This is a genomic window from Nonomuraea roseoviolacea subsp. carminata (assembly GCF_024172185.1).
GTDB classification, from domain to species: domain Bacteria; phylum Actinomycetota; class Actinomycetes; order Streptosporangiales; family Streptosporangiaceae; genus Nonomuraea; species Nonomuraea roseoviolacea.
In genome coordinates, this window is sequence record NZ_JAMZEC010000001.1 from 4,985,177 (window position 1) to 5,042,847 (window position 57,671).

Here is a 57,671-nt window from a genome sequence, read left to right on the forward strand (position 1 = left end):
GGACGCTGGTGGAGCCCGAGCGCAGCTCCCGCAGCCGGTCGTGCACCGCGGCCTCGGCGACCGCGTCGAGACCGGAGCTGGGCTCGTCCAGGATCATCAGGTCGCGGCCCCGGCGCATCAGCCCGCGGGCCAGCGCCAGGCGCTGCCACTGCCCGCCGGAGAGGTGGACGCCGCTCGCCCGCGCGGTCTCCTCGTCGTCGTCCTCCTCTCCCGCGTGGAACACCCGGCTCAGCATCGTCCGGTAGCCGTCCGGCAGCCGTTCGACGGTCTCGTGGATCCCGGCGCGCTCGGCGGCGGCCCGGATCCGGTCCGGGTCGTCGATCGCCTCCAGGTCGCCGAGCCCGATGTTCTCGGCCGCGGTGAGGTCGTAGTCCATGTAGTCCTGGAACACCGCCCCGATCCGCTGACGCAGCTCCGCCACGGGAACGTCGCGGATGTCCACCCCGTCCCACAGCACGGAGCCGCGCTGCGGGTCGTAGAAGCGGCAGAGCAGCTTGACCAGCGTGCTCTTGCCGGCGCCGTTGAGCCCCACCACGGCCAGGCTGGTGCCGTGCGGGATGGTCAGGTTCAGCCCGCGCAGGACCCACGGGGAGTCCTCGCCGTACCGGAACCACACGTCGCGCAGCTCGATGGAGCGGGCCAGCGGGGCGAGCTCCCGGGGCCGTGAGGGGGCGGGCAGGTCGTCGCGCACCCCGACCACCGTCAGGTAGTGGTGGAAGACCAAGGCCGACTGATGCCCCATGGCGATGCCCTGCACCAGGACGCCGAGCCCCGACTGGAGCCCGGCCAGCGAGGCGATGAAGACCGACACGTCGCCGACGCTGATCGTCCTGGTGGCCGCGGCGTAGACGGCCCACAGCAGCCCTCCGGCCGACAGCAGCGCCCCGAGGACGGCCAGGGCGACCTGGACGCGCACCACTCCACGCTCCAGCCGGTCCTCGGCGTCGTTGGTCGCGCGCAGCTCGGTGAGCATCCGTCCGTGCAGGAAGCCGCCCAGCCCGAAGAGGCGGACCTCCTTGGCGGCCTGCAGGTCCGTCAGCAGCATCTGGTAGAAGATCTTGCGGCGCATGCCGGGGCTGGTGCGCCAGAGCAGCCCGGCCCGCCGCCGGCTCAGCGTCAGGTGGGCGATCAGCGCGGGGGCGGCGGCCGCCAGCGCGGCGCCGGTCATGAGCGGGCTGATCGCCACCAGGGTGCCCAGGAACCCGGCGACGCCCAGGATCCCCTGCAGCGTGGACAGACCCATCTGGACGAGCTGGTCCGGGCCGTGCTCGGCGGACTGCTGGGCCAGCCGCAGCCGGTCGTGGAAGCGCGGCTCCTCCAGGCGCGCCAGCCCGCTCATCCGGTTGACCGCGGCGAACAGCCGGTCCTGCGAGCGCAGGCCGATGGCGCGCCGGGCGCGCCCCTGCGCGTAGTCCCTGACGGCCGAGGTGGCGGCCATCGCGATGCCCAGGGCGCCGAGGCCGGCCGCCGTCCACACCAGTGCCCCGGTACGGGGGGAGGGGACGGTGATCTCGTCGAGTGCGAGCTTGGTCAGCCAGGCGGCGCCGACCGGCGCCATGCCGCCGATCACCGCGGTGACGAGCTGGAGGAGCAGCATGCCGGGGCAGGCCCGCCAGGCGAGCGCGTAGGCCGCCTTCAGCCCGCCGGCGATGGAGACGCCGGCCTCCGTCACGCCGTCGTCGCCGTTCATGAGGCCGAAGGCCGCGCAAGCGCGGTGACCACCGCGACCAGGACGACTCCTGCGACGAGATATTCCACGGATGTCCTTTCCGGCTGCGGCGCCGCCTCGTCGACCGGGACCGGGGACCGCGGACGATGTCAGGGGGGAAGACGGCGGTTCGATGATCACGCATGAGGGGACGAGCCGCAATGCCCAATATGCAGGGACAGGTTCGCTGGTGAGCCCCGCGGGTGGGAGATCGGACGTGGTGTCGGGTATGGCATTGGTTGCCCCGCGACGGGTATGTGCTCCTTGGCCAGTTGACTTTCACCGCTTGAGGAGTGACCATGCGCAGCATCTGGAAGGGTGCGATCTCCTTCGGCCTGGTCACGATCCCCGTCAAGCTCTTCTCCGCCACGGAGCAGAAGGACGTCGCCTTCCACCAGGTCCATCGCGAGGACGGCGGCCGCATCCGCTACAAGCGGGTCTGCACGGTGGACGGCGAGGAGGTCCCCTACTCCGACATCGCCAAGGGGTACGAGCTGGCCTCCGGCGAGATGGTGGTGCTGACCGACGAGGACTTCGAGGACCTGCCGCTCAGCACGTCGCGCCGCATCGACGTGCTCCAGTTCGCCCCCGCCGAGCAGATCGACCCCATCTACTTCGCCAAGGCGTACTACCTGGAGCCGGACGCGCAGGGCGCCAAGCCGTACGTGCTGCTGCGTGACGCGCTGGAGAGCTCGGGGCAGGTCGCGGTCGTCAAGGTGGCGCTGCGCCAGCGCGAGTCGCTGGCGACGCTGCGGGTGCGCGACGGGGTGTTCGTCCTGGAGACGATGCTCTGGCCGGACGAGATCCGCAAGCCGGACTTCGAGTTCCTGGAGGAGGACATCGAGGTACGGCCGCAGGAGCTCAAGATGGCCGAGTCGCTCATCACGACGATGGAGTCCGACTTCGACCCCACGGAGTACCGCGACGCCTACCGCGAGGCGCTCCAGCAGGTCATCGAGGCCAAGGTGGAGGGCAGGGAGGTCGTCGCCCCGCAGGAGGCCGAGGAGGAGGGCGGCCCGGCCGTGGACCTCATGGCGGCGCTGCGGGCCAGCGTGGAGGCCGCCAAGCGCGAACGCGGCGGCGAGCCCGCCAAGGGCAGGAAGCCGGCGGGCCGGGCCGCGTCCGGGGCGGGCAAGGGCTCGCGCAAGGGCGCCGAGAAGGCCGAGGACAAGGCGGAGAAGGCCGAGGAGAAGGCCGCGCCCAGGCGCAAGGCGCGCAAGTCCGCCTGAGCGCCGCCCCACGGGCCGCGGGACGGCGCTCGGCGACCCGCCTAGTTCCCGGGAGGCGCGGTCGGGCTGAACGTCGGCCGCGGCCGGACGTTGACCGCCGTGGCGTGCGCGTCGGCATCGTTGCGGGCGACGGCGACGTTGTTGTTCCGGTTGCGGATGCGGAGGCGGATCCTGTTGTTGCCGTCGGCCCGCTGGCCGCCGACCGAGGCGGTCGGCGTCGTGGCGGAGGCGGTGGACGCGGTGGTGGTGGCGATCGCCACCGCGCCACCGGTCAGCGCGATGGCGGTGGCGACACCGGCGATCGCGTGCTTGCGGACGGACATGGCATGGACTCCTCGACGTGTGACGGATTCGTTGCGCGGGACGAAAGGCGAGTGCCCGCGCCGCGCGGTGCGCCGCCGGAGAGGCGGTCGGCCTCCCGGCGGCCACGGCGGGCACGGGCACTCGATGACGGACTTCGCGGCCGGTCTCCTACTGGCCGGGGGCCTTGGTGGTGACCGTGATCGTCGGACGCGGGCGGGACCGGTCGACCGCGACCGCGTCGGCGTCGGCGCGGTTGTCGTTGTCGTTGACGTTGTTGTTGTGGAGGGTGATGCGTACCTTCACCCGGTTGCGGTGACCGCCGTCGGCCTGGAAGCCGGGGGTCGTCGCCGAGGCGGACGACATGGTGCCGGCGGCGATCGCGACGACGCCGCCGGTCAGCGCGAGAGCGGTGACGACACCGGCGATCGCGTGCTTGTGGCTGGACACGAAAGAACTCCTCGAAGTGTGATGACTCATGTGCGCGGACAAGGCGAGTGCCTGCGCCCGCGCGACTGCTTCGCGGGAGGGCGGGGCCCTCCTTGCAGCCACTTCGGACACAGGCACTCGGGGAACGAGTTCAGGGCTCGTCCCGGCGGGCCGGACCCGGTGGGTCAGTCCTCTTCGCGGTTGACGGCGACGGCGTCGGCGTCGGCGCGGTTGTCGTTGTCGTTGACGTTGTTGTTGTGGATGTGCAGGTGGATCTTCACCCGCTGACGGCCCTGGCCGCCCCAGCCACCACGGCCGCCGCCCCAGCCGCCGCAACGCCAGCGGCAGCCACAGCCCCAGCTGTGTCCACAGGTGGCGGCGCCGGTCGTGCCGACGGAAGCGCTGGCGCTCGACGTGGTCGTGGCCGCGACCAGCGTGACGAAGCCGCCGGAGAGCACCGAGGCGGCCGCCAGGCCGGCCATCGCTCGCTTAAGCATGGAAATTCCCCCGAAGAATGGTGAGTGAAAGTGCCGTCCGTGCGCTCTGCTCGCGCTACGGAACGGCGGTCGTGGCGCTTCGGTGGTGATGCCGAAAGCGCGGAAAGACGGGCTGGAGTTTTCTCCGTTCCAGCTACGGATCGAGCGTCTTTTCTGCGCTGCCCTTTTTCGGCGAGGGGGGTCGTCGCCCGCATCGGCGAACGACGACCCCGATGAGCACGGGCGCTCAGGAAAGGTGAACGCGGAGCGCCTTCCGGCCGGTAAGAGCCGCACGGGTCACGTGCCCGGCCGGCCCGGCGCTCCGGTCGAGCGCTTCAGCCTTGGGCCGAGGCTCAGTCCTCTTCGCGGTTGACCGCGACGGCGTCGGCGTCAGCGCGGTTGTCGTTGTTGTTGACGTTGTTGTTGTGGATGTGGATGTGGATCTTCACGCGCTGGTGGCCACGACGGCCGCCCCAGCCGCCACCGCCCCAGCCGCGGAAGCCGCAGCCCCAACGACGCCAGCAGCCCATGCTGAAGTCGCTGGAGGCGCTCGTGACGGTGGTGGCGCCGGCGGACGACGCGGTGGTCAGCGCGCCGACGGAGACCACGCCACCGGTCGCGGCGGTGGCCAGCGCGAGGCTTGCGATTGCGCTCTTGAACGTGGGCATTGAGTTCCCCCCTAAAGGATCGGTTGCCCTGGTTCTTCGGCATTTTTCGTTGCTAACGGAATATGCCGTGGATGTTGGCCAAAAGCCTCATCCGTGGCTTTTCATTTCCGGCGGGGGAGTGCGGCAAACGAGACTCTGGCCCTTTTGCTATACCCTAACGTTCCCATTGCTGTTATTAAGTGTTTATGAAATGAAATGCCATAAAATGTCCGTTTTGTGCGGGGGGTTCGACGGGTGTGGCGCTCCCGCGAAAGCCGCCAATTCCCGAAAAATGCCTTTAAGGCGCTTTGTGCCCCGATATCACCCGAAATGATGGCGAATGGCATGATGTGGGGGTCGGTCGTATCGTGGAGCGGGCGAACGAGGAGGGCGCATGGCAGCAGAGCCGATCCCGCACTGGCCAGGACGCATGGTGGGCTCGGTGCACGTCAGATCCACCCCGGACGGCGCCCCCGACCAGGCCGTGTTCGTCCACGGGCTGGCCGGGTCCGCCACCAACTGGACCGACCTGATGCACGAGCTCAAGGACGACGTCACCGGCCACGCCATCGACCTGCCGGGAGCCGGCCACTCACCCGCGCCCGAGGACGGCGACTACAGCGTCGCCGGGCACGCCCGCGCCGTCGTCGGCCTGCTGGAGCGCACGGGGCCGGCCCACCTGTTCGGCAACTCGCTCGGGGGAGCGGTGTCCGTCCGCGTCGCCGCCGACCGCCCCGACCTCGTGCGCTCGCTCACGCTGATCTCGCCCGCGCTGCCCGACCTGCTGCCCCGGTACGGGCCGGTCCGGGTGGCCGCGGCCGCGACCCCGCGGGTCGGCGAGTGGTTCATGGACAAGCTCCGGCTGATCCCGGCGGAGCAGCGCATCAACGCCTCATTCGCGATGGTGTGGGCGGACATGTCCGCCGTCCATCCCGTACGGCTGCGCGACGCGATCGAGGAGCTGCGCTGGCGCGACGGCCTGCCGTACGCCGTGGCCGCGATGATCGGCTCGGCCCGCGGCATCGTCGCCGAGTACTTCCGGCGCGGCGACGACACCCTGTGGCGGTGCGCCGCCCGCGTCCAGGTGCCCACGCTCATCGTCCACGGCCGGCACGACCGGCTCGTCCGGCCGGCCATGGCCGCCAAGGCGGCCCGCACGTTCCGGCAGGTCAGGCTGGTGCTGCTGCCGCGCGCCGGGCACGTGGCGATGATGGAGATGCCCGCGGTGGTCGCCGCCGAGGCACGCCGTCTGATCGGTGAGACGCGATTGGGGAATGCCCCGGTCACCGGCTAGGTTCCAACCTGAGAGACGTGAGATGGGTCCCCCTGGAACGGGAGCGTAGAAAGTGTCGTTGCCACCTCTGGTCGAGCCGGCCGCCGAGCTGACCGTTGACGAAGTGCGCCGCTACTCACGCCACCTGATCATTCCCGACGTGGGGATGGCCGGGCAGAAGCGGCTGAAGAACGCCAAGGTGCTCTGCGTGGGCGCGGGCGGCCTCGGGTCGCCGGCGCTGATGTACCTCGCGGCCGCGGGTGTCGGCACCCTCGGCATCATCGACTTCGACGTCGTCGACGAGTCCAACCTGCAGCGCCAGATCATCCACGGCCAGTCCGACGTGGGCCGGCCGAAGGCCGAGAGCGCCGCGGCGACCGTCCGCGAGATCAACCCGCTGGTCGAGGTCGTCGTCCACAACACCGCGCTGACCACCGACAACGTGATGGAGATCTTCTCCGGCTACGACCTGATCGTCGACGGCACCGACAACTTCGCGACCCGTTACATGGTCAACGACGCGGCGGTCCTGCTCGGCAAGCCGTACGTCTGGGGCTCCATCTACCGCTTCGACGGCCAGGCGAGCGTGTTCTGGGCCGAGCACGGCCCCTGCTACCGCTGCCTCTACCCGGAGCCCCCGCCTCCCGGCATGGTGCCGTCGTGCGCCGAGGGCGGCGTGCTCGGCGTGCTGTGCGCCTCCATCGGCTCCATCCAGGTCAACGAGGCCATCAAGCTGATCACCGGCATCGGCGACCCGCTCGTCGGCCGGCTGATGATCTACGACGCCCTGGAGATGAAGTACCGCGACGTCAAGGTCCGCAAGGACCCCGAGTGCGTGCTGTGCGGCAAGAACCCCACCGTCACCGCGCTGCTCGACGACTACGAGGCGTTCTGCGGCGCGATCTCCGACGAGGCCGCCGAGGCGGTCTCCGGTTCCACGATCACCGCGCTGGAGCTCAAGGCCATGCAGGACAACGGCGAGAACATCTTCCTCGTCGACGTCCGCGAGCCGAACGAGTACGAGATCGTCTCCATCCCCGGCGCCACGCTCATCCCGAAGGGCGAGTTCCTCAACGGCTCGGCCCTGGAGCGGCTGCCGCAGGACAAGCGCATCGTGCTCCACTGCAAGTCGGGCGCGCGCTCGGCCGAGGCGCTGGCGATCGTCAAGAACGCCGGCTTCTCCGACGCCGTCCACGTCGGCGGCGGCGTGCTGAGCTGGGTCAAGACCGTGGACCCCAGCCTGCCGTCCTACTGACCGGCGCCTGCTTCACCGGACCGGCCGTCCCCACGGGGGCGGCCGGTCCGCTCACATGCAGGGCCCCTCGACCCGTGACCGCGTCGCCGGGGCGCTCGCATAAGGCTCCTCTGGACCCGTGACCGCGTCGCCGGGGCGCCCACGCGGCAGGGGCCCATCAGCGTGGCGGAGCGCGGCCCCGCGCAGGCGGCCACGGGTGTCGTGATCGCCCGTCCCACGGACCGTCCCATGGACGGGAAGCCGCGACCAGTCTTCCGGCGGGCGGGGGGATTCCCCCTCTCGGGGCAGGTCGGGGGATCTTGTGGTGGGCGGTCCGGTGATAGACCGGTTTCGGGTCCCGGTCCCGTTTCCGGGGATGGCACCGGGTCGCCCGCATTAAGGTCGAAGCCGTGGACATCGCCCGCCCCTGCTGGCCGGCCCTCGTGGCGGCCTCCGCGCTGGCGCTCGTCTGCGCGGTGACCGCCGGGGTGGCGGCCGGGGCGGCGGGCACCGAGCTGACCCGCGGACCCAACACTGCCGAGCTGCGCGCCGCCGTCCAGCGGGAGACGGCCGAGCGCTGGCGCACCTGGGCCGCGGGCCGCGTCTTCCCCGCCCGCCTGCCCTACTCCGCCGAGCAGGGCGGCACCGAGCAGGCCAGCCGGATCGGCATCTCCCCGCGCACGAGCTGCGCCGGGGCCGTGGACGCCGCCGCGGAGGGCGCGCTGCGCGCGGCGGGCTGCCGCGCGGTGCTGCGCGCCACCTACATCGACGCGCTGCGCGGCGTGCTGGTCACGGTGGGCGTCGCGGCGTTCCCCGACGAGCGCGCCGCCGCCCGCGCCGGCGCGGCCTTCCCCCAGGCGGGCGAGCCGGTGCCCGGCCTGCGCCCGCTGGCGTTCCGCGGCACGGTCGCCGACCGCTTCACCCCTTCCGTACGCCAGGCCGGCTCCGTACGCCAGTCCGGCCCGTACGTCGTGCTGACCACGGCCGGGCAGGCCGACGGGCGGCCCGCGAGCACGGCGGGAGAGCAGCGGCCGGCCGTCTTCGCGTTCGGCGGCGAACTGGCCGCGCGCATCCTGCACCGCCTGACCACGCCCCGCCTGCCCGACTGCGCCGCGCCGGAGTGGCAGTGCTGACCCGCCCCGCGCTGACCCGCCCCCCGCTGACCTGCCCAGCGCTGGCCTGCCCCCTGCCGGCCCGCCCCCTGCCGGCCTGCCCCCCGCCGGCCCGCCGCCCCCAGGCCCGTCTTCCCCGGGCCCGTCTTTCGCTGGTCCGCCGCCCGATGGCGCGGGCGGCCGGGGTCGCGGCGGCCGGGGCGGTCCTGCTCGGCGCCTCGTCGGCGCCGGCGGCCGCCGCCCCGGCCGACGACGTGCGCGGTGGCCAGCAGCCGGTCCTCGACACCCTCGAACTGCCCAAGGCGTGGCGCAGCACCAGGGGCGGCGGCGTCACCGTGGCCGTGCTCGACTCCGGCGTGGACCGGCTCCACCGCGACCTGGCCGGCTCGGTGACCGTCGGCAAGGACTTCACCAGGGGCGCGAACCCTCCGGGCGTGCGCCCCCTCCGGCTGCACGGCACGTACATGGCCTCGCTCATCGCCGGTCACGGGCACGGCCCGGGCGGCTCGCGCGGCGTCATCGGCGTCGCGCCCGAGGCGGAGATCCTGTCGGTGCGGGTGATCCTGGAGGACGAGGAGCCGGGGTTCCGGGTGTTCAACACCGATCCGCGCTTCGAGGACGTGATGGCGCGGGGCATCCGCTACGCCGTGGACCGCGGCGCCGACGTGATCAACCTGTCGCTGTCCAAGGACCTGCCGAGCCGGGAGGAGCGCGCCGCGATCCGGTACGCCATCGACCGGGGCGTCGTGCTGGTCGCCGCCGCGGGCAACGACGGGGCGGGCCGCCCGGGCCGCGTGGCGCCGTACTCCTATCCGGCGGCGTTCCCCGGCGTGGTCGCGGTGGGCGCGACGGACCGGCGGCTGCGGCGCGCGACGTTCTCGAACGGCAACTCGTCGGTGGTGGTGGCCGCGCCCGGCGTGGACATCCTCGGCGCGGGCCCGGGCGACCAGTACTGGATCGGCCGGGGCACCTCGCAGGCGACCGCGCTGGTCTCCGGAGTGGCCGCCCTCATCAAGGCCGAGTATCCGCGCATGTCGCCGCCGCTGGTCGCCCGGGCGCTCACCGCGAGCGCCACCGACCGCCCGCCGGGAGGCTACGACACGGGCACCGGGTTCGGTGTCGTGAACGCCCGCCGCGCCCTGGAAGAGGCCCGCCGGCTGGCCCGCCACACCGAGACCGCGACCGGCGGGCAGGCCCAGGACCCGGCCGCGCCCGTCGGGGGCGGGGCGGCGAGCCCCATCCGAGTGGTCGCCCGCGACCGGGACAGGGCGCGGGTCTACGGCGTCGTCGCGGCCGTGGCGGCGGGTGGCATGCTGGCCTCCGTGGCCACCATGTACGTGCTGGTCCGGCGCGTGCGCCGGGCACAGAGTCACCAAGACGCATGATCCGCGTGCCAAGGGGGACGAAATACACACGGAGCGATCCTGGGAACGAGGCGGTGGTGAAGGCACGTAGGACGACTTCGGGGCTGCCCCGCGCCGGAGGGGCGCCAGGACGGCCGAATCCCCTCGGCGCCCGATCCGGCCGCCGTTCGCGGGTGCGCGCCTGGCCGGCCGCCGGCTCCCGCGCCGGAGCGGCCGCCCGGGAACGCGCCGAGAGGGAGGCGTTGCGGCGTGGCGTGCGCTACCGCCGCTGGTTCGTCGTGCTCGTGGGCGCCGTCATGGCCATGTCGGCCGTCGTCGTGCTGCTCGGCACCGTGGGGCTGCTCGCCGAGACCCGCTCCCGCCCGCTGACCCCCGCCGAGCAGAGCCGCTACAAGCAGGAGGAGATCGCCCGCCGCTGGCAGGCGTGGCCGGCGACCGGGGTGTTCCCCGAGGAGGTCAAGTACCAGGGGCTCGACAGCGCCCAGCAGTACGCCAGGCGCGTCGGCATCGCGCCCGAGACCGCGTGCCGCGACGGCGTGGACGCCTCGGTGGCCGCGGTCCTCGACGACCACGGCTGCGTGAGCATGCTGCGGGCCACCTACGTCGACCAGACGGCCACGTTCGTGTTCACGGTCGGCGTCGCCGTGCTGAAGGACGAGGAGTCCCGGGTGTCGGCGGCCGAGCAGCTCACCCAGGACGACCGGGTGGGGGTGCTGCCCGTGGCGTTCCCCGGCACCGTGACCGAGCGGTTCGGCACCGAGCAGCGCCAGCGCGCCGGCTGGGTGGGCGCCGGGCCGTACCTCGTGTTCTCCACCGCGGGCTACGCGGACGGGCGGACGCGCGCGGCCGTGCCGCCGGAGGAGATCCTGCACAGCGAGCTGTGGCCGGCCGCCCGCTCCATCGGCAACCAGATCGCCTACTTCCTCGCCGACCCGCCCAAGGTCCCGCCCTGCACCCAGGGGAACGTGTGCTGACCGCCGCCGTCCGCGCGCTCGCCGCCGCGGTCCTCGCCCTGCAGTCCCCCGCGAGCGTCCCCGTGCGCGACCAGCAGCAGTGGGTGCTGGACGCGCTCAACGTCCGGCAGGCGTGGACGGTCACCAAGGGCAAGGGCGTCACCGTCGCCGTCATCGACAGCGGCGTGGACCCGAGGCTCAAGGAGCTGCGCGGCAAGGTGACCGCCGGGCCCGACATGAGCCTGTCGTCCGTGGAGCGCGCGGCCCGCCCCGGCGCGCACGGCACCGCGATGGCCGCCCTCATCGCCGGCACGGGCGCCGGCGACGGCCTGATCGGCGTCGCGCCCGACGCGCGGATCCTGTCCGTGCCGCTGGAGGTGGCCGAGCAGCCCGCCGACGGGTCCATCGAGCCGCGGCCCGCCCCGCGGCCCGACGGCGAGTCCGGGCTGGAGAGCCCGCTGGCCAGGGGGCTGCGCTACGCCGCCAACCACGGCGCCCAGGTCGTCAGCATGTCGATCGGCGGCTACGGCCCGCTCAAGTCCGAGCGTGAGGCCGTCTCGTACGCGCTGAGCAAGGGCGTGGTGCTGGTCGCCGCCGTGGGCAACGACGGGCAGACCCGCTACGCCCAGGCGAACGGCACCTCCTACTGGAACTTCCCCGCGGGCTACCCGGGCGTCATCGGGGTGGCCGCCGTGGACAAGCAGGGCAGGCGGGCCGCGTTCAGCAGCGACAACCTGTCGGTCCTCGTCGCCGCGCCGGGCGTGGGCGTGCCCGTGGCCCGGCTCGGGGGCGGCTACCAGCCGTCCGAGGGCACCAGCCCGGCCGCCGCGCTCGTCGCGGGCGTGGCCGCGCTGGTCAAGGCTCGCCATCCGGGGCTGCCGCCGGAGCGGGTGGCGCAGGCGCTGTCGTCCAGCGCCCGGGGCCGTCCCGCGGCCGGGTACGACGACAAGACGGGCTTCGGTGTGGTGGACGCGGGCGCCGCGCTCAACGCCGCCGATCGGCTGGCCGCGGCCAAGCCGGGGCCGGACGTGTCCGACGACCTCCACTTCGGCCAGGGCGTGGACTCCCCGGTGCCGTCGCGGCCGGGGCCCGAGCCGTGGCGGCTCTGGCTGTTCGGCGGGGCCGCGCTCGTGGCGCTGGTCACGTTCAGCGGGGCGGTCATGGCGCTCAATCAGCGTAGAAGGTGAAAGATCCGCTATGGTCCCGCGTCATGGGATACGAGCTGCGCGTGGTCCGGGAGGCGCCGATCGCCTACGCCGACCTCGCGAAGGCGATCGCGCCGGCCGGGTTCGAGCTGAGCGGGTCGCAGGAGATCGTCGCCAGGCACGGCGGCGGCACGCACACCGTGGCACGCTGGAACGGCCAGGTGGCCGGCGAGCCCGGCTCCGACTGGCAGGTGGCACAGCTCGTCCGGCTGGCCGCTCTGCTCGGCGCCCGGCTGGTCGGCGAGGACGGTGAGAGCTACACGGTGCGCGACGGCGTGGTCCAGGTGACGGCCGGCGGCACGACGACCGACCTGGGCAGGTTCGACGAGATCATCCACGCGGGCCCCGCCGCGTGGGGGCCGTGACCGCCCGGGGCCGCGGGTGAACCCGTACGCCGAGCGCGTCCTGCAGGTGGTGGAGCTCATCCCGCCGGGCCGGGTCATGTCGTACGGCGACGTCGCCGAGTACCTCGGCGAGGGCGGCCCCCGTCAGGTCGGCGCCGTGATGTCCACGTGGGGCGGCGGCGTGCCGTGGTGGCGCGTCGTCCACGCCGACGGCACCGCCGCCTCGCCCGGGCACATTCAGGAGTGCCTGGCGAACTGGCGCGCCGAGGGCACCCCCATGCGCGGCGAGAAGGCCGACATGCGGGCCGCCCGCTGGGACGGGCGTTCAGTGGATTCTCAGTAAAACGTTTGAGCTGCGGAATTCGCCACGACGGTGCTGCGCGGTATGAGACTCCCCTTAGCATGGGCAAAACAGGTGATGGCGGTCCGAAAGGCGGTGCCCCCCGATGGCCACCGGCGTCCCAGCCCAGAGCCCGGGCGGCGATCCGGCCGCCGACCGTCTGAAGGTCGTCCAAGATCTCTGTGATCGCGGCGAACCCCTGGACGCGATCATGCGGGCGGCCGGTCCTGGCGGTCAGGACGCGGCGTTCGACGCGGAGGTGCTCAGCGGTCCGCTGGGCGCGCGCATGGACGTCGCGGTCAAACGCGGCCCCGCGCGCCGGCGCGAGCTCGTCGCCCTGCTGCGCCCGTACCTCGCGAACGTGGACCAGCGCGTCAAGCGCGACCTGCCCGTCGCGCGCCGGCTCATCTGCCACCTCATCGAGCACCGCCCCGACGCGGAGCTGATCGACGGCGAGACGCTGACGAAGGCGGTCGCCGCCGCGGCCGAGCCGTCCAAGCGCATCCGCAAGGGCCTGAGCTGGTACGCCGACCTGCCGTTCCAGGACGAGCTGCCGTCGGAGCTGTACCGGCTGCGCCGCTCCGACCTGGTGCCCGTCACGCACATCGACGACATCCAGTGGGTGGACGGCAAGCTGCGCATCACCGGCTTCGCCTACCTGGCCGGACTGTCGGTGCGCAGCCGCCGCGCCAACTGGGCGACCGTCGTGCTGCGCGGCCCGCGCTGGCTGCCGCCCGTGCGCCTGCGCACCCGGCGGACGTTCGAGCCGGAGGCCACCCACGGCGCCCGCGAGCCGGGCTGCAACTACGACTGGTCGGGCTTCTCGGCCGAGCTGAGCCCGTGGGCGCTGCGCTGGCGCGGCGCGGTGCGCGGCGCCGTCCACGCCGCCCGCCGCCGGATGCGGCACCGGCCGGCCGTGGCCGACGCCACGACGTGGCGGGCCGAGATCGTGTTCTGGAGCCGCGGCGCCCGGGCCACCGGCCTGCTGCGCGGCTCGTCGGTGGGCCGCCCCGAGCGGCCGGCCGGGCTCAGGCTGCGTCCCGGCTGGTGGGTCCGTCCCGTCTGGACGTCCGACCGGGCCCTGCAGGTGGTGCTCCAGCCCAACCGGGCCGAGCTGACCGGCGTCACCGTCGAGGGTGACCGCCTGGAGCTGCGGATCTTCCTGCCCGGCCGCAGCGTGACCAAGGGCCACGCCCGGCTCGGCGGCCACCGCGTGGCGGCCGACTTCACGCCCCAGCAGGGCGGCACCGAGGTCGTGGTCGTCCAGGCCGTCTCCGCGCTCCTGCACGAGAAGGACGGGCGGCGGCTCTGGGTCGAGCCGAAGGGCGACCCCGCTGCCTCGGTCATGCTGGGCGAATCGGGCGAGACCCGGGCCACCGTGGGCGACCGCGAGATCACCGTGCTCGGCGACCGGCGCGACCGCGTCATCGTCTCGGCCCACCGCATCCGCCCGGTGATCTCGTCGGCGGTGTGGGAGGGCTCCGCGCTGGTGCTGCGCGGGCGCTACCCCGACGCCCCGGGCCAGCGGGTCCTCACGTTGCGCCACCGCTCCGGCCTCTGCTACGGCATCCCGATGGAGCGCGACGGCGAGGAGTTCACCGTCCGGGTCACGCCCGCGGCCCTGGACCGCTTCGGCGAGAGCGTGCCGCTGTCCTCCGGCACCTGGAACATGTCGATCCGCCATCCCTCGGGGGAGATCGTCCCGCTGCGCATGGACCACGCCGCCCTGCCGGGGCTGGACGAGGAGCCGCGCGAGCTGGGCGGGCACGCGTTCCGGATGGTCTCCACCCGCTTCGACGTGCCGGTGATCACCGTCGAGGAGGTGCTGCCCGCCGACGAGAAGGGCGTGGCCGGCACCCACGTGCTGCGGCGGGTCTTCTACCCGGCCCAGCGCGCCGAGCCGCTCAACGACGCGACCGTGTACGTCGTCAACGACGGCCGCCTCTACTCCGACAGCGTCCGGGCCGTGTACGAGGAGCGGGTGCGGCGCGGTGACGACCGCGAGCACATCTGGATCGTCAAGGACGGCGCGTTCACGCCGCCGCCCGGCACCACGGCCGTGCGCGCGGGCAGCCGCGAGCACCACGCCGCGCTGGCCAGGTCCCGCCACATCGTGACCAACTCGTTCCTGCCCGTCTGGTTCCGCGCCCGCGAGGACCAGGTGGTGCTGCAGACCTGGAACGGCACCCCGGCCAAGCACATCGGCAACGACCAGCCGCACATGAACCGCGACCCGCGCCCGCCGATCTGGCACCGGCAGGCCGCCGAGGTGCGCGGCTGGGACGTGCTGCTGTCGCAGTCGCCGTGGGCCACGACGCTGCTGCGCAAGGCGTTCGGCTACCAGGGCGAGATCCTGGAGAGCGGGCTGCCGCGCAACGACGTGCTCACCTCGCCCGACCGCGAGCGGCTGGCCGCCGAGGTGCGCGCGCGGCTGGGGCTGGCCGAGGGCAAGCGGGTGGTGCTGTACGCGCCGACGTACCGCGACTACGACCGCAAGAACGCGATGGTGAAGCTCGACCTGGCCAAGGCGCGGGTGGAGCTGGGGGCCGACCACGAGCTGCTGGTCCGCGCCCACCCGATGCAGGCCATGCCCGCCGTCCCCGACATCGCCCACGACGTCACGACTTATCCCGATATGGCGGATTTGCTGCTGGTGGCGGACGTGCTGGTGACGGACTACTCGTCGGTCATGTTCGACTTCGCGGCCACGGGCCGCCCCATGGTCTTCTACGCGTACGACCTGCCGAAGTACTCCGCCAAGCGGGGGCTGTACGTGGACCTGCCCGAGATCGCCCCCGGCCCGGTGCTGTCCACCTCGGCCGAGGTCATCGAGGCGCTCCGCTCGATCGACCAGGTGGCCGCCGCCCACTGCGACCGCTACGACGCCTTCCGGGCCACCTACGCCCCGAAGGACGACGGCAAGGCCACGGCCCGCGTGGTGGACCACCTGTTCTCGTAGGCGAGCTGTCGCAAGGGCCCCGGCGTCATCCGCTCCGGGGCCCTTTCGCATGGGGCTCACAGAGCCAAAGGCCTTCGCGTACGGCGCTTCGCGCCATGGGCTCAGCCGTTCTTCCAGCCGGGTCCAGCCCCGGCCTCTGGAGGCCCTCGCTCCGCGAGGCCGCCTTCTTGAGGGCGGGCTCCGCCCGCCGGCTTCGCCCCAGGTGAGGCGTCGGAAGCGCCGAAGCGCGGAACCCGCAGGCACACGGCATGGGCACAGCCCGCGGCGTAGCGCAGTGAGAATCCGGGACGAAGAGTCCGTGAGTGCTTCCGGAGGCTCGCGTATGTCTTCGATCAGCGAAGTGGTGGCGTACTCGACCCGCGGCCACACCCACCACGCCGTGCAGTCCCGGGCCCGCTGGATACGATCATCCTTCCCTGACGGGCCCCACGAGCATCGGGCGGTCGAGCATGTCGGGTGTGAACGACACCCCGGTGACCTTTGCCGCCAGGGCGAAGCCCCTCGGCACGGCGTTGTCGCAGTTGTCATCCCACGCCGCGCGCCACGCGGTCTCGTCCTCCGGCTCGCCCAGCCCCATGCCCAGCTCGCGCATGAAGCCGTTGAGCTGGTCAGGCGCGGCGCCGTGCCGCCGGTAGGGGTGCCGCAGCGGGTACCGCATGACGACCGTGCCGTCGATCGCGTACACGAAGCTGTGCTCGGCGGCGTAGTCGTGCCGGGTGACCGCCAGCATCTCGCAGCCCCGCGACAGCCCGGTCGCCACCTCATGGAGCGTGGCCGTCCAGCCGTAGGGCTCGATGGCCACGCACCACTCGCCGGTCTGGAAGACGCCCACGTGGCCGCCGCCATCACCGCCTGCCGTCTCGCTGACGAACTCCTGGACCTCGGCGGCGAGCCCGCCGAAGTCCAACTCCACGCCCGAGTGCTCACCGCGGCCGAAGCGGCGCACCACCTCCGCGGGGTCGAGCCCACGGAGGAAAGCCACAGTGAAGATCACATCCAGTGGGCCGCCCGCCCTCGTCCTCGGTCACATCGAGCCACCGGAACGGGGCCAAGGGGTCGGTCGTCATGCGGGACATGGTGGCAGGCCGTACCGACACTCAGCCGAGACCTGCTACCAGGGTGAAGGCCGGATGAGCGATCAGCTCACCCCCAGGCGGGGAAGCCGGGACATGAAGCTCATGGCCCGGCGAAGGAGCGGCACGGTGACGGACCCGGCGCCCACCAGGGCGATCTGCAGGGTCTCGACCACCTGATCACGGCTGACCCCCTCCTCGTCGCAGCGTTCCAGGTGGTAGTAGACGCATTCCTCGCAGTCCTTCATCACGGACACGACGAGGCCGAGCAGTTCCTTCGTGGCGACGGGCAGGGCGCCCGCCTGGTAGGCGGCGCCGTCCAGGGCGAAGAACGACTCGAACAACTCACCACTGCCGCGTAGCCGCTTGTTTCCCTCCGCGCGGGCGAGGCGGAAGGCCGCCGGCGAGAAGGTGGCCGCGTGGTCAGGGTGAGGACGCGTTGACTCAGACATGCGGCCACTCTGGGGGAGTGGGCTGCCAGAAGGCCAACAAAGATTCCTGACCCCCGCATCAGGAGCGCTTATCGAGCTTCGAGGCAGGCCCGACCGGTCAGGCCCCGGATCGCCCGCCGGCGGACGGGAAGAAGATCCCGCTGCATGTACTCCGTGACTCCTCCGCTCCCGGAAGGGAGCGGCTTCTCGCTAAGCCGCTCGCGCAGCCTCACGAAGGGCAAGCCCTGCCCTGAGAATGTTCTTGGCCGCGTTGACGTCGGCGTGCGCGGCATGCCCGCACGCCACGCACTGGAACCCGGCCTGGGTGAGACGGTTGTCCTTCGCGCAGTGCCCACACCGCGAGCAGGTGCGGGAGGTGTTGCGGGGCTCGACTGCGATCAGCTCGCGACCGGCGCTTTCAGCCTTGTCTGCGAGGATCGTCAGGAACACCCCCCAACCCGCGTCCAGAATGCTGCGGTTCAGCCCGGCTTTCTGAGCGACATTGCGGCCAGGCTGCTCGATCGTGCCGGACGCCGAGCGGGTCATGCCGGTGATCCGCAGGTCCTCGTGCACGATCACGTCGTAGGCGCGCACCAGCGCCAGCGCGGCCTTGTGCGCGCCGTCCAGGCGTCGCCGCCGCACCATGGCATGCAGCGCGGCCACCCGCGCCACAGCCTTACGACGCCGCATGGACCCCCGCTGCTTTCGGGCCAGATCGCGTTGAGCCGCCGCCAACCGGTCGGCACACGCGGCCAGGTGACGCTGATTGTCGAAGCGCTCGCCGTCGCTGCTGGTGGCCAGCGACGCCACCCCCAGGTCGATCCCCGCCACAACACCCGTCGCGGGCAACGGCTCGGCGGGCACCTCATCGCACGACAGCACGACGAACCAGCGGGCGTCTTCCCGCTTCACGCTGATCGTCTTGACCGTGCCGGACACGCGGCGGTGCCGATGGACCCGCACATGCCCGATGCCGAGCAGGTAGACGCGCGTTACCCGATCACTCGGCTGGGAGTCCCAGCTCGCGCCGTTCTTGACGGCAGGCCACTGCACGGTGTCGAACCGGCCCCGGCCCTTGAAACGCGGGTACCCGGCTTTCCGCCCGGCCTTGACTCTGCGGAAGAACGCGGCGAATGCCTTGTCCAGACGGCGGAGGGTCTGCTGCTGGGAGCCTGCCGACCAGCGGCCCTGCCCGCCGGGGTCGGCCTTGCGGATCTCTTTCAGCTCCGCCGACTGCTCGCCGTAGCCGATCGTGACACCGGCCTTGCCGTAGGCGGTGCGGCGGTGCTCCAGCGCGGCGTTGTACAGCTGCCGGTGGTCTTCCAGGCACTGGGTGAGCGCGGCGGCCTGCTTGCTGGTGGGGCGCAGCAGGAACGTGAACGACCTGCGCACACCCACCTCCCACGTTCGGTAACGAGACGACCACGTTATCGGCCGGCACCCGCCCGGCACCGGCAAAATCGAAAGGACATCCGTGATGCGCAGATCAGGCAGGTCAGGGCACACTCGGGCCTTGGCGACCCTCCCACTCTCGAGGGGCCGATGGCCGCCATGAACACCGGATCGCTCCAGCGCCGCTCCAGTTCCTCTCCGCCGTCACGTCCTCGATGCGTGTCTGGATCCCACCACAGGTTGCCCCGAACGGGTTGCGTACCCGCCCCACCGGGTCATCGAAGGCCAGGTGCGTGACCTTGGAGAACGACGTGCCCTGGCGGCGACCAGTCCGGCCGGCGCGCGCAGGGTGACGACCGCGCGGTAGACGGGGAGCAGGCTGTGCAGCCGGGCGACGACGAAGGAGGCCACGTCCTCGCCGGGCAGCGGCCTCGGCGCGAACCGCGCACGGGTCACGGTGCGCAGGCCGACGGCGATGGCCACGGCCTCCTCGTCGTCGAGCAGCAGCGGCGGCATGGCCGAGCCCGCCACCAGCCGGTAACCGCCCGTGCCGCCCATCCCGGCCTCGACCGGATACCCCAGGTCGCGCAGCCGTTCGACGTCCCGGCGGATCGTCCGGGTGGTGACCCCGAGCCGCTCGGCCAGCTCGCTGCCGGGGCGTTCGCGAGGGCTCTGCAGCAGGGACAGGAGCGTGAGCAGGCGGGCGGAGGTGCCGGACATGTCCCACAGGATGCCGTGGAACGCGTACTTCTCTCACCTTCTCGGCACTAAGATCTTTCCTGTCGGATCGCCGTGAAAGGCACGAAGGGAACGCCGTGGCCGAGACGCCCAACCAGTGGACCAGCGCCATCGACACGACGCGCCCCAGCATCGCCCGCGCCTATGACGTGGTGCTCAACGGCAAGGACAACTTCGAGGTCGACCGCGCGTTCGTCGCGGAGATCGTGAAGGTGGTCCCGGAGATCTACGACGTGGCCACGTACAACCGGCAGATCCTGGGCCGCGGCGTGCGCTTCCTCGTCGACCAGGGCGTCACGCAGTTCATCGACCTCGGGTCGGGGCTGCCGACCGTCGAGAACACCCACCACGTCGCCCAGCGCGCGAACCCCGAGTCGCGCGTCGTCTACGTCGACAACGACCCCATGGTGCTGGCCCACGGCAGGGCGCTGCTCGCGGAGAACGACCGCACCGCCGTCGTCACCTCCGACCTGCGCGATCCCAAGAGCATCCTCGCCGACAAGGACGTCAGGCGGCTCATCGACCTCGACCGGCCGGTCGGGGTGATGCTGGTCGGCATCCTGCACCACCTGCACGACGACGAGGACCCCCGGGGCATCGTCGAGGCGTACATGGACGCGGTCCCGTCCGGCAGCTACCTGTTCATCACCCACTTCTGCGCCTCCAGCGACGACTCCCGGGAGGCGGAGAAGAAGTTCCTCGCCCTGCTCGGCACGGGCCGGTTCCGCACCGTGGCGGAGATCACCGGCTTCTTCGACGGGTTCGAGCTGCTGGAGCCGGGGGTCGTGCCGCTGCCGCTGTGGCGTCCCGACGGTCCGGTCCCGTCGGAGCTGACGGTCGGCCAGCGCCTCATGTACGGCGGCATCGCCTACAAGCGCTGACCCGCCCCCACTCGCCTGCGCCCTCCTGAGGGGTGCATGGGGAGGTAGGGAAACCGTCAAAAGGGCCGTATCGGGTATGAATCGCCTGGGGGCGGGATAGGGACACGGAGAGGATTCCTCAGTACAGAGGGGAAGTCATGACCGTGGCCCAGACCCGCTCGACAACCACCGCCGGGACGGAGGCCGGCTCCGCCAGGCGGTTCACGTTGGACCTGCCGATGATGACCATCGAGGTCCGTCCTCCACGGGTGCGCATGCCGCGGATTCCCCTGCCGCACGTTCCCGTCCCCAGGATCAGCCGCCAGGAGATGGGGCACGCCGCGGACGTCGCGCGGGCGATGCTGCCCCCGCCCGAGCGCGTCGCCTACTACGGAGCCCTCGGGGCGCTCGCGGTCATGGGCGTCATCGAGTGGCCCGTCGCGGCGGCCATCGGCGCCGGGGCGATCATCGCGCAGCGGGCCCGTTCGGGGGAGACCCCCATGGTGAGCGGCGGGCAGGGAGCGGGCGCGACGGCGCGGACGGCGCCGCGTGCGTCCACGGCGGGCCGCGGTGGCGGCGCGGGCGGCCGGGTGTCCGCCGCCGCCCGTAAGAGCGCCATGAAGGCCGAGGAGGCGCCCAAGAGCGGGACGTCCAGGAGGGGAGCAGCCGCCCAGAGCGCCGCGTCCACGCAGGCGTCCGCCACGAAGGCGTCGTCGGCGCGGGCGGCCGCCGCGCGGGCCGCCTCCGCGAGGGCGTCGTCCACGCCGGAGCCACCCGGATGAGCACCTAGCCGCGCGCAGACGAGACCCACGGCCGTTCGCCCCCCGCGAGCGGCCGCCGCGCATCGACCGATCCGCAGCCCGACACGTCCACCAGCGCCACCTGTCCACCTCCCCCGGCAGGACACACCCGTTCGAAGGGAGGGGGAGACCGCATGCGGTTGCCCGGCGTACCCGCCGCCGCGGGCGCCCTGCTCGGCATGCTGCCCGAGCCGCTGCGCGGTCTCCTGCCGCGCCCTCGGGTGGTCCGCGTGTGCCCGGGCGGCATGCGCGTCGAGCTGCGCGCCGTGGGCGGGCCGGGCACCGGGCGGCGGGCGCGCCTCCTGGAGGACCGCCTGCTGGCCACCGGCGTCGAACGCGCCGAGGTCAACGGCGCGCTCGGGTTCGTGTACGTCGCCTGCGAGCCGGCCACGACGGACATGGGCAAACTCCTCGCGATCATCGACGAGCTGGACGTCCAGGAGCCCGGCGAGGACGACGCGGGCCGCGCGGAGGACGACGCCGGCTCCGTGGAGCGGAACGAGCGGCGGCCCGGCCTCGCCCGCGTCCAGGAGGTCCTGGAGGCCCTGGACGACATCCGCACGATCGAGGCCGCCGTCGGCGGCGACGAGGACGAGCGCGAGCAGGGCGACGGAGGCGAGGACGAGGACGCAGCCGGTTACGGGGACGGGGACGAGGACGAGGACGGGTGGGGCCGGGCCTGCCGCGCGCTCGACGGGGTCGAGCAGCAGGCGCGCGCCGCCGTGAGCCTCGGCCTGCACCTGCTGGGCGCCGGTGCGGCGCTGGCCGGGCAGGCCGCCCGCGTGCCGAGGCTGCCCGCCCTGGCGCCGGCGCTGCTCTCCCTGGCGGAGCACACCCCGCGGGTACGCCGGGAGCTGGAGGAACGCGTCGGCAAGCCCGCGGTGGACGCGGTGCTGGCCTCCGGGCGGATCCTCACGCACGCGCTCGCGCTGCGGCCGGTGTCCCTGCTCGTCGACTCCGTCGCCGCCGCCGGCCGTTACGTGGACGCCCGCGCCGGGCGCGCCGCCTGGGAGCGGCGCGAGGAGGAGTTCGCCGCCGAGGAGGGCGCCTACCGCCACATCCGTACGGCCGTGCCGCGCCGCGTGGCGCCGCTGCCGCGCGGGCCCGTCGAGAAGTACGCGGACCTGGCCGGCGCGCTGTCCCTGGCCGGGCAGGGGGTGACCACGTTCGTCAGCCGCGATCACCAGCGAGGACTGACCGTGCTGGTCGCCGGGGTGCCCAAGGCGGCGCGCCTGGGCAGGGACGCGTTCACCAGCGCGCTGGTCCGGGCGCTGGCGCGGCGGGACACCATCGTGCTCGACCGCGACGCGCTGCACCGCATGGACCGCGTGGATACCGTCATCCTGGACGCCGGCCTCCTCGCCACGGGCGCCTGGGCCGTCCACGGCGTGGTACCCCTCGGCGCCGGGCCCGACCTGGACGAGCTGCACTCCCGTCTGTACACGCTCGTCGATCTCACGGACCGCGCCGCCCCGAGGGCCCGCCGTGAGCGCGACGGCTGGAGCGTCGCCCCGTACGAGCCGCCAGGCCCTCTCGCGTCGGAACCCGCCGAGGTGCGGCGGTGGCGGGAAGAAGGGGTCCGGCTGGTCACGATCGCCAGGCAGGGGGTCCTGGTCGCCGTCGTCGGCCTGGAGCCCGAGCCGCACCCGCTCGCCGAGGCCCTCGTGGCCGCGCCCGGCGACGCGTGCGAGGTGGTGCTGGCCGGGGGAGACCCGCGGCTGGCCGGGCGGCTGGGGGTGAAGCGGGTCGTCCGCGGAGGGTCGCGGCTGGCCGCCGAGGTGCGGGTGATGCAGGCCGAGGGGCACGGCGTGGCGGTCGTCTCGCAACGGGGACGGCGCGCGCTGGCCCGGGCCGACCTGGGGGTCGGCGTGCTCGGCAGGCCCCGCCCGGTCCCGTGGGACGCCGACGTGATCGGCGGGTTCGAGGGGGCGTACCTGCTGCTGCGCTGCCTGCCGTACGCGCGGAAGGCCGCCAGGCGCAGCGTGCGGGTGGCGGGGGCCGGGGCGGCCACGGGGGCGGTGCTGGCGTTCCTGGGCCCGGCGCGTACGGCGCTGGCGAGGGTGCACCTGGTGAGCAACGCCACGTCCGTGGCCGCGCTCGTGGCGGGCGAGTGGACGGGACGCCGCGCGGGCAGGGAGGCGCCGCCGCCGCCCGCCGACCACACCCCCTGGCATGCCATGGCGGTGCCGGACGTGCTGTCGCGGCTCCGCACGTCCCCCGAGGGTCTTCCGGAGGAGGAGGCGGCGCGCCGCAGAGGGCACGCGGGGTACGGCGGGACGGGCTTCGCGGGCGAGGGCCCGGCCGGCGGCCGGGGCGCGGCGGGCGGCCGGGGCGCGGCGGGCGCGCGGGCGGGCCGTGGTGAGGTCGCGCGTACGGACGGCGGGCCGCGGTCGCTCGCGCGTGCCTGCCTGGAGGAGATCGCCAACCCGCTCACACCCGTGCTCGCCGCGGGCGCGGGCGTCTCGGCGGCGGTCGGCTCGGTGCTCGACGCCGGTCTGATCGTCGGCGTGATGGGCGTCGGCGCCCTGCTCGGCGGCACGCAGCGCTGGCACGCCGACCGGACCCTGCACCGCCTCACCCGCGTCACCGCCAGCCGCGTACGCCTGCGCCGCCCGCCCGCTCCCGGTACCCGCCCCACGCCCGCTCCCGAGGGCGCTCCACCCGCTGGCCCCGCGCCCGCCGCCGAGGGCACCCCGCCCCCCGGCCCCGCGCTCGCTCGCGAGGGCGCTCCACCCGGCGGCCCCGCGCCCGCCGCCGAGGGCACCCCACCCGCCGGCCTCACACCCGTTCCCGAGGTGGAGGGACGCGAGGCGGAGGGACGTGAGGTCGAGGAGAGCGAGGTCCAGGAGCGCGAGGAGCTGGAGGAGCCCGAGGGGCGCGAGGAGGCGGGGATCGTGGCCGGGGCCGCGGACGAGCTCGTCCCCGGCGACGTGATCGAGCTGCGCGCCGGCGACGCCGTCCCCGCCGACGCCCGCCTGGTCGAGGCGTCGGGCCTGGAACTGGACGAGTCCACACTCACCGGCGAGTCGAGGCTCGTCGCCAAGAGCGCGACTCCCACGGCCGCGGCGGCTGTGGCCGACCGCGCGTCGATGGTGTACCAGGGCACGACCGTCGCGGCAGGACACGGCCTGGCCGTCGTGGTCGCCACCGGCGAGGCCACCGTCGCCGGCCGGACCGCCAAGCTGGCCGCGGCCGGCGCGCCGCCGACCGGCGTGGAGCTACGACTGCGCGCCCTGAGCCGCCGCATCCTGCCGGTGGCCATCGGCTCCGGCGTGGCGCTCATGGCGACCGAGCTGCTGCGGGGGGCGCCGGTGGCCGCCGCCGTCGCCCCCGCCGTGAGCCTGGCGGTCGCCGCCGTGCCCGAGGGGCTGCCGTTCGTGGCGACGGTCGCGGAGCTCGCGTCGGCCAAGCGGCTGTCGGCCCGCAACACTCTCGTACGCAACCCGTCCACGATCGAGGCGCTGGGCCGCGTGGACGTCCTGTGCTTCGACAAGACCGGCACCCTCACGGAGGGCCGCATCAGCCTGGGCCGCGTGTCGGACGGTCGGATCGAGCGGACCGTCGAGGACCTGTCGCCGGAGCTGCGGGCCGTGGTCGCCGCGGCGTTGCGGGCCTGTCCCCGGTACGAGGACGGGCGGGCCATCCCGCACCCCACGGACCGCGCCGTGGTGGAGGGCGCGGAGCGGCTGGGCGTCTCGCCGGCCGACGGGTTCGCGGGGTGGCGGCGGGTGGACGAGCTGCCGTTCGAGCCGGCCCGCGGCTACCACGCCGTCCTCGGCACGTACGGGATCGGGGAGGAAGGCGGCGCGCGGCAGGCGGTGAGCGTCAAGGGCGCGCCCGAGGTGCTGCTCGACCGCTGCACCACCCTGCGGCGCGGCGCCGGGACGGCGCCGCTGGACGCGGCGGCCAGGCGGGAGCTGGAGGAGGAGGTCGAGCGGCTGGCGCTCCAGGGTCACCGGGTGCTCGCGGTCGCCGAGCGGCCGGCCTCCAGCCTCGCCGACCTCGACGAGTCCAGGATCGAACGGCTGAGCTTCCTCGGGTTCCTCGGCCTGGCCGACCCGGTGCGGCCCACCGCCAAGCGGAGCGTCGAGGGTCTGATGAGAGCCGGGGTCCGCGTCGTCATGATCACCGGTGATCATCCGAGCACGGCCGAGGCCATCGCCGCCGAGATCAACGCCATGACCGGCGGCCGCGTCATGACCGGCCCCCAGCTCGACGAGGTGGACGACGGCGCGCTCGACGAGGTGCTGCGCGAGGTCGCGGTGTTCGCCCGGGTCACGCCGGAGCACAAGGCGCGCATCGTCGCCGGGCTGCGCCGTATGGGCCGGGTGGTCGCCGTCACCGGCGACGGCGCGAACGACGTGCCCGCCATCCGGCTCGCGGACGTCGGCGTGGCCCTCGGCTCCCGCGCCACCCCGGCCGCCCGCGCCGCCGCCGACATCGTGGTGGTGGACGAGCGCATCGAGACGATCATCGACGCGATCGTGGAGGGGCGGGCGATGTGGGGGTCGGTCCGCGACTCGCTCAGCATGCTGCTCGGCGGGAACGTCGGCGAGATCGTCTTCACCCTCGGCTCCAGCCTGCTGACCGGCCGCAGCGCGCTCAACACCCGCCAGCTCCTCCTCGTGAACCTCCTCACCGACATGCTCCCCGCCATGGCCGTGGCCGTGCGGCCGCCGGGCGCCGTGGACCCGGACCGGCTCCTCACCGAGGGGCCGGAGGCGTCGCTGGGCGCCGCCCTGACCCGCGACATCCACCTGCGCGCGATCACCACGGCCGCGGCGGCCGCGGCGGCGTGGCTGCTCGGCCGGATGACCGGCACGCGAGCGCGGGCCGACACGATCGGGCTCGTCGGGCTGGTGGCGGCGCAGCTCGTGCAGACGCTCGCCGTGGGCGGGCGCGACCCGCTGGTCCTGCTGGCCTCGCTCGCGTCGCTGGCCGTGCTCGCGGTGATCGTCTCGGTGCCGGGGCTGAGCCGGCTGTTCGGGTCGCGTCCGATAGGTCCGCTGGGGTGGGGGATCGGGCTGGGTTGCGCCGCGGCGGCCGTGATCGCGGAGCGGGTCCTGGAACGCGGTCTGGAACGCCGCCTGCCCTTCCTGAGCGCCCCTCCCGGCGGCCCCAAGGCGGCGCCCGAGCCCGGACACGAGTCTGCGCCCGAGCCTGCACGCGAGTCTGCGCCCAGGCCCGCACGCGAGCCCGCGTCCAAGGCCGCTCCCAGGCCCGGGCCCGTGACCGCGCCCGCCTAGGAAGACCCCGGATCTGAACGCGTGCCGATCCGGTCATCGCGCGTTCACCCACCGGACACGTAAGATGCCACCCGGCGCCAGATTTGTGGTGAAATCTGGCAGTAAATCCCATATCCCCCGTGAGGTGCCTGATGTCTGACTTCCTGGCCTCGCTGCTCGCCAAGGCGGCGATCATGGTTCTGGAGGCGCTGCTCGCGCGGCTCATCCACGCTCTGATCACCACGTTCGCGCGGACGGCCGGTGTGACGTTCCTCCAGAACGCCGCCGCCCGACCCGCCTGACATATCGTCCGCTCCGCCCCGAACCGCGGTGTGTCGCCGCGCCGACCCCCGTCCCGTGTCGCTACCGTGAGCGGATCGTCTCCGCGAGACCGGTCAACTCGGCACGATCTACCCCTGTGGTCTGATGGAATCTAGTGCTGTGAGTGGTCAGACCTGGCGGTTGGTGCGGCGCGGGAACACGAGGCCCGCCGAGCCACCTGTGCTCGATGAGCACCAGCGTGCCGTGGTGGCCCACGGAAGCGGGCCGCTGCTCGTGCTGGCCGGTCCCGGCACGGGCAAGACGACGACCGTCGTCGAGTCGGTGGTCGACCGCATCGAGCGGCGCGGCATCGACCCCGAGCGGGTGCTGATCCTCACCTTCAGCCGCAAGGCCGCCGGCGAGCTGCGCGAACGCGTCACCGCCCGGCTGCGGCGCACCACCCGCACGCCCCTCGCCCTGACCTTCCACAGCTACGCGTACGCGCTGCTGCGCCGCGAGGCCGTCCTGGCCGGTGAGCCGCCGCCCCGGCTGCTGACCGGTCCCGAGCAGCTCCTGGAGATCAGGCGGCTGCTCCACGGCGAGCTGGAGGACGGCGCGACGCAGTGGCCGCGCTCGCTGCGGGAGGCGCTGAAGACCCGGGGGTTCGCCGAGGAGCTGCGGGACTTCCTGTCGCGCGCCTTCGAGCGCGGCCTCGACGGCGAGCGCGTCGAGGAGCTCGGCCGGCGGTACGGGCGCGACGACTGGGTGGCGGCCGGCGGGTTCGCCCGGCGCTACGAGAGCCGCTTCGACCTCGACCCCGAGCCGGTGCTCGACTACGCCGAGCTCATCAGGGCGGCGGCCGGGCTGCTGGCCGACCCCGACGTCCAGCGCAGGGAGCGGGCCGCGCACGACGTGGTGTTCGTGGACGAGTACCAGGACACCGACCCGGCTCAGGAGCTGCTGCTGTGGCAGCTCGCGGGCGAGGGGCGCGACCTGGTGGCCGTCGGCGACCCGGACCAGTCGATCTACGGGTTCCGGGGCGCGGACGTGCGCGGCATCCTGGGGTTCCCGCAGCGGTTCCGCACGCGCGACGGCCGGGACGCCCCGGTGCTGGCGCTGCGGGTCTGCCGCCGCAGCGGCGCCGGCCTGCTGGAGGCGACCCGCCGCGTCGCCGCCCGCCTCCCGGCCGCGCCCCTCCCCGACCCGGCGCCCGCGCCGGCCGCCCCCGTACCCGACACCCCCCTCCCCGACCCGGCCCCCGCGCCGGCCGCCCCCGTACCCGACACCCCGCGACCCGCGCCGGAGCGGGCGCGGGCTCACGGGCACCGCGAGCTGCTGTCCCCGCCCGACGCCGACCCCGGCGAGGTGCGCGTGCTGCTCGCGGACAGCACCAGCCAGGAGGCCGCGGTCGTGGCCGACACCCTGCGCCGGGCCCACCTCATCGACGGCGTGCCCTGGCACCGGATGGCGGTGCTCGTGCGCTCGGCGATCCGCCAGGTGCCGCTGATGCGGCGCGCCCTGGTCAGCGCGGGCGTGCCCACGATGGTGGCGGGCGACGAGGTGCCGATCGCCCAGGAGCCCGGCGTACGGCCGCTGCTGACGATGCTGCGCGTGGCCCTCGACCCCGCGACGCTGGATGAGACGGTGGCCGAGGAGCTGATGACGGGCCCGCTGGGCGGCACCGACATGATCGGCGTACGTCGCCTGCGCCGGGCCCTGAAGATCGCCGAGAACGAGGCCCACGCCCTCGGCGAGCGACCTCCGGAGGAGGGCGCCGAGGCCGGCGAGGGGCCGCGCACGTCCGGGCAGCTCCTCGTGGCCGCGCTCCAGGACACCCGCGAGCTGACCCCCGTCGAGCCGCACGTCGCGCTGCCCGCCGAGCGCGTCGCCAAGCTCCTGGTCACCGCCCGCGAGGCCGTGCGCGAGCAGGGCACCGCCGAGGACGTCCTGTGGGCGATCTGGCAGGCGAGCGGCCTGGCCGAGCGGTGGACCGAGCTGAGCCTGGCCGGCGGTGCCCGCGGCGCGCAGGCCGACCGCGATCTCGACGCCGTGGTGGCGCTGTTCGACCACGCGGCCCGGTTCGTGGACAGGATGCCGCGGGCCGGGGCCGAGGTGTTCCTGGACGACCTGGCCGCGCAGGAGATCCCGGGCGACACGCTGGCCGACCGGGCGCCCGACGGCGACGCCGTGCGCATCCTGACCGCCCACCGCTCCAAGGGCCTCGAATGGGACGTGGTGGTCGTCGCCGGCGTGCAGGAGGGCGTCTGGCCCGACCTGCGGCTGCGCGGGTCGATGCTGGGCGCCGACGACCTGGTGGAGCTGGCCGAGGGGGCGAAGCCGAACGCCGCGTCCCTGGCCTCGAAGCTGCTGGCCGAGGAGCGGAGGCTGTTCTACGTCGCGGCGACGCGGGCGCGGCGCAGGCTCGTGGTGACGGCCGTGGGCGGCGAGGACACCGACGAGCGGCCGTCGCGGTTCCTGTCCGAGCTCATGCCGGGTGCGGTGGAGACGGCCACGGTCGACGACCGGGCGCGCTGGCTCACCATGGCGGCGCTGGTCGCCGACCTGCGCAGCGCGGTCACCGACCCGACGCGGCCGGCGAAGGTGCGCCGCAAGGCCGCCGGGCAGCTCGCCCGCCTGGCCGCCGCGGGGGTGCGGGGCGCCCACCCCAACGAGTGGTACGCGCTGACGACCATGACCGACGACCGGCCGCTGAGCTGGCCGGACGACACTGTCAGCATCTCGCCGTCGGCGGTCGAGAGCTTCACCAAGTGCGGGCTGCGCTGGCTGCTGGAGACGGCCGTCGGAGCGGCGGGCACCAGCACCGCCCAGGGGCTCGGCACGATCATCCATGCGCTGGCCGTGCTCGCCTCCACCGACCTGCCGAACGAGGACCTCCTGAGCCGCCGGCTGGACGACGTCTGGCACGAGCTGGACTTCGGCGGCGCCTGGTTCAACCGCAAGCAGCGCCAGGTCGCCGAGCAGATGATCGGCAAGTTCCTGCGCTGGCACAAGGAGAATCCGAGGGAGCTGGTCGCCCTGGAGGAGGCGTTCGTCGCCACGGTCGGCGACGGCGTCCAGATCAAGGGCCGCGTCGACCGGGTCGAGCGCGACTCCGACGGCCGGGCCGTGATCATCGACCTGAAGACCGGCGGCTCCAAGCCCCGGCCGGGCGAGCTCGACCGGCATCCGCAGCTCGGCGTCTACCAGCTCGCCGCGCTGCTCGGCGCGTTCGCCCGCCACGGCATGACCGAGCCGGGCGGCGCCGCGCTGGTGCAGCTCGGCAAGGCGGGCGGCCGCAACGAGGCGCTGGAGCAGCGGCAGGGCGCGCTGGCCGACGACGCCAACCCCGGCTGGGCGGCCGACCTGGTCGACACCGTGGCGACCGGCATGTCCGGCCCGTTCTTCCAGGCCAAGGCGAACGACGGCTGCCGCACCTGCGCCGCCAAGGCGAGCTGTCCCGTCAACGACAGCGGAGGCCAGGTGTGCTGACCCCCGCCGAGCTGGCCGGGAAGCTCGGCATCCTGCCGCCGACCCCCGAGCAGGCCCACGTCATCGAGGCGCCGCTCGAACCCATGGTCGTGATGGCGGGCGCCGGCTCCGGCAAGAGCGAGACCATGGCCGGTCGCGTCGTCTGGCTGGTGGCCAACGGCCTGGTCAAGCCGGGCAACGTGCTCGGCCTGACGTTCACCCGCAAGGCCGCCGCCGAGCTGGCCGTCCGTGTCCGGGAGCGGCTGAACGGCCTGGCCGAGGCGGGCCTGGTGACGCCGGAGATGCTCGACGAGGAGCCCACCGTCTCGACCTACCACGCCTACGCGGCGCGCCTGGTCACCGACCACGCGCTGCGCGAGGCGCTGGAGCCGACCATGCGGCTGGTCACGCCGGCCGTCTCCTGGCAGCTCGCGTCCCGGGTGGTGGCCGGCTACGACGGGCCGATGGACCGGGTCGAGCTCGGCCCGCCGTCCGTGACGGCCGCCGTGCTGGAGCTGGCGGGCGAGCTGTCGGAGCACCTGCGCGGCTCGGGTGACGTGCGCCGGGTGGGCGACTGGCTGCGCGAGCAGCAGGGGCGGCTGCCCGGCCGGGTGACGCAGGCCCAGCACCGGCCGGTGAACGTCCAGGCGGCCAGGGAGCAGCTCCTGCCGCTGGTGGAGGCGTACGAGCGGCTGAAGAGGGCGCGGGAGGTCATCGACTACGGCGACCAGATGGCCCTGGCCGCCCGGATCGCGGCCAACCACAAGGAGGTCGGCGAGATCGAGCGCTCCCGCTTCGCCGTGGTGCTGCTCGACGAGTACCAGGACACCAGCCACGCCCAGCTCGTGCTGCTCAGGAGCCTGTTCGGCGGCGGGCACCCGGTCACCGCGGTCGGCGACCCCTGCCAGTCGATCTACGGATGGCGCGGCGCCTCGGCCGGCAACCTGCGCCGCTTCCCCCGCGACTTCCGCACGGGCGCCGGCGACCCCGCGCCGGTGCGGCAGCTCAGCGTCAGCTTCCGCAACGGCGACCGGGTCCTCGACGTGGCCGCCCGCGTCCAGCTCCCGCTGCGCATGGAGGCCCGCGAGGTGCCCGTCCTCGTGCCCGGCCCGAACCGGGTGGACCGCGGCCGCGTCACCTGCGCCTTCCACGAGACCGCCGAGGACGAGGCCCGGTGGATCGCCGACGGCCTGGCCCGCATGATCGGCATGGACACGGCGCCCGACGGCATGCCGTGGGGCGAGGGCGAGCGCAAGAAGACGCCCGTGATCCAGCCGCAGGACGTGGCGATCCTGGCGCGCAAGCGCTCGCAGTTCCCGGCGCTGCGCAAGGCGCTGGAGGAGCGCGACATCCCGGTCGAGGTGGTCGGCCTGGGCGGCCTGCTCACGGTGCCCGAGGTCACCGACATCGTCGCCACGCTGCGCGTCCTGTACGACGCGACGGCGGGCGACGCGCTGGCCCGCCTGCTGGCCGGGCCGCGCTGGCGCATCGGCCCCGCCGACCTGCGGGTCCTCGGCCAGTACGCCCGGGAGCTGAACCGCGAGACCCGCGAGGGCCGCTTCGAGAGCGACCCGCTCGACCAGGTGGTGGCCGACCTGGCCGAGGAGCGGGGCAGCCTGGTGGACGCGCTCGACGAGCTGCCCGACCGGGAGGAGTGGCTGGAGTCGTTCTCGCCGCTGGCCGCCACCCGGCTCGTGGCGCTCGCGCAGGAGCTGCGCCAGCTCCGCGCCCACGTCGGGCAGCCGCTGCCCGACCTGATCACCGAGGTGGAGCGGCGGCTCGGCCTGGACATCGAGGTAGCGGCGCGGGGCGGCACGGTCAGCGCGTTCGCCGCCCGCGCCGACCTCGACGCGTTCCTCGACGCGGCGTCCCGGTTCGCGGGCGACTCGGAGGACCCGACGCTGGGCGCGTTCCTCGCCTACCTCCAGGCGGCCGAGAGCGAGGAGTTCGGGCTGGAGGCGGGCCGGGTCGGCGACAGCAACAGCGTCAAGCTGATGACCGTGCACGCCTCCAAGGGGCTGGAGTGGCCGATCGTGGTCGTGCCCGGCCTGTCGCAGCTCGTCAGCTCCAGGGGCACGGTCGCGACCGGCAGCATGTTCCCGGCCACCCCGGTCACCAACAGCCGCTGGACGGAGAACCCGCGCAAGCTGCCCTACCCGCTGCGCGGCGACGCCGCCGACCTGCCCCGGCTGGGCGGCCTGACCAAGGAGGACCTGGCCGTCTTCGACGAGAGCTGCCGCGAGCGCGACCTGATGGAGGAGCGGCGGCTGGCGTACGTGGCCGTCACGCGGGCCCACTACCACCTGATCGCCTCCGGCTACCGGTGGGGCAGCGCCACCCGGCCGCTGGAGCCGTCGGACTTCCTGCTGGAGATCCGCGACACCGCCGACAAGGTCGCCTTCTGGGCGCCCGACCTGGCGGAGGGCGCGTCGAACCCGCTGCTGGCCGAGCCGGCCGCCGCCGTCTGGCCGGTCACCCCCGAGGGGCTGCGCTACGAGTCGGTCCTCGACGGGGCCCGCCTGGTGGAGGAGGCGCTGGCCGGCACGCTCGCCCCGGCCGGCGACGAGCCGCTGCGCGCGTTCGACGAGGAGCGGGTGCGCGCCTGGGAGCGCGACACGGACCTGCTGCTGCGCGAGCGGGAGCTGCACCGGCGGCGCGGCGCCACGACCGTCGAGCTGCCGTCGAAGCTGACCGTGTCGTCGCTGGTCACGCTGGCCGCCGACGCCCGCGAGCTGGCCCGCCGGATCCGCCGCCCGGTGCCGGTCAAGCCCGCTCCGCTGGCCCGGCGCGGCACGTCGTTCCACCGGTGGCTGGAGACCCGCTGGGACCAGCAGCGGCTGCTCGACGACTTCGACCTCGACCTGGTCGAGGAGGTCGAGGAGGCCGACGTGCGGCTGGCCGAGCTCCAGGAGCGGTTCGAGGCCAGCGAGTGGGCCGAGCGCCGGCCGCTCGACCTGGAGGTGCCGTTCGAGACCATGATCGCCGACCGGCTGGTGCGGGGGCGGATGGACGCGGTGTTCGAGCTGCCCGGCGGGCGTTACGAGGTGGTCGACTGGAAGACCGGGCAGCCGCCCAGGGGCAAGAAGGCCCGGGCCGCGTCGGTGCAGCTCGCCGCGTACCGGCTGGCCTGGTCGCACCTGGCGGGGGTGCCGCTCGACCACGTCAGCGCGGCCTTCCACTACGTGCGCGCCAACCGGACCGTCCGCCCCGTGGACCTGCTCGACGCCGACGGCCTGGTGGCGCTCATCGAAGCGGTGCCGATCAGCGCGGTCAGCCCGTCAGATGACGGAACTCCGGGTGAGGGTGCATGAGGAAGTCGTGGTGGGAGATGTTCCAGGCGTAGGCGCCGGCCATCGCGAACACCACCACGTCGCCCACCCGCACCGAGGTGACGACGTCGCGGGCGAAGACGTCCTTGGGCGTGCAGAGCTGCCCGACCAGCGTCACCGGCTCGTCCGCCACGCCCTCCCCGCGGCCCTCCGGCAGCACCGCGAACGGCTGGTCGTGGCCCTTGGTGACGGGCGTGCGCAGGTGGTGGGTGCCGCCCAGCAGGATCGCGTACGCCCGGCCGCGCACCCGCTTGACGTCCACGACGCGGGTGGCGTAGAAGCCGCAGTACGCGGTCAGCGCCCGGCCCGGCTCGATCCGCAGCCGCCGCCCCGGCCGCCGCAGCCCGGCCAGGCCCGCGCCGTACTCCTCCCAGCCGAACCTCGCCTGCGGCGCGGCGTAGTCCACGGCCATGCCGCCGCCCAGGTTCAGCTCCTCGTACCCGTCGCCGAGCTCGACCAGCAGGGCGGCCAGGCGCAGCAGCTCGGCCGCCGCCAGGCCGCTGGCCAGGTGCGCGTGCGCCCCGCGCAGCCGCACGCGGCCGGTGAACAGCGGCAGGCACTCCGCCACCCCGGCCTCGTCCATCCCGAACGGCCCGCTCATCGTCAGCGCGGCGCCCTCGACCGGGAGGCCGGGGTTGAGCCGCACCAGCACGTCGGCCTCCAGGCCGGTGCCGAGCAGGCGGCGCAGCTCGCCGGGCGACTCCACGTGGAGGCGATGGTGCGGCAGCCGCAGCTCCGCGTCGGTCTTGCCCGGCCCGCCGAGCGCCAGCGGCTTGCCCGGGAACAGCGCCGAGACGTGGGCGTGCTCGCCGGCCGACGACACCTCGAACCCGTCGACGTGCGGTTCGAGGACGCGCAGCAGCTCCGGGTCGGGGTTGGCCTTGACCGCGTAGTACAGCTCGACGCCGGGCAGCGCCCGCCGTACGGACCGGGCGTGGGCGTCCAGGCCGGGCAGGTCGTACAGGTACGCGGGGGTGTCGCCGAGGCGGGCGGCGGCCTCGCGGACGCGGTCGGGGATCATGCGAGGGGGTTCGCGATCGGCACGTAGCCGGCGGCCCGGTCGGCGGCGCGGGCCCAGCGGACCCCGAGGTTCGCCTTCGCGGGCAGCGGCGCGCCGGCCAGCAGGTCGGGCAGGGGCAGCGGCCGGCCCAGCCGGTCGGCCTCGGCGGCGAACACCGCGCGGGCCGCCCGCCACAGCTCGCGCAGCAGCTCGTCGCCGCCCCGCGCCGCGACGGTCGCGGCCACCTCGGTGAGGTGGTTGACCAGCAGGCAGTAGACGACCCGGGCCCAGCCGCGCTCGGCGTCGTACGTCAGCGCCTCGGCCACCCGGGGCGGCAGCCCGGTCAGGTCGTGGCGGCCGGCGACCAGCTTGGTCCCCTCCAGGTCGCGGAAGACCGCTTCGCGCGGCACGCCGCCGGGGTCGAGCCCGACCAGGACGTTCTGCAGGTGCGGCTCCAGGACCACGCCGTGCGTGAAGAACAGGTCGAGCACGGGCGGCGCCACCACCGACACGTACGCCGTCCACCACCCGAGCGGGTCCCGCTCCCTCGCGTCCGCGCCGTACGGCGCCGCACCCCCGGCGGCCGGGTCCACGGCGAGGGCCGCCGCCAGCACCGGGACCACGCCGGGCGAGCACACCCGCCACGGGCTCTCCCGCACGATCACCCCGAGCCCTTCGAGCAGGCCCGTGCCCAGCGCGGCCGAGCGGTAGCCCGGCTCCCGCAGCCACCGCGTGCCCGGGAACACCGCCCTCACCTCGTCGAACGCCGGCCCGAGCCGCGAGGTCAGCTCCACCGCCCCGGCCAGTTCGTACCAGGCGTTCTTGCGGACGCAGTTGGTGATCCGCACGTCGAGGCTGAACTTCAGGCACACACCGGCGCCGGCCGCGTACACGGTCCGCACCGACGACGTCGGCGACACCAGCGGGCCCGGTCCCACGTCGGTCAGGCGCTCGCCCAGCGCGGGACGCAGCAGGTCGAGCTGCCACGGGTGGGCGGGCAGCAGCCGGTGCCCCGGCGGCGCCTCGCCCAGCAGGTCGAGGGCCGAGGCGTCACCCTCCTCGGCGAGCGCGTCCTCGCGCACGGCGAGCAGCCTGAGCGGGAAGCGGGCGTGCGTCTCGGGCGCGTAGCGCGTCCACTCGTCCGCGTCGCCGGCGCGCGCCTTCGGGCTCGGATGGAACGGGTGGCCGAACACCAGCGCCTGCTCGGAGGCCAGCCACGGGTCGGCGGGCGGCTCGGCCACGGCCCGCGCCCGCAGGATCGCCGCCACCGCCTCCCTGCTGGCCGCCACCTGCCCGGCGAACTCCTCGTTGGCCCCGCCGTCCGTCCTGGCGCCGCGCAGCTCGGCCTCGGTCAGCCGCACCAGCTCCCCGGACGTCAGCGGCCGCCACGCGCCCCGCTCCAGCCGCTCGGGCGTCCCGTCGAGGCGCAGCGCCGCCCCGCCGCGCGTGCGCGCCCGCAGCAACGTGCCCCCCACCCGCAGCAGCACGTACGGCGGCGCCGGCCACACCAGCCCGCGCGGCCCGGCCACCTCCCGCACGCAGCAGCGCAGCAGCGCGGCCAGCGTCGCCTCCTCGGCCGGGGAGCTGGTCGCGCCGAGGACCAGACCGTGCATTCAAGCTCTCCTCAGGTAGTTGGGCCCGCTGGTGCCGTAGAACTTGTTGACGTCGCGGGCGCCCGTCCGCTCCTTGGCCACGAGCGTGCCGGCGGTGATCATCGACTTGCCGGTGAGCCGCGCCGCCTCCAGCGTCCGGGCCCGCAGCAGCCGGGCCATGGGGTCGTCGCCGTGCTCGGCGATGGCCGCGGCGAGCGTGTCGCGCAGCAGGACGGCGGCCTGCCGGTGGGGCAGGGCGCCGAAGACGACGGCCGCGGCGGCCAGGTGGAGCGTGATGGTGACGAAGACGTCGGCGAGGGCGTGCGGATCGTCGGTGAGCATGCGCCGGTCGGTGAAGGCGGGCGGGTCGATCCCGGCCGCGGCCAGCCGCGCGGGGGAGGCGAGCAGCCCGTCGTTGTCCTTGACGAGCAGCTCCAGCCGCCCGTCGCGCAGGACGAGCGCCAGGTTCTGCTGGTGGGCCTCCAGGGCGACGCCGTAGCGGACGAACAGCCGCACGTTCCACCCGAGCAGCAGGCGCAGGTAGGCGGACAGCACGTCGCCGCCCAGCCGCTCCTCCAGCCCGGCCAGGACGCCCGGCGCGTTGAGCGCGGCCACCGGCACGACCGCGCCCTCGGGCAGCCGCCGCACCATCCAGGCGAGGTACTCGTGGCCCGCGTGGGCGTGCGTCTGCTCGTCGGCGACCAGCACGCCCGGGTCGGCCAGCCGCCGCAGCAGCAGCTCGGCCCGCGCCCCGTCGGCCAGAGTGCCCGGCTTGATCGAGCGCCGGTTGCGCGCGCCGAGGGTGCTCGTGGGGACGGGCAGCTTCAGGTGGGTGCGGGGGGCGACCTCGACGGTGCGCATGGACAGGGTCGGGCGCACGGTCAGCCACGGCTCGTCCAGCAGCCGCACCCCCTCGATCCGCGCCACCTCGCCCACGGTCAGCGGATGCACGGGGAAGAGCACGGCGTCCGGGCCGGGGGAGGGGAACGGCGGCGCGACGTCCGGCGGCAGCTCCGCCGATCCCGGGGCCAGGAGGGAGCGGGGCACGACCGCCCAGCGCAGCTCGAATGCGGGCGCGAACTCCGGCGCGTACGCCACCAGCTCCTCGGCCGTCAGCCCGAGCCGGGCCCGGGACGTCGGGTAGACGGGGTGGTCCGCGAACGCCGCCAGCGTCTCGTACGACGGCTTCCCGGCCAGCACCCGGTCGGCCATCTCGTCGTGCAGCTCCCAGGCCGCCAGGGCTTGGGCGCACTCCTCGGCGAAGACCGCCACCCCCTGGGCGTCGGCCGGGTCGGCGATCACCGCGAGCGTGTCGAGCACCTCGGCCAGCGTGAGCCGCTCGCCGGGCGCGACCACGAAGTCCTGGAACAGCGCGCCGGCCGCCAGCCGCACCACCCGGCCGCCGGCCAGCACCAGCGCGACCCCGTCGCGGCTGTTGCGGCTCACCCGCGCCGACAGGCGGCCGTAGTCCTCGCGCAGCAGCGCGTTCAGCACCCGCGCCGCGAGCTCCGCCTCCCGCCCGCGCCCGTCGCGGGGATCGGCGGGGCCGTCCGTCCGCTCGTGCGTCACCCGTTCGCGAACGGCCTTCACCCTGTCGCGCACGGCCTTCATCCGGCCTCCGACCCCCTTCACCCGATCACCCACGGCCGGGTCGCCCGGTAGCCGCCCATGGCCGCCTCCACGCGGTCGCGGTCGGGGCCCACGGCGCGGATCACGCCCAGGTAGTCGCGGTTGGTGTGGGTGCGTTCCACCACCTCGCCCGCGGAGCGCAGCGGCCGGTGCCAGAGCCGCACGCCCTCGGCGTCGACGGTCTCGGCCCCGGGGCCCGACACGATCGTGCCCGACCGGTCGGCCACCACGCTGACCGCGCTGCCGTACCCGGTGCCCGCCGGGACCTCCGGCAGGGCGGACAGCGGCTCGCCGAGGTGGACCCGCAGGATCCACTCGAACAGCGGCACCCCGAGCACGTCGGCGAGCAGGAAGTCGCAGTGGTCGCCGATCACCCGGTAGTTGACCTCGACCAGGCGCGGGCCGTCCGCGGTGACCACGTACTCGGTGTGGCAGGCGCCGAACCCCGCGCCGAGCGCCCTCAGCGCGGCCAGCACGTGCTCGTGCGGCCCGTCCGGCGCCCAGTCCAGCCGCTCCTCGACGAAGTGCGGCAGCGGCCCCAGCGTGGTCGCGAACCCGCCCAGCACCCGCGTCTCCGCGCCGTCGCCCAGCGTCTCCAGCGTGCGCAGCGGCCCCTCCAGGTACTCCTCGACGACCAGGGCCTCGCCGGGCCGCCGCCGCCTGACCTCCGCCACCGCCGCGGCCAGGCCGCTCTCGACCAGCAGCACGTCCTCGCTGGCCACGCCCTCGCGGGGCTTGACGACCAGCGGGTACGGCAGGCCGTCCGGCACGGGGTCGCCCGGGGCCAGCCGTACGGACCGGACCCGCTCGACCCCCGCCTCCGCCAGCGCCCGGCGGGTCAGGAACTTGTTCTTGGCCGACACGCACGCCCGCCAGTCCTTGCCCGGCAGGCCGAAGTAGGCGGCGGCCAGGGCGGTCTCGGCCTGGAGGTGGTCGGAGTTGGAGAAGATCGCGTCGGGCCGGCCCAGGACGGCGATCGCGTCGATGAGCGCCCGCGGGTCGCGCACGTCGCAGCCGACGGCATGAGGATGCCGGTCGGGGCGGTCGGTGAGGATCGTCACCTCGCAGCCCAGCGCGCGGGCGGCCGGGAGGAACCCGTCGGTCACCGAGTCGGTCGGCTTGAGAGCGGTCAGGTACAGCCGCAACGCGTGGCACCCCCGGGTGATCAGGTAAGGCTAACCTAACCGCAGATCCTAGCCCCTCGGAGATCACCCCCGAGCCGGTACGCCGCAACGCCAGGCTAACGCGGGGGTCATAGGATGACATCCGGAACTGGGAAGGGTGGGACCGTGGAGACGAGCGCGGAAGAGCAACTGATCGGACCGCTGCTCCTCGCGCGCGGCACCATCGACCGGTCGTCGGCCCTGCGCGCCGACGCCGCGTGGCTGGAACGTGCCTGGGCCGCGCCGACCACCCGGGTGCTCGTCATCCAGGACGGCCAGACCCTGGTCCGGCGCACCGGCGACGAGGTGCGGGCGGTGCTGTTCGGCCCGGACGAGGCGCCGCCCGGCGAGCGCTACCTGCTCGGCGTCGAGGGCGACGTGGCCTACTTCGCGGTCGCGGCGGCGCTGCCCGGCGCGGCCGGCGGCGACCTCAACGGCCGGGTCACGGTCCCGATGAGCCTGCTGGACGCGCCCGAGGGCGAGCCCGTCGCCGCGGGCCTGCGCCAGGCGGGCGGCCTGCTCGGCGACCGCGATGCGGGACTGCTGGTCTACGCGGTGGCGCTGGAGGCGTGGCACTCGGCCCACGAGTACTGCCCCCGCTGCGGCAGCCGCACCGAGGTGCGCGCCGGCGGCCACATCCGGGTCTGCCCGCGCGACTCCAGCCAGCACTTCCCGCGCGTCGACCCGGCCGTGATCATGCTGGTGCGCGACCGCGACGACCGATGCCTGCTGGCCCGCGGCCCGCAGTGGCCGGAGGGCCGGCTGTCCATCCTGGCCGGGTTCGTGGAGCCGGGCGAGTCGCTGGAGCACGCGGTGATCCGGGAGGTGGCCGAGGAGGTCGGGGTCCAGGTCGCCAACCCGCGCTACCTCGGCAGCCAGCCCTGGCCGTTCCCGCGCAGCCTCATGCTCGGTTTCTTCGCCGAGGCCCTGACGACCACGCTCACCCCCGACGCCGAGGAGATCGCCGAGGCCCGCTGGTTCTCCCGCGAGGAGCTGGCCGAGGCCCTGGCGTCCGGCGAGGTGCGCCTGCCGCCGCCCGTCTCCATCGCCCGCCGCCTCATCGAGACCTGGTACGGCGAACACCTCACGGGCGACTGGTAGACCGCCGCCACCGTCGGGACCACAAGACCGCGCGTCCGGCTCGGCAGATGGTCAGGTGACGAGGACCCGGGCCGCTGAGCGGCACGGGTCCTGGGCGTCGTCGTGGGGCGTCGTGGTGGAGGTCAGGCCGCTTCGAGGAGGGCCTTGACCTCGCGGGCCGACGGGTTGGTGCGGACGACGCGGCCCGACGGGGTCTCGATCACGACTGTCGGCACGGTCTGGTTGCCGTTGTTGACGCTCATCACGAACTCCGCGGCGGCGGGGTCACGCTCGATGTCGACCTCGGTGAACGGAATGCCCTCGCGGGTGAGCTGCGACTTCAGCCACTTGCAGGGCCCGCACCACGTGGTGCTGTAGACGGTGAGCGCCATGTCGGACGAATCCCTCCAAGGTCAAGGAGACGGGGCGCTCGGTTCAACACGGAAGGGCCCGCGCTCATTCCTCGCCTGCGCGGCTCCGGGTCAGAGCTGGCCGCCGAGCCGGTCCGCGATCCACTGGTGCACCTGCTCGGCGATGCCCGGCAGCCGGTACAGCGGAGCGCTGTGGGCCGTGCCCGGCGCCGTGATGACCGTCACCGGCACCCCGACCTGGCCGAGCATCTGCTTGAGGAGCTGGCTCTGCGCGGGCGGCACGAACTCGTCGTCGGAGTGGACCGTCAGCATCGGCGCGTCGTGGCGGCTGGCGTGCCAGGCCACCTCCATGCTGGCCCAGACGCGCGAGCAGCGGCCCTTGGGCTCGCACCCGCCGGCCAGCTTGATCGCGGCGGCGCGCAGCCGGCGCTTGTACGGGTCGGTGGAGACGGCGCCGTCGGTGTAGGCGCGCAGCGGCGACACGATGGGGGACAGGCCGACCACGCCCTTGAGCCCGTTCATGCCGTCGCCGTACGTGCCGACCGAGGCCGCCAGGTGACCGCCGGCCGAGAAGCCGACGACCACGAAGTTCTTCATGTCGAAGCCCCAGCGCTCGGCGTGCTTGCGGGCGAGCTGGATGGCCGCCAGCACGTCGGTGCGCTGCGCGGGCCAGGCCGCCTGCCCCGAGAGCCGGTAGTTGAGGTTGAAGACCGTGTAGCCGAGGTCGGCGTAGCCGCGGGCGATCGTGGTCATCTGCCGCTTGTCGCCGGCGGACCACCAGCCGCCGTGGATGAGGAAGATCCCGGGCCGCTGCTCGCCGTCGGCGTTCCACCAGACGTCCATGTCCTGGCGGCGCTGCTGGCCGTACGCGACGGTCTCGTACGCGAGGCTGGTCAGCGCGGACGGGTCGGGCGTGGTCACGGGACCCGGTGTCGGGTCCTTGACCGCGACGGCGGCGGGCGCGGCGGCGGCCGGCGCGGCGACGGCCGAGGTGGTGCCGGTGACGGCGGCGAGTGCGAGAGCCCCCACGAGAACCGCTGTGCGCACGGTCTTCCTTTCCCCCATGCACGTGGTCGGCCCCATTGTGCGGGAAAAGACCAGTTCTTTGCATCTCGGTGACGTTGAACGGATGACGGCCCGCATGTTGCCAGAATGGGACGGTCAGCGCCACCGGCTGGGAGGATTGACAGGTGAGCAGCGTGGACGACGTCCTGTCCGGCCTCGATCCGGAGCAACGCGCGGTCGCCGAGGCCGTGCGCGGTCCTGTGTGCGTTCTGGCTGGTGCGGGCACCGGCAAGACCCGGGCGATCACCCATCGCATCGCGCACGCGGTGCGCAGCGGGGTGGTCGACGCGCCGAGCGTGCTGGCCGTGACTTTCACCACACGGGCGGCCGGCGAGCTGCGGCAGAGGCTGCGCGCGCTGGGCGCGCCGGGGGTGCAGGCGCGCACGTTCCACGCGGCGGCGCTGCGCCAGCTCACCTACTTCTGGCCGCGGGTGATCGGCGGCGAGGCGCCGTCGGTGATCGAGTCCAAGCTGCCGGTGCTGTCGGAGGCGTGCCGCCGGCTGCGCCGCGGCGCCGACCGGTCGGAGCTGCGCGACATCGCCTCCGAGGTCGAGTGGGCCAAGGTCACCCAAATCGGCCCCGAGGACTACGCGGCGGCCGCGGCCAAGTACAACCGCACACCGCCGGTGCCGGCCGAGGAGCTGGCGCGGCTCTACGACGCGTACGAGCAGATCAGGCGCGAGCGGCACCTGGTCGACTTCGAGACGATCCTGGAGCTGACCGCGGCGGTGATGACCGAGCACCAGGAGGTGGCGGCGCAGATCCGCCAGCAGTACCGCTACTTCGTGGTCGACGAGTACCAGGACGTCAACCCGCTGCAGAAGCTGCTGCTCGACACCTGGCTCGGCGGGCGCGACGACGTGTGCGTGGTCGGCGACCCCAACCAGACGATCTACTCCTTCACCGGCGCCACGCCCCGCTACCTGACCGGGTTCGCCGTCGAGCACCCCGACGCGGCCGTGATCAAGCTGGTGCGCGACTACCGCTCGACCCCGCAGGTGGTCGACCTGGCCAACCTCGTCATCGCCAAGGGCCGCTCGCCGCACCGCCTGGAGCTGGTCGCGCAGCGGCCCGACGGGCCCAGGCCGGGCTTCCACGAGTACGACGACGAGCCCGCCGAGGCCGCCGGGGTCGCCCGGGCGATCAGGAAGCTGCTCGACCAGGGCGTGCCGTCCCGCGAGATCGCCGTGCTGTTCCGCACCAACTCCCAGTCGGAGGCCTACGAGGAGGCCCTGGCCAAGGCCGAGCTGCCCTACGTGGTGCGCGGCGGCGAGCGATTCTTCGAGCGCCCCGAGGTGCGCCAGGCCGTCGTCCTGCTGCGCGGGGCGGCCCGGTCGGCCTCGGACGAGCCGCTGGCCTCGGAGGTCCACCACATCCTCGCCGGCCTCGGCCTGACCCCGGCGCCGCCCGGCGGTGGCAAGGCCCGCGAGAAGTGGGAGTCGCTGCGGGCGCTGGCCGACCTGGCCGAGGACATGGCGGCCGAGGGGGCCGACCTGCACGGGTTCGTCGCCGAGCTGGAGCGGCGCGCCTCCGAGCAGCACGCGCCGCCGGTCGAGGGCGTCACGCTGGCCTCCCTGCACGCCGCCAAGGGCCTGGAGTGGGACGCGGTGTTCCTGGTGGGCCTGACCGACGGCATGCTGCCGATCGTCTACGCGGAGACGCCCGAGCAGATTGAGGAGGAGCGCCGCCTTCTCTATGTGGGCATCACCCGGGCCCGGCAGCACCTGACGCTGTCGTGGGCGCTGTCGCGGGCGCCCGGGGGACGCAAGGGGCGCCGGCCGTCCCGCTTCCTCGACGGCCTGACCGGCCGCGCCTCCTCCTCCGCCGCCGCCCGGCCGCCGGGCCCGGCGCGCGAGCGGCGGCAGGTGGCCGCTCCGGTGAGCTGCCGGATCTGCGCGAAGACGCTCGTGGCCGCGGCCGAGCAGAAGCTGGGCCGCTGCGCCACCTGCCCGGCCGACTACGACGAGGATCTGCTGGAGAGCCTGAAGGCGTGGCGCACGGCCACGGCCAAGGAGGGCAAGATCCCGCCGTACGTCGTCTTCACGGACGTGACGCTGCAGGCGATCGCCGAGCGGGTGCCGCGCACCGAGCAGGAGCTGCTGTCGATCCCGGGCGTCGGCCGGGTCAAGCTCGACCGGTACGGCGAGGCCGTGCTGTCCCTGTGCCGCTCCGCCTCATGACCGACCCGGTTTGGGGGAGAGGTTGGCGACAAGTCAGACTTGCCGTACCAAACTTGCACGTCCTGAGGGGGACCCGTGAACGAGGCGCTGAAGGAGCTGCTCGACCTTCTCGACCTTGAGCAGATCGAGCTCGACATCTTCCGCGGGCGCAGCCCCGAGGAGCGCATCCAGCGGGTCTTCGGCGGACAGGTCGCAGCCCAGGCGCTCGTCGCGGCCGGCCGCACGGCGCCCTCGGACCGCGCGGTCCACTCGCTGCACGCCTACTTCATCAGGCCGGGCGACCCGTCCGTCCCGATCGTGTACAACGTCGAGCGGGTGCGCGACGGGCGCTCCTTCACCACCCGCCGCGTCGTGGCCATCCAGCACGGCAAGGCCATCTTCACCATGTCGGCCTCGTTCCACATCTTCGAGGAGGGGCTGGAGCATCAGGCGTCGGTCATGCCCGAGGTGCCCGACCCAGCGACGCTGCCGACCTTCCAGGACCGCATGTACGCGCTGGTGGGCGACCGGCCGGAGTACCGCGACTGGCTCTCCCGGCCCCGGCCGGTGGACGCCCGCTACGCCACGCCGCTGACCTGGGAGGCCCACCGCAACCCCGAGCTGCGCAGCGCCAAGACCAACGTGTGGTTCCGCTACGACGCCGACCTGCCCGACGACCCGCTGCTGCACGTGGTGCTGGCCGCCTATGCCTCCGACTTCACGCTCGTCGACACGGTCCTGCTCGCCCACGGCATGGCCTGGGGCGCCTCCGACCTCCAGGGCGCCTCGCTGGATCACGCCATGTGGTTCCACCGGCCGTTCCGGGCCGACGACTGGCTGCTGTACGCGCAGCAGTCGCCGTGGGCGGGAGGGGCCCGCGGGCTCGCGCGCGGTGAGATGTTCACCGCGTCCGGTGACCTCGTCGTGTCCGTCGTACAGGAGGCGATGATCCGTGTCACGAAGTCGTGAAATCGCAGGTGGAAAATAGGTTGCCGGTTTCTGCGTTCCCGGTTTAGGGTCATGGTCAAGCAAGTCGGACGGTCCTGTCCGGCGATCCGTAGATGGAGGTGAGTCCCAGTGATCAGCATCAACATGTCGGCCACGCAGTGGCTCGCTTCCGCATGCCGTAGCACGGTGAGGCTCGCCGATGGGCCGGCCAAGCTGCGGCAGGAGAAGTCTGCCCGCAGCCAGGCTCCCGTCTACGCGCGCGTCCACCTGGGCGCCGCCGCCCCGAGTGCCCCGGCTGCCGCCGCAGGCGCCGACGTGCCGACCCAGCAGATCACCAAGGGTGGAATGCGCGGTCCGCAACCCTGGAGGGATGCTCCGGTCACAACCTGACCGGCACAGAGCAGCCCCCAGGCCGCGGATCCGCACCAAGGATCCGCGGCCTTCTTGTTTGTCCGTGATCCCCGACCACCTACGAGGTGCCCGACCAAGATCAACAGGATCGAATCAAAGGAGACACAGATGGGGGCCAAGACGATCATGGACCTGATCGACGAAGCCAAGATCCCCTGTCGTACCGACCCTGACCTGTGGTTCGCCGAATCGCCGCAGGACGTGGAGTTCGCCAAGACGCTCTGCGGCGGCTGCCCCATCCAGAAGGCCTGCCTGGCCCGCGCGCTCGAGCGCGAGGAGCCGTGGGGCGTCTGGGGCGGCGAGCTGATCCTCCGGGGCGTCGTCGTGCCCCGTAAGCGGCCCCGCGGGCGTCCCCGCAAGCACCCGGTCGCTGCCTGACCCACCTTTCCGTACCGCAGTTCTTCATCAGAAAGCAGACAAAGCAATGAGCATCGGAATCATCCACAGCCTCGAAGTGCCGCATCTGAGCCATGACCTGATCAACGACCGAATACAAACCCTCCACCGCGAGGCGGAGGAGCAGCGGCTCATCGCCGGCGTCCAGCGCGTGGAGCGGGCGCGGCGACAGGTCCAGCGGGCCAACGAACGGCTGCGCAGGGCTCTGAACCGCCAGGTGTGACGCGGAGATCCTGCCGCCGGCGCAGGATCTCCCGTCCACGGCCATGAATGACAAGGGGCCGGGCGCGAACGTCGCGCCCGGCCCCTTCCCGTTGTCCCGGAAGTGTCAGAAGTACCGGGAAGTGAGGTCCGTCGTCGGCCACGTCCGCACCGCGCTGGCCGCCTGGCCGAGGATCGGGTCGATCGAGTCGAAGTCGGGGCTGCCCGTCTCCTCACGCCGGTTGAAGATCGCGCAGTAGCTGACGCCGTTCTGGATCCGGGCGAGGAAGCTGAACGTGCCCGGCATCGACCCGGTGTGCCAGGTGTTGAGCGTGCCCACGTTGTTGTTGCGCACGCTCCAGCCGAAGCCGTACCACGAGCCGCCCGAGTTCATCCCGATCTCCGGCTTGGCGAAGATCCGCGACAGCGACGTGGAGTTGAGCACCGTCCCGGCCTTGTCGAAGACGAAGCCCCACTTGACCAGGTCCACGGCCGAGGCCAGCCAGCCGCCGTTCGCGTCCTGGTTGGGCATGTTGAACCCGCCGTACGGGTACGGCACGACGTTGCCCGAGTCGTCGAGCACCGTCTTGTTGGTGAACTTCGAGCTGTAGGTGACCTCGCTCGTCCCGGTCTCCGCCAGCAGGCTGCGGCCGAGCTTCATCCGGGTGATGCCGGCCGGCGCCAGCAGCTTCTGCTTGACGTACGCCTCGTAGCTCATCCCGGACACCTTCTCGATGATCCGGCCGAGCAGCATGTAGCCGTAGTTGCTGTAGGCGTACTTCGTGCCCGGGTCGTAGTCGAGCTTCCTGGCCGTGGCCCACTTGATGATGTCGGCGTGGTCGATCGGCAGCGAGATCCCGAGCGATGCGGCGATCGTGTGGTCGGCCCAGAGCTGGTCCGGCGACACCGCGCGGTCCCAGCCGCCCAGGTGCTGGAGCAGCCGGGTCACGGTCACCTCGGCCAGGCGGGGGTCGGCGTCGGCCGACAGGCCCAGCAGCGTCGTGACCGGCGCCGTGAGGCTCAGCTTGCCGTCCTGGGCGAGCCGGGCGATGGCGGCACCGGTGATGTTCTTGCTCAGGCTCGCGATCCGGAACAACGACGTCGGCTGCACCATGGAGATGAACCTCGGCTTGCCGGGCAGGATCTTGCTGTACGAGCCGTAGCCGCGGGCCAGCAGGATCTTGCCGTTCTTGGCGACGGCGAGCTGGGCGCAGCTGATCTCCCGCTCGGTGACGTACTTCTGCATCGCCTGGTCGAAGGCGGCCAGCGAGCTCGGCGCGACGCCGGTGGCCGGCAAGGAGGACGCCGCCCGCGCGGGCCGGGCGCCGAGCGCGATGGCGGGCACCGCCGCGGCACCCGTCTGGAGCAGGCGTCGTCGGCTCAGCGTAGTCATGATGTCCCCTCTAGCCTCAACTGCAACATTAGGGACCTTTACTACCACAGTCAGTAGATAAGCCTCCTTGCGAGCGGCCGGGATCGGCCTATGATCCCGGGGTTCCCCGACCGTCCCCGGCCCCGAAGGGACTCCTGCCACGTGACCACGCGACGCCTTCTGCCGCCGCCCACCCCCCGGCTCTCGTTCCGCGAGCTGGTCCCCGACGACCTCGACGACATGGCCGCCCTGCTGGGCGACCCGGAGGTGATGCGCTACTACCCCAGCACGCGCACCCGGGAGGAGTCGCTGCGCTGGATCGAGGCCGGTCAGCGCAGCTACGCCGAGCACGGGATCGGGCTGTGGGCGCTCACGGTGCGCGAGACCGGCGAGTTCGCCGGCAACTGCGGCCTGACCCGGCAGCCGGTCGAGGGCGAGGTCTTCACCGAGGTCGGCTACCTGGTGCCGCCCGCGCTCCAGGGCCGGGGCTACGCCACCGAGGCCGCCCTCGCCTGCCACGACCTCGCGCGCGACGTTCTCAAGGTGGACCGGCTGATCTCGATCATCCACCCGGACAACGTCCCCTCCCGGCGCGTGGCCGGGAAACTGGGCCTCACCCTGGAGCGCACGGCCCTGTACTACGGCCTGCCGCGCAGCATCTACTCGACGACCTTCGGCGAAAACTGACCTCGCGCGTATTCCGGACGTTTCGTCGCGCCATTGACGGCGCGATGTGAATGCGGTCACGAAAAAGAGGCCCGGAGACAATTCTCCGGGCCTCTTCGCTGGTAGCGGGGGCAGGATTTGAACCTACGACCTCTGGGTTATGAGCCCAGCGAGCTACCGAACTGCTCCACCCCGCGTCGGTGTGTGTCTTGAGACTATAGGCAGGGCCGTACGGTGGCAAATCGATTGCCGGGCCCCGGTCTCCACGGCGTTCCAGAAGCGCGTGCGCATTGCGCCCGCACAAAGCAGAAGGCCCGGAGGAAATCCTCCGGGCCTTCTGACGTGGTAGCGGGGGCAGGATTTGAACCTGCGACCTCTGGGTTATGAGCCCAGCGAGCTACCGAACTGCTCCACCCCGCGTCGCTGTGTGCCTAAAGACTATAGCGATCGCGGGGCAGTGGCAAATCGACGCCACCACGTGGCGCCTACGTGCCGCCCTGCGGGCTCGCCGAGGCCGACCCCGTGGGCGTCGAGCTCGGCGAGGGCGAGGCGGAGGACGAAGGCGTCGCCGTCGGCGCCGGAGTGCCCGTGGGCGCCGGCGTCGTCGTCGTGGCGGGCACCTGGGAGCCCATGCCCTGCAACGCCTTCAGGGCGTCGTCCAGGCGCTTCTGCGCCTTGCCGTAGGCGTCCCAGTCGGGCGGGCTGGCCTTCAGGGCGTTCTGGGCGTCCTGGTAGGCCTTCTGCGCCGTGGTGATGGCCTGGGCGAGGGCCGACGTCTGCTGGTTGGGCTGCGTCTGCTGCGGTTGCTGCTGGTTGGGCTGGGTGTTCTGCTGGGTCTCGCTGAACACCTGCGCCAGCGCGTCCTCCAGCTTGTCGCCCGAGCCCACCTTGTTGCCGAACGCCACCAGCACGCGCCGCAGGATCGGGTACGGCTCCTGGCCGGTGCCGGCCTTGGTCTGCACGTACACGGGCTCGATGTAGATGAGCCCGCCCGCGTAGGGCAGCGTCAGCAGGTTGCCGTACCGGACGTTGGCGTTGCCCAGGCCCAGCGGGCCCAGCTCGCCGGAGAACTTGTTCTGGAAGTTGTTCTGCGCCTGGCCCGGACCCGGGATCGCGGTGTTGGACGGCATGCGCAGGATGCGCAGCTTGCCGTAGTCCTGGCCCCAGGTGGAGCCGGCCGCCATGAACGCCGCGAGGTTCGGCCCCTCCTTGGGCACGAACGTCGTCGTCAGCGAGAACGACGGCTTGGCGTCCTGGACCGGCATCGTCGCGGTCAGGTAGTACGGCGGCTGCTTGATCGACTGGTTGCCCTGCGACGGGTCGCTCGGGACGTTCCAGAAGTCCTGGCCGTTGTAGAAGGCCGAGGCGTTGGTGATGTGGTAGCGCGAGAGCGTGTAGCGCTGCACCTTGAACAGGTCCTCGGGGTAGCGCACGTGGCTCAGCAGGTCGGGGCTCATCTTCGAGACCGGCTGGAGGATCCCCGGGAACGCCTTGCTCCACGTCCGCAGCACCGGGTCCTTGTCGTCCCAGGCGTACAGGGTGACCGTGCCGTCGTAGGCGTCGACCGTGGCCTTCACCGAGTTGCGGATGTAGTTGATCTTGTCCTGGGGCTGCTGCGCGACCACCCGCCGGTCGACGGCGGTGTCCCGGGTCATGTCGCCCAGGCTCTCGCTCTGGGAGTACGGGTACTCGTTGGAGGTCGTGTAGCCGTCGATGATCCAGGTGACGCGCCCGTTCACGACCGCCGGGTACGGGTTGCCGTCGAGGGTCAGGAACGGCGCCACCTTCTGGACCCGGTCGCGCGGGTTGCGCTCGTACAGGATCTTCGAGTGGTCGTTGATGTCGCCCGACAGCAGGATGTTCTTCTCGCCGTACTTGGCCGCATAGACCAGCCGGTTGACGAACGAGCCGACCGGCACGCCGCCCTTGCCCGCGTACGTGGTGTTCTTCTGGCCGGTGCCGCCGGTGTCGGGGTAGTCGAGCTCCTGCGGCCGGCTCGGGTCGCCGCCGGCGATGACGTACTCGCTGGAGTTGATCTCGCCGAAGTAGACGCGCGACTCCTTCAGCCCCGTCGAGCCGGCCAGCGGGCCGGTGACCGGCATGTCCTTGGCGTCGTAGGCGGGCAGGCCGCCGGGGTCGACCTCGTTGCCGGGCGCGGCGACGATGCCGTAGCCGTGGGTGTAGACCAGCGCCTGGTTGATCCAGTTGCCCGGGCCGTCGGGGGAGTTGAGCAGCTCACGGACGCCCACGACGTGGTCCACCAGCTTGCCGCTGGCGTCCTTGTACCGGTCGACGTCGAGCTGGTCGGAGAAGCCGTAGAAGCCGCGGATGCGCTGCGTCTGGTCGAACGTGGACGACACCAGCGCCGGGTCGAGCAGGCGAACACCGCTCACCGACGCGTCGCCGTCGGTCTTCACCTTGGCCGGGTCGGACTCCGCGGAGTACTGCAGGATCTCCGCGTCGTCCACCCCGTACGCCTCACGGGTTGCCTTGATGTTGCGGTCGATGTAGGCCGCTTCCTTGAGCTGCTGGTTGGGCTTGACCTGGAACTGCTCGACCAGCGCCGGGTAGACGCCGCCGATCAGCACCGCCGACAGCACCAGCAGGCCGAACGACACGCCGGGCAGCATGCCGCCGGGCCGCACCACGCCGGCGAAGAACAGCACGGCGCAGATCAGCGCGATGATCGCCAGGATGGTCTTGGCCGGGAGGACGGCGTTGACGTCGGTGTAGGACGCCCCGTCGACGTAACCCCGGTCGGAGAACACCAGCCCGTACCGGTCCACCCAGTAGGCCACGGCCTTCAGCAGCACGAACACGCCGAGCAGCACCGACAGGTGCACCCGCGCGGCGCGCGAGGCGTGGACGCCGGGCGACTGGAGCCGGAACCCGCCGTACAGGTAGTGCGTGATCGCCGCCAGGACGATCGAGATGATCACGGCGGTGAACAGGAAGTTCAGCACCATCCGGATGAACGGGTAGTCGAACATGAAGAACGACACGTCCAGGCCGAACAACGGGTCGGTCTTGCCGACGGTCGCCCCGTTGGCGAACTCCAGCCACGTCTGCCATTCCCCCGCGAAGGAGGAGCCCGCGAACAGCGCGAGCATGCCCATGCCGACGATGAAGATCAGCTTGCGGTGGGGGTCGAGCGCCATCCGGTAGCGGTCGGCGCCGCTTCCCCCGCCGAACACGGCGGGCCCGAACATCGGCCGGGTGCGGTAGGCCAGCAGCATGTTGCCGCCGACTATGCCGACCATCAGCACCGCCCCGATGAGGAACAGCACGATCTCCGTCAGCAGCACACCGGAGAACACCGAGGTGTAGTCGACCGAGTCGAACCACAGATAGTCGGTGTAGATGCCGGAGAAGAGGAAGAACAACGCCACGATCGCCACGAGCGCGATCGCGACGGGCAGGAGCAATCTCGGCCGGCGGGGCAAGCGCATCGCCCGGCCGGCTCCTGGGGTCCGGAAGCTCAAGGCCAACCCCTCGTCGTGGTGAACAAACGGTCCGTGTCTGGCAACCTACACCGCTGTGCCAGCCCTTCGACTAACGCACGGCGATCGGCGGAAGTTTCCGCGGACGTCATCCGGCCGAGCAGGCCGGCACCTGTCCCTTACCCGTGCGGAGGGCGTCCAGAGCCTGCACCGCCTCGTGCAGTGAAGTGGCCTTGACCAGGCGCAACCCGTCGGGAACGGCCTTCATGGCCTCCGCGCAGTTGTCGGCCGGCGTCAGGAAGACGGTCGCCCCGGCCTTGCGCGCGCCGACCATCTTCTGAGCGATCCCGCCGATCGGGCCGACCGCGCCGGACGGGTCGATGGTGCCCGTCCCGGCGATGTCCTTGCCGCCGGTCAGCTCGCCCGGCGTGAGCTTGTCGAGGATGCCGAGCGAGAACATCAGCCCGGCGCTCGGCCCGCCGACGTCGCCCACGTTGATGTCGACGTCGAACGGGAACTTGTACCGCGCCTGCATCACCATGCCGACGACCGCCTTGCCCCCGGCGCCGCGCACGGTGGGCACGGTGACGTCGAGCTTCTCCTGGCCGCGGGTGATCGAGAACGTCACGTCGCGGCCCGGCTCGACCGCCTTGACCGCCTCGGAGATGCCCTCCACGTCGCCGACCGGCTTGCCGCCGACCGCGGTGATCTCGTCGCCCTTGCGCAGCTTCCCGTCGGCCGGCTTGCCCTTCTCGGTGGACGCCACCGACACGGCCGTGCCGTACGGGATCTTCAGCTCGGTGAGCGCCGCGGCCGTCGCGTAGTCCTGCGAGTTGGCCATCTCGGCCGTGTTCTCCTCCTCGACCTGCTGCTGCGAGCGGGTCTCGGGGAAGATCGCCGACTGGGGCACCACGGCCACGGTCGGGTCGAGCCAGCCGCGCAGCGCGGTCAGCAGGTCGATCTGGCTGCTCGGCCCGCCCTGGTAGGCGACGGTGACGAGGTTGAGCTGGCCGCTGGTCGGATAGGTCTGCCGGCCGGTGATGGTGATCACCGGCTTCTTGTCGACCTCGCCGATCGTGTTCTCGGTCGGCCCCGGGCTCAGCACCACGTACGGCACCTTCATCACCGCGCCCATGACGCCGAGCGAGAGCACGAGGAAGCCCGCAACCAGCAGGGTCAAGGCGCGACGCGACATGAGCACGAGCTTATTCGCAGGCGCCGACCCACTCGGCCGAGCCGTCGGCGAAGACCTGATGTTTCCAGATCGGCACCTCGGCCTTGAGGTCGTCTATGAGTCTGCGTGAGGCGGCGAACGCCTCCCCGCGGTGCGGCGCCGCCACGGCGACGATCACCGCGATGTCGCCCAGCTCCAGGTCGCCGACCCGGTGGACGGCCGCGAGCGCCGTGACGGGGAAGTCGGCCGCGACCTTCTCGGCCACGCGCCGCAGCTCGGCCTCGGCCGTCGGGTGCGCCGAGTAGGACAGGCGGGTCACCGGCTTGCCGTGGTCCTGCTCGCGTACGGTGCCGACGAACAGCGTCGTCCCACCGGCGGCGTGGTCGCCCACGGCGGCGAGCACCTCCTCCACGGAGAGCGAGGTGTCACGTACGCCGAGCAACCGGATGACGTCCACGACGAAAGCCTACCGAACCCGTCACTGGCGGCGCTTGCGGCGGACCTGGCGCACGATGGCGGCGGTGCCGATGACGGCGACCGTCGCGCCCGCCGCGGTGAGCGTGGCCTCCTTGACCGGCAGACGCCTGCCGACCACGGTCGTCGCCTTCTCGCGCAGCTCCAGGAGCTGCTTGAACGCGGCCTCGTTCGTCCACGACGGCTTCCAGCCCGCCTCGCGCAGCCGGGCGCAGTCGACCACCCACGGATAGACGACGTAGTGCAGGTCGGTGGCCGGCGCCGGGGTGATGCCGAGCCGGTGCAGCCGCTGCGCGGTGCCGAACGTCAGCCCCGCCGGCAGCTCGAACCTGCGCAGCCCCGACAGCTCCTCGACCTGCTCCTGCTCCAGCCAGCCGTCGGAGCCGACCCCGACCACGCCCGTCACCACGCCCCGCGCCGCGAGGTCCAGCGCCGACACCAGGTCGTCCACGTGGCAGAACTGCCAGCGCGGCGAGCAGCCCTTGACCGTCAGCAGCCGCGGCGACTCGAAATGACGGGTGATGACCGTGTCGACGCCGGGGCCCACGACCGCAGCGGGCCGCAGCACCGTCACCTCCAGGCCGGGATGGCTGCGCAGCGACCGCCGCGCGAGCGCCTCGATCTCCAGGTAGTCGCCCACGACACCCGTGTCGGGCTCGGCCGCCACCGCGGCGTCCTCCGGCAGCGGCACGTCGTTCTCGGGCGCGGCCCCGTACACCATGGCGCTCGTGACCAGCACCACACGCCGCACACGCGCGGCGGCGGCGGCCGTGAGCACGGTCTGCGCGGCCCTCAGGTTGTACGCGCGGCGCTCACGCGGGTCGGAGTCGACCGCGTAGTCGCCGGCGAGGTGGACGATGACGTCGATGTCGGAGATGCGGTTCGCCAAGAGCGGATCGCGGACGTCGATGACTCTCCAGGTCGCCTCCCGGACGTCGCCGCGCTCCTCGTCAATGGCCACCACCCTGCGGAAATCCGCGGAGGATACGAGCCTTGCGAGCAGCTCGCGGCCCAGCCCTGAGGCCGCGCCGGTGACGGCGACGACTGGTTGGCGCGGGCGTTTCGAGGTAGGCACCAGGTCCTCACTTTGCACTGATCCGCCGCAGGACGACTAACGTGGCGGATGTGGACTCCTCCATCCTGCACGAGGTAGAGCGGTGACTGACCTGCCAGGTCGCGAAAACGACCCCAACGAAAACCCGTTCGCCATGTTCGGCGACCCTGAGCAGATGGCTCAGGCGATGCGCCAGTTCGCCGACATGCTGTCGGCTCCCCAGGGATCCGGCCCGGTCAACTGGGACATGGCCAAGAACATCGCCCGGCACGCCGTGGTGGCCGAGGGCGATCCCAGCGTCATGGAGGGCGAGCGGCGGCAGATCGTCGAGGCCCTGCGCCTGGCCGATCTGTGGCTGAACGAGGCGACCACGCTGCCCAGCGGCGTCGGCGCGCCCGAGGCGTGGAGCCGCTCCGAGTGGATCGAGAACACGATCCCCGTCTGGCGCACGCTGTGCGAGCCGATCGCCGCCCGCATGGTCGAGACCATGGGCGGCGCGCTCGGCGGCTCGGGCCTGCCGCCCGAGGCCCAGCAGATGGCCGGGCCGCTCATGGGCATGCTCAAGCAGATGGGCGGCATGATGGTCGGCCAGCAGATCGGCCAGGCCCTCGGCTCGCTGGCGCGCGAGGTGATCGGCACCACCGACATCGGCCTGCCGCTGTCCGACCGGGCCGCGCTGCTGCCCGGCGGCATCGCCTCGTTCAGCCAGGGGCTGGAGCTGCCGTCCGACGAGATCCGCCTCTACCTCGCGCTGCGCGAGGCCGCGCACCACCGGCTGTTCCAGCACGTGCCGTGGCTGCGCGCCCACCTGCTGGGCGCGGTCGAGGAGTACGCGCGGGGCATCACGGTCGACACCTCCGCCCTGGAGGAGCAGATCCGCGGGCTCGACATCAACAACCCCCAGGCCATCCAGGAGGCGCTGAGCGGCGGCGCGCTGCTCAAGCCCGAGGAGACCGAGCGGCAGAAGGCCGCCCTGGCCCGCCTGGAGACCGCGCTCGCCCTGGTCGAGGGCTGGGTCGCCACCGTGGCGGGCCACGCCGCCGAGGGCAAGCTGCCCTCCGCCGGCGCCCTGGCCGAGACCGTACGCCGGCGCCGCGCCACCGGCGGCCCGGCCGAGCTGACCTTCGGCACCCTCGTGGGCCTCGAACTGCGTCCCCGCCGGCTGCGCGAGGCCGCCGCGCTGTGGGAGGCGGTCCGCGAGGAGCGCGGCGTCGACGGGCGCGACGCGCTGTGGTCCCACCCCGACCTCATGCCGTCGGCCGACGACCTCGACGACCCCGAGGCGTTCGTGCGCGGCGAGTCGGCGTGGGACATCTCACAACTCGAAGGCGGGCAGGGAGACGCGAAGGACGAGCCGAGGGACGAGTCGAAGGGCGAGGACGACCAGAAGTGAGCCGCCTGCACGGCGACGCGGTGGCCGTCCTGTCCGGCTGGACGGCGCCCACCGCCGAGGAGGAACGGCTCCGCGTCGGGTTCCTCGACCACCTGCGTGACCACGACGACGCGATGCTGCGCGCCTGCGTGCCCGGCCACCTCACGGCCACCACGGCGGTGCTGTCGCACGACGGCGGCCGGGTGCTGCTCACCCTGCACCCCAAGGCCGGCATGTGGCTGCCGATGGGCGGCCACTGCGAGCCGTCCGACTCCTCGCTGGCCGACGTCGCCCTGCGCGAGGCCACCGAGGAGTCCGGCATCCCGGGCCTGGAGCTGCTGCCGGGCCCGCTCGCGCTCGACCGGCACGAGGTCTGGTGCCACCCGCCGCGAAGCTGGCACCTCGACGTCGAGTACGCCGCCGTGGCGCCGCCCGGCGCCGAGGCCGTCATCAGCGAGGAGTCGCTGGACCTGCGCTGGTTCCCCGTCGACGAGATCCCTGAGCTGTCGGACGAGGCCACCCGGCGTCTGGCGGCACGCGGAAGGGACATTCTCCTGTCCCGTCTTACACCGCGTTCACAGGTGTCCGGCTAGAGTCCGTAGCGTTCCACGCTCGCGGCGCCCGGCCCGGGTTCGGAACGTTCCAGAGGGGTAGATGTGGGGATCTCGGCCGACAGCACCGTCGGAGGCACGATCGTCACCGCGGCCAGGCGGCGCCGCCGGCTGCCCGCCGCGCTGACGTGGCTGGCTGTGACCCCGTTCGCGGCGTGGGCCGTGACCAGGGTCGCCGGCCTCGAACGCGGGTCGCTGCCGACGCAGCTCATGACCGCCACGCCGTACGCCGCGGCCGGCTCCCTGATCCCGCTCCTCATGGCCGCGCTCGGCCGCAGGCGCGCCGCCACCGCCGTCGCCCTCGTCGCGACGGCCGCGCTCGGCGCCAGCGTCCTGCCCCGGGCGCTCGGCACGGCCGACGCCACCCCCGGCCGGCCGCTGCGGGTCCTCACCCTCAACATGCTGTTCGGCAGGGCCGACCCGGACGCGGTCATGGACCTCGTCCACCGCCTCGACCCCGACGTGCTGAGCACTCAGGAGCTCACCCCCGGCGCCGTCGAGGAGCTCGACGCACTGGGCCTCAAGACGTTGATGCCCCACCGGGTGCTCCAGGCTGAGTGGAGCGCCACCGGGAGCGGTCTCTTCAGCAAGCACCCGCTGGTGGCGATGCCCGAGCTGGCGCCGACCGTCGGCCACCACATGCCGGCGGCCAGGATCGCGCTGCCGGGCGGCGCGGCGATCGAGTTCGTCGACGTCCACCCCTACCCGCCGCTGGGACCCCAGGCCGTGGAGTGGAGCGAGGCCCTGGGCCGGCTGCCGTCCGCCTCCAAGGACGTGGTGCGCGTGCTGGCGGGCGACTTCAACGCCTCGCTCGACCACGCGCCGATGCGCGGCGTGCTGTCGCGCGGCTACAAGGACGCCGCCGACCAGGTGGGGGCCGGGCTGGTCCCGACGTGGCCGGCCAACAAGAGGGTGCCGCCGATCATCACGATCGACCACGTGCTGGTGGACCACCGGGTGGGGGTGCGCGAGGTCAGCGTCCACACGGTGCCGGGCACCGACCACCGCGCGGTCTTCGCGGAGCTCGCCGTACCCTGACGCGCGCCGCGCCGTGGGGCCGGCGGGGCGCTGTCTCGCCCACCTCACGATGCGCGGTGTCATGTCAGCTGTGCGGTCCACCTCTCGATGCGCGGTGTCACGTCAGCTGTGTGGCCGACTCCAGGATGCGCCGCCTCGCGCAGCCGGTCTCGCCGACCTCAGGATGCGCAGTTTCACTCAGCGGTCTCGCAGACCTCACGATGCGCAGTCTCACGCCACCGTCTCGCGACCCCCCGATGCGGCCGACCCGGGGAAGGCTTCTTCTGACGCCAACTCGGCAGGCGCCGCGCGAACTTCGTCGTCAGGGCCGGGTCAGCGGAACGAGGAGAGACCTGACCCGGACAACAGCGCCCGGGTGTTGTCCCAGCCCTCCAGCCCCGGGTCGAGCCGCGCGAGGTCGTCGGCGGTCCGCAGCCGGTGCCAGCCCGGCACCGTGGCCACCATCCGCCGGCCGGGAGCCGCCGCGCGCAGCGCCGCGACCGGTTCGTCCTCGTCCAGCCCGGCGCCCGCCCACGCGGGCATCGGCAGCCCGAACGCCATGGCGACCGCCCCGCCGCCGTCGGCGGGACACACGCTCACCTGGGCCCGTCCCAGCTCGCGGAACAGCTTGCCGATCAGCAGCGGCGGCAGATCGGGCGCGTCGGCGGACAGCACCACGGCCTGATCGCCGTCGAGCCGCGCCGCGATACCCGCCAGCGGCTCGTCCTCGGGCACCTCGATCACCTCGGTGCCCGGCCACACCAGGTGGTCGAGGCCCGGAACGCCGGTCACCAGGACGGGCGTCACCAGGTCGAGGCCGGCGACCACCTCGTAGGCGTCCTCGGCGATCGCCTCCAGGAACTCCCTCGGGTCCACGCCGTCAGGGGCCGCCCCGGCCATGCTCTGCCGCACGACGACCGCGACCGTCCGCCTCAACACTCCTCCGGCGGGGTCTGGGAGGCGGCCGAGAAGCCCTCCAGGAATCCACGCGCCCGCTCGGCCCGGGGGTACTGCTCCACCAGGGTCCAGAACGCGGGGCCGTGGCTCGGCACCAGCAGGTGCACCAGCTCGTGGATGATCACATAGTCGATCACCCATTCGGGCAGGCCCTTGAGCCGGGTCGAGATGCGGATCGTGCCGTTCTCCGGGGTGCAGGAGCCCCATCGGTGCTGCTGGTTGTCGACCCAGCGCACGCTTGCCGGGTCCGCCTTGCCGTCGAGGAACTTGGCCGACAGCTCCCTGGCCCGGGTGAGCAGACCCTCGTCGGTCGGCCTCCTCCGGCGCTCCCTGGCCGCAAGCCGATCGAGCATCCGGCTCACCCATTCA

The 57,671-nt window shown here is 73.2% G+C and carries 47 protein-coding genes, 2 tRNA genes and 1 pseudogene (1 of these 50 cut by a window edge); 26 read left to right on the forward strand and 24 right to left on the reverse strand.

Annotated elements, in window-relative coordinates; translation table 11 throughout:
* Window positions 1–1,690 carry the 5' portion of an ABC transporter ATP-binding protein gene (locus HD595_RS23270; RefSeq protein WP_253772375.1) on the reverse strand. The gene continues 227 nt to the left of window position 1, outside the view, so only the first 1,690 of its 1,917 coding nucleotides appear in the window; the start codon lies at window positions 1,688–1,690; its stop codon lies beyond the left edge, outside the window.
* A 317-nt stretch (window positions 1,691–2,007) separates the two neighbouring features.
* On the opposite strand from HD595_RS23270, the gene ku reads away from it, so the two are divergent.
* A complete protein-coding gene (gene ku / locus HD595_RS23275; protein ID WP_253772377.1) occupies window positions 2,008–2,937 on the forward strand; it encodes a non-homologous end joining protein Ku in 930 nt (309 codons plus the stop codon).
* A 41-nt stretch (window positions 2,938–2,978) separates the two neighbouring features.
* On the opposite strand, the gene HD595_RS23280 is transcribed toward ku, so the two are convergent.
* From HD595_RS23280 to HD595_RS23295, 4 genes are all read right to left on the reverse strand, one after another.
* Window positions 2,979–3,260, reverse strand: a complete 282-nt coding sequence (locus tag HD595_RS23280; RefSeq protein WP_253772379.1) for a hypothetical protein — start codon at window positions 3,258–3,260, stop codon at window positions 2,979–2,981.
* Between the two features lie 148 nt (window positions 3,261–3,408).
* Entirely contained in the window at window positions 3,409–3,687 is a 279-nt protein-coding gene (locus HD595_RS23285; protein WP_253772381.1) for a hypothetical protein, read from the reverse strand.
* 164 nt (window positions 3,688–3,851) lie between these two features.
* Entirely contained in the window at window positions 3,852–4,163 is a 312-nt protein-coding gene (locus HD595_RS23290) for a hypothetical protein (RefSeq protein WP_253772382.1), read from the reverse strand.
* 332 nt (window positions 4,164–4,495) lie between these two features.
* Window positions 4,496–4,810, reverse strand: coding sequence for a hypothetical protein (locus HD595_RS23295; protein WP_253772384.1), 315 nt, complete (start codon window positions 4,808–4,810; stop codon window positions 4,496–4,498).
* A 373-nt stretch (window positions 4,811–5,183) separates the two neighbouring features.
* Between HD595_RS23295 and HD595_RS23300 the strand changes: the two genes are divergently transcribed.
* The 9 genes from HD595_RS23300 (at window position 5,184) to HD595_RS23340 (ending at window position 15,573) form a co-directional block, all read left to right on the forward strand.
* Window positions 5,184–6,083, forward strand: coding sequence for an alpha/beta fold hydrolase (locus HD595_RS23300; protein WP_253772386.1), 900 nt, complete (start codon window positions 5,184–5,186; stop codon window positions 6,081–6,083).
* 52 nt (window positions 6,084–6,135) lie between these two features.
* A complete protein-coding gene (gene moeZ / locus HD595_RS23305; RefSeq protein WP_253772388.1) occupies window positions 6,136–7,317 on the forward strand; it encodes an adenylyltransferase/sulfurtransferase MoeZ in 1,182 nt (393 codons plus the stop codon).
* A gap of 389 nt (window positions 7,318–7,706) precedes the next feature.
* Window positions 7,707–8,429 carry a hypothetical protein gene (locus HD595_RS23310; protein ID WP_253772390.1) on the forward strand — a complete coding sequence of 241 codons (723 nt, stop codon included), beginning with the start codon at window positions 7,707–7,709 and terminating at the stop codon, window positions 8,427–8,429.
* Entirely contained in the window at window positions 8,423–9,793 is a 1,371-nt protein-coding gene (locus HD595_RS23315) for a S8 family serine peptidase (RefSeq protein ID WP_253772392.1), read from the forward strand. Before HD595_RS23310 ends, HD595_RS23315 begins: the two co-directional genes overlap by 7 nt.
* 152 nt (window positions 9,794–9,945) lie before the next feature.
* Window positions 9,946–10,746, forward strand: coding sequence for a hypothetical protein (locus HD595_RS23320; RefSeq protein WP_253772394.1), 801 nt, complete (start codon window positions 9,946–9,948; stop codon window positions 10,744–10,746).
* On the forward strand, window positions 10,740–11,912 hold the full coding sequence (locus HD595_RS23325; protein WP_253772396.1) for a S8 family serine peptidase: 1,173 nt from the start codon (window positions 10,740–10,742) through the stop codon (window positions 11,910–11,912). The genes HD595_RS23320 and HD595_RS23325 overlap by 7 nt, the downstream gene beginning before the upstream one ends.
* A 23-nt stretch (window positions 11,913–11,935) precedes the next feature.
* Window positions 11,936–12,295 carry a hypothetical protein gene (locus HD595_RS23330; protein WP_253772398.1) on the forward strand — a complete coding sequence of 120 codons (360 nt, stop codon included), beginning with the start codon at window positions 11,936–11,938 and terminating at the stop codon, window positions 12,293–12,295.
* A gap of 16 nt (window positions 12,296–12,311) precedes the next feature.
* Entirely contained in the window at window positions 12,312–12,617 is a 306-nt protein-coding gene (locus tag HD595_RS23335; RefSeq protein WP_308211214.1) for an MGMT family protein, read from the forward strand.
* 103 nt (window positions 12,618–12,720) lie between these two features.
* Window positions 12,721–15,573 (forward strand): CDP-glycerol glycerophosphotransferase family protein, encoded by a 2,853-nt coding sequence (locus HD595_RS23340; RefSeq protein ID WP_253772400.1) that lies wholly within the window; start codon window positions 12,721–12,723, stop codon window positions 15,571–15,573.
* Between the two features lie 406 nt (window positions 15,574–15,979).
* On the opposite strand, the gene HD595_RS23345 is transcribed toward HD595_RS23340, so the two are convergent.
* From HD595_RS23345 to HD595_RS23360, 4 genes and pseudogenes are all read right to left on the reverse strand, one after another.
* Window positions 15,980–16,555, reverse strand: coding sequence for a DUF6461 domain-containing protein (locus HD595_RS23345; RefSeq protein ID WP_253772402.1), 576 nt, complete (start codon window positions 16,553–16,555; stop codon window positions 15,980–15,982).
* A 156-nt stretch (window positions 16,556–16,711) separates the two neighbouring features.
* Window positions 16,712–17,098: a carboxymuconolactone decarboxylase family protein gene (locus HD595_RS23350; protein WP_253772404.1), complete on the reverse strand. Its 387-nt coding sequence runs from the start codon at window positions 17,096–17,098 to the stop codon at window positions 16,712–16,714.
* A 189-nt stretch (window positions 17,099–17,287) separates the two neighbouring features.
* Window positions 17,288–18,469 (reverse strand): RNA-guided endonuclease InsQ/TnpB family protein, encoded by a 1,182-nt coding sequence (locus HD595_RS23355; protein ID WP_253772406.1) that lies wholly within the window; start codon window positions 18,467–18,469, stop codon window positions 17,288–17,290.
* Window positions 18,470–18,921: 452 nt separating this feature from the next.
* Window positions 18,922–19,189, reverse strand: a pseudogene (locus HD595_RS23360) (helix-turn-helix transcriptional regulator); the annotation flags it as partial.
* Window positions 19,190–19,284: 95 nt separating this feature from the next.
* On the opposite strand from HD595_RS23360, the gene HD595_RS23365 reads away from it, so the two are divergent.
* The 6 genes from HD595_RS23365 (at window position 19,285) to HD595_RS23390 (ending at window position 33,132) form a co-directional block, all read left to right on the forward strand.
* Window positions 19,285–20,088, forward strand: a complete 804-nt coding sequence (locus HD595_RS23365) for an SAM-dependent methyltransferase (protein ID WP_253772408.1) — start codon at window positions 19,285–19,287, stop codon at window positions 20,086–20,088.
* Window positions 20,089–20,225: 137 nt separating this feature from the next.
* Entirely contained in the window at window positions 20,226–20,849 is a 624-nt protein-coding gene (locus tag HD595_RS23370; protein WP_253772410.1) for a hypothetical protein, read from the forward strand.
* A 152-nt stretch (window positions 20,850–21,001) separates the two neighbouring features.
* Window positions 21,002–26,113 carry an HAD-IC family P-type ATPase gene (locus HD595_RS23375; protein WP_253772412.1) on the forward strand — a complete coding sequence of 1,704 codons (5,112 nt, stop codon included), beginning with the start codon at window positions 21,002–21,004 and terminating at the stop codon, window positions 26,111–26,113.
* Between the two features lie 131 nt (window positions 26,114–26,244).
* Window positions 26,245–26,394, forward strand: a complete 150-nt coding sequence (locus HD595_RS23380; RefSeq protein WP_253772414.1) for a hypothetical protein — start codon at window positions 26,245–26,247, stop codon at window positions 26,392–26,394.
* A gap of 199 nt (window positions 26,395–26,593) precedes the next feature.
* Entirely contained in the window at window positions 26,594–29,842 is a 3,249-nt protein-coding gene (locus tag HD595_RS23385) for an ATP-dependent helicase (protein WP_420540717.1), read from the forward strand.
* Entirely contained in the window at window positions 29,836–33,132 is a 3,297-nt protein-coding gene (locus HD595_RS23390; RefSeq protein WP_253772419.1) for an ATP-dependent helicase, read from the forward strand. The genes HD595_RS23385 and HD595_RS23390 overlap by 7 nt, the downstream gene beginning before the upstream one ends.
* Here HD595_RS23390 and HD595_RS23395 read toward each other — a convergent pair.
* Genes HD595_RS23395 through HD595_RS23410 form a run of 4 tightly spaced genes read right to left on the reverse strand, consistent with a single transcriptional unit; the run spans window position 33,092 to window position 38,516 of the window.
* Window positions 33,092–34,171, reverse strand: coding sequence for a type III PLP-dependent enzyme domain-containing protein (locus tag HD595_RS23395; RefSeq protein ID WP_253772422.1), 1,080 nt, complete (start codon window positions 34,169–34,171; stop codon window positions 33,092–33,094). The two genes, HD595_RS23390 and HD595_RS23395, sit on opposite strands and share 41 nt — an antisense overlap.
* Complete coding sequence (locus HD595_RS23400; RefSeq protein ID WP_253772424.1) at window positions 34,168–35,763, reverse strand: IucA/IucC family protein; 1,596 nt, start codon at window positions 35,761–35,763, stop codon at window positions 34,168–34,170. Before HD595_RS23400 ends, HD595_RS23395 begins: the two co-directional genes overlap by 4 nt.
* Window positions 35,764–37,374 (reverse strand): IucA/IucC family protein, encoded by a 1,611-nt coding sequence (locus HD595_RS23405; protein WP_253772426.1) that lies wholly within the window; start codon window positions 37,372–37,374, stop codon window positions 35,764–35,766. It abuts the gene before it with no gap.
* A complete protein-coding gene (locus tag HD595_RS23410) occupies window positions 37,371–38,516 on the reverse strand; it encodes an ATP-grasp domain-containing protein (protein WP_253772428.1) in 1,146 nt (381 codons plus the stop codon). Before HD595_RS23410 ends, HD595_RS23405 begins: the two co-directional genes overlap by 4 nt.
* Window positions 38,517–38,660: 144 nt before the next feature.
* Here HD595_RS23410 and nudC point away from each other — a divergent pair, with 144 nt between their 5' ends.
* Window positions 38,661–39,635 carry an NAD(+) diphosphatase gene (nudC, locus tag HD595_RS23415; RefSeq protein ID WP_253772430.1) on the forward strand — a complete coding sequence of 325 codons (975 nt, stop codon included), beginning with the start codon at window positions 38,661–38,663 and terminating at the stop codon, window positions 39,633–39,635.
* A gap of 122 nt (window positions 39,636–39,757) precedes the next feature.
* On the opposite strand, the gene HD595_RS23420 is transcribed toward nudC, so the two are convergent.
* Entirely contained in the window at window positions 39,758–40,006 is a 249-nt protein-coding gene (locus HD595_RS23420) for a mycoredoxin (protein WP_253772432.1), read from the reverse strand.
* A gap of 90 nt (window positions 40,007–40,096) precedes the next feature.
* Window positions 40,097–41,032: an alpha/beta hydrolase gene (locus tag HD595_RS23425; protein WP_253772434.1), complete on the reverse strand. Its 936-nt coding sequence runs from the start codon at window positions 41,030–41,032 to the stop codon at window positions 40,097–40,099.
* A gap of 152 nt (window positions 41,033–41,184) precedes the next feature.
* Between HD595_RS23425 and HD595_RS23430 the strand changes: the two genes are divergently transcribed.
* From HD595_RS23430 to HD595_RS23450, 5 genes are all read left to right on the forward strand, one after another.
* Window positions 41,185–43,230, forward strand: coding sequence for an ATP-dependent DNA helicase UvrD2 (locus HD595_RS23430; protein WP_308211370.1), 2,046 nt, complete (start codon window positions 41,185–41,187; stop codon window positions 43,228–43,230).
* A gap of 75 nt (window positions 43,231–43,305) precedes the next feature.
* Window positions 43,306–44,178 carry an acyl-CoA thioesterase gene (locus tag HD595_RS23435; RefSeq protein WP_253772438.1) on the forward strand — a complete coding sequence of 291 codons (873 nt, stop codon included), beginning with the start codon at window positions 43,306–43,308 and terminating at the stop codon, window positions 44,176–44,178.
* A 108-nt stretch (window positions 44,179–44,286) separates the two neighbouring features.
* Window positions 44,287–44,547 carry a hypothetical protein gene (locus tag HD595_RS23440; RefSeq protein WP_175592639.1) on the forward strand — a complete coding sequence of 87 codons (261 nt, stop codon included), beginning with the start codon at window positions 44,287–44,289 and terminating at the stop codon, window positions 44,545–44,547.
* 129 nt (window positions 44,548–44,676) lie between these two features.
* The gene (locus HD595_RS23445; protein WP_253772440.1) at window positions 44,677–44,946 is read left to right on the forward strand and encodes a WhiB family transcriptional regulator; all 270 of its coding nucleotides are present in this window, start codon (window positions 44,677–44,679) and stop codon (window positions 44,944–44,946) included.
* Between the two features lie 46 nt (window positions 44,947–44,992).
* Window positions 44,993–45,187, forward strand: coding sequence for a hypothetical protein (locus tag HD595_RS23450; RefSeq protein ID WP_253772442.1), 195 nt, complete (start codon window positions 44,993–44,995; stop codon window positions 45,185–45,187).
* A 105-nt stretch (window positions 45,188–45,292) separates the two neighbouring features.
* On the opposite strand, the gene HD595_RS23455 is transcribed toward HD595_RS23450, so the two are convergent.
* Window positions 45,293–46,558 carry a serine hydrolase domain-containing protein gene (locus HD595_RS23455; protein WP_253772444.1) on the reverse strand — a complete coding sequence of 422 codons (1,266 nt, stop codon included), beginning with the start codon at window positions 46,556–46,558 and terminating at the stop codon, window positions 45,293–45,295.
* 141 nt (window positions 46,559–46,699) lie between these two features.
* Between HD595_RS23455 and HD595_RS23460 the strand changes: the two genes are divergently transcribed.
* Entirely contained in the window at window positions 46,700–47,224 is a 525-nt protein-coding gene (locus tag HD595_RS23460; RefSeq protein WP_253772446.1) for a GNAT family N-acetyltransferase, read from the forward strand.
* A 99-nt stretch (window positions 47,225–47,323) separates the two neighbouring features.
* Here HD595_RS23460 and HD595_RS23465 read toward each other — a convergent pair.
* From HD595_RS23465 to HD595_RS23490, 6 genes are all read right to left on the reverse strand, one after another.
* A tRNA-Met gene (locus tag HD595_RS23465) sits at window positions 47,324–47,400 on the reverse strand.
* 146 nt (window positions 47,401–47,546) lie between these two features.
* Window positions 47,547–47,623, reverse strand: a tRNA-Met gene (locus tag HD595_RS23470).
* 65 nt (window positions 47,624–47,688) lie between these two features.
* Window positions 47,689–50,652: a UPF0182 family membrane protein gene (locus tag HD595_RS23475; protein WP_253772448.1), complete on the reverse strand. Its 2,964-nt coding sequence runs from the start codon at window positions 50,650–50,652 to the stop codon at window positions 47,689–47,691.
* Window positions 50,653–50,791: 139 nt separating this feature from the next.
* Window positions 50,792–51,838 carry a YlbL family protein gene (locus HD595_RS23480; protein WP_253772450.1) on the reverse strand — a complete coding sequence of 349 codons (1,047 nt, stop codon included), beginning with the start codon at window positions 51,836–51,838 and terminating at the stop codon, window positions 50,792–50,794.
* Between the two features lie 10 nt (window positions 51,839–51,848).
* Window positions 51,849–52,274: a molybdenum cofactor biosynthesis protein MoaE gene (locus tag HD595_RS23485; protein ID WP_253772452.1), complete on the reverse strand. Its 426-nt coding sequence runs from the start codon at window positions 52,272–52,274 to the stop codon at window positions 51,849–51,851.
* A gap of 21 nt (window positions 52,275–52,295) precedes the next feature.
* A complete protein-coding gene (locus HD595_RS23490; RefSeq protein WP_253781281.1) occupies window positions 52,296–53,369 on the reverse strand; it encodes an NAD-dependent epimerase/dehydratase family protein in 1,074 nt (357 codons plus the stop codon).
* Window positions 53,370–53,448: 79 nt separating this feature from the next.
* Between HD595_RS23490 and HD595_RS23495 the strand changes: the two genes are divergently transcribed.
* The 3 genes from HD595_RS23495 to HD595_RS23505 all read left to right on the forward strand — a co-directional run bounded on the left by HD595_RS23495 (window position 53,449) and on the right by HD595_RS23505 (window position 56,366).
* Window positions 53,449–54,738 carry a zinc-dependent metalloprotease gene (locus HD595_RS23495; protein ID WP_253772454.1) on the forward strand — a complete coding sequence of 430 codons (1,290 nt, stop codon included), beginning with the start codon at window positions 53,449–53,451 and terminating at the stop codon, window positions 54,736–54,738.
* Window positions 54,735–55,310, forward strand: a complete 576-nt coding sequence (locus tag HD595_RS23500; RefSeq protein ID WP_253772456.1) for an NUDIX hydrolase — start codon at window positions 54,735–54,737, stop codon at window positions 55,308–55,310. The genes HD595_RS23495 and HD595_RS23500 overlap by 4 nt, the downstream gene beginning before the upstream one ends.
* Window positions 55,311–55,373: 63 nt before the next feature.
* The gene (locus HD595_RS23505) at window positions 55,374–56,366 is read left to right on the forward strand and encodes an endonuclease/exonuclease/phosphatase family protein (protein WP_253772458.1); all 993 of its coding nucleotides are present in this window, start codon (window positions 55,374–55,376) and stop codon (window positions 56,364–56,366) included.
* A gap of 312 nt (window positions 56,367–56,678) precedes the next feature.
* Here the strand turns inward: HD595_RS23505 and HD595_RS23510 are convergent, their stop codons facing one another.
* The gene (locus tag HD595_RS23510; protein WP_253772460.1) at window positions 56,679–57,281 is read right to left on the reverse strand and encodes a hypothetical protein; all 603 of its coding nucleotides are present in this window, start codon (window positions 57,279–57,281) and stop codon (window positions 56,679–56,681) included.
* The gene (locus HD595_RS23515; protein ID WP_308211216.1) at window positions 57,278–57,655 is read right to left on the reverse strand and encodes a M48 metallopeptidase family protein; all 378 of its coding nucleotides are present in this window, start codon (window positions 57,653–57,655) and stop codon (window positions 57,278–57,280) included. Before HD595_RS23515 ends, HD595_RS23510 begins: the two co-directional genes overlap by 4 nt.
* Window positions 57,656–57,671: the final 16 nt, after the last annotated feature.

Excerpts from the sequence above, each read along its gene's own strand:
- ku (WP_253772377.1), top strand. The coding sequence starts at position 2,008 with ATGCGCAGCATCTGGAAGGGTGCGATCTCCTTCGGCCTGGTCACGATC.
- HD595_RS23280 (WP_253772379.1), bottom strand. The coding sequence starts at position 3,260 with ATGTCCGTCCGCAAGCACGCGATCGCCGGTGTCGCCACCGCCATCGCG.
- HD595_RS23290 (WP_253772382.1), bottom strand. The coding sequence starts at position 4,163 with ATGCTTAAGCGAGCGATGGCCGGCCTGGCGGCCGCCTCGGTGCTCTCC.
- HD595_RS23295 (WP_253772384.1), bottom strand. The coding sequence starts at position 4,810 with ATGCCCACGTTCAAGAGCGCAATCGCAAGCCTCGCGCTGGCCACCGCC.
- HD595_RS23300 (WP_253772386.1), top strand. The coding sequence starts at position 5,184 with ATGGCAGCAGAGCCGATCCCGCACTGGCCAGGACGCATGGTGGGCTCG.
- HD595_RS23330 (WP_253772398.1), top strand. The coding sequence starts at position 11,936 with ATGGGATACGAGCTGCGCGTGGTCCGGGAGGCGCCGATCGCCTACGCC.
- HD595_RS23340 (WP_253772400.1), top strand. The coding sequence starts at position 12,721 with ATGGCCACCGGCGTCCCAGCCCAGAGCCCGGGCGGCGATCCGGCCGCC.
- HD595_RS23350 (WP_253772404.1), bottom strand. The coding sequence starts at position 17,098 with ATGTCTGAGTCAACGCGTCCTCACCCTGACCACGCGGCCACCTTCTCG.
- HD595_RS23370 (WP_253772410.1), top strand. The coding sequence starts at position 20,226 with ATGACCGTGGCCCAGACCCGCTCGACAACCACCGCCGGGACGGAGGCC.
- HD595_RS23375 (WP_253772412.1), top strand. The coding sequence starts at position 21,002 with ATGCGGTTGCCCGGCGTACCCGCCGCCGCGGGCGCCCTGCTCGGCATG.
- HD595_RS23380 (WP_253772414.1), top strand. The coding sequence starts at position 26,245 with ATGTCTGACTTCCTGGCCTCGCTGCTCGCCAAGGCGGCGATCATGGTT.
- HD595_RS23395 (WP_253772422.1), bottom strand. The coding sequence starts at position 34,171 with ATGATCCCCGACCGCGTCCGCGAGGCCGCCGCCCGCCTCGGCGACACC.
- HD595_RS23400 (WP_253772424.1), bottom strand. The coding sequence starts at position 35,763 with ATGCACGGTCTGGTCCTCGGCGCGACCAGCTCCCCGGCCGAGGAGGCG.
- HD595_RS23420 (WP_253772432.1), bottom strand. The coding sequence starts at position 40,006 with ATGGCGCTCACCGTCTACAGCACCACGTGGTGCGGGCCCTGCAAGTGG.
- HD595_RS23445 (WP_253772440.1), top strand. The coding sequence starts at position 44,677 with ATGGGGGCCAAGACGATCATGGACCTGATCGACGAAGCCAAGATCCCC.
- HD595_RS23450 (WP_253772442.1), top strand. The coding sequence starts at position 44,993 with ATGAGCATCGGAATCATCCACAGCCTCGAAGTGCCGCATCTGAGCCAT.
- HD595_RS23455 (WP_253772444.1), bottom strand. The coding sequence starts at position 46,558 with ATGACTACGCTGAGCCGACGACGCCTGCTCCAGACGGGTGCCGCGGCG.
- HD595_RS23475 (WP_253772448.1), bottom strand. The coding sequence starts at position 50,652 with ATGCGCTTGCCCCGCCGGCCGAGATTGCTCCTGCCCGTCGCGATCGCG.
- HD595_RS23480 (WP_253772450.1), bottom strand. The coding sequence starts at position 51,838 with ATGTCGCGTCGCGCCTTGACCCTGCTGGTTGCGGGCTTCCTCGTGCTC.
- HD595_RS23515 (WP_308211216.1), bottom strand. The coding sequence starts at position 57,655 with ATGCTCGATCGGCTTGCGGCCAGGGAGCGCCGGAGGAGGCCGACCGAC.